Genomic DNA, 57,237 nt, shown 5'->3' on the forward strand with positions numbered 1-57,237 from the left:
TCAATCTGGCCAACCAGACGGGTACGGTCAAGACATCGCTCAGCATTGCGCAATCCGCCATGACCGCACCGGACCTCGAAAGAGCCATCAAGGCCCCATTGACGCTGAATGCGCCGTTGCGCATTTCCCCGCAGAGCATCGCATTCGAAGGCGCGACACTGGAAAGTGCGAGCATCGGCGGCACCGGCAGCGGCACCTATGACCTCACGGCCAAAACCATCGCCACAAATCTGCGGCTGTTCGTGCTTCCCGCCGTTCTGCCACCAGCCCTTGCTGAGAAATTCGACACGACCATAGCCATCGATGCCTATGTCAACAGCACGATCGGCGGCCGCACGAGCGTCGAAAATCTCGTCGTCAAATCCGGCACGCTGGAGGCCAATGGCGATGTTTCGCTTGAAAACGGCACCGTGGCGGCAAAGCTCGGCGGGCGATTGCCAGCGCTGGAAAAACTCACCCCGCAGGCATCCGGTGCACTCGGCTTTTCGCTCGAAGCTCAGGGACCACTCACGGCTGCCGATTTCCAGCTGAGCCTCAATTCGGCCAAAGCGACACTGGCAGGCCGCGCTCTGGAGGCGCTAAACGTTTCTGCGAGCGGAAAAGCCGACCTCAACGCTCCCCAGGCAAAGCTGCAGGCAAGCGGGTCGCTGGATGGTCAGGTCATCGATGCAACGGGCGAACTCGTTCAGGGCGAAAACGGAACCGCCATTCCGCAGCTCAACGTTACGGTCGGGCGCAATGTGCTGACCGGCCAGCTTCAGTTCACACCCGACTTCCTCCCAAGCGGCAAACTCGCCTTCGACTTCCCGGACCTTTCGCTTCTGGCGGCGCTTGCAGCGCAGCAGGCCAACGGTGATATCAAAGGCAACATCGAGCTATCCAATGCGGGCGGAAAAATAGCGGCGATCATCGGCGCTTCCGGTGACGCCGTTGGACAGGGTACGGCAGCCGTTTCAAAATTCGTGGCCGACCTCAAGGTGGACGATCTGCAAGCACTCGCCGTCAACGGCACGGTGCAGGCACAAGCAATCAATGCCGGTGCTGTCGCCATTTCGGGCTTGAACCTTGATATCAACCACTCAGGCACGGCCACGGCCTTCGACCTTAATGCCCGATATGACAACGCGCCGCTGATCCTGAAGGGCAGCGCCGATACGGGCGGTGGCGCAATCGCGGTCAAGATCGACGCCTTGTCGGCGACCCCACGCGGCATTCCGGTCAAGCTCGCGCAGCCGACGGCCATCGCAGTCGAGGCAGGATCTGCACGCCTTTCAGGCATTGTCATCCAGACCGGAAACGGACGCGTTGAGGTCAGCGGTACAGCTGGATCGACGCTTAATCTGAATACTAATATTCGCGCCCTCCCCGCCAATCTGGCAAATGCGTTTTCTCCCGGCCTTGATGCAGCCGGAACAATTTCCGGCACAGTCGTCGCCAAGGGACCTGCATCCGATCCTGCTGTCGATTATGATCTGACATGGTCCGACGCGGCAGTCAGCCAGACGCGCGCTGCCGGGCTCGGTGCCCTCGGCATCAAGGCCAATGGCCGCTTTGCTGGCGGCACGTTGCGCCTGGACACCAATGTGACCGGACAGGGCGGTCTAGCCCTTTCCGGTGGTGGCACGCTGGGTGTTGGCGGCAACCGGCCCATTTCAATGGCATTCCGGGGCAACCTGCCCTTCGGTGCAGTCGCCGCACAAACCGCCGCACAAGGCTTTGATGTTGAAGGCAAGGCCTCGCTCGATGTCAAAATCGACGGCACTGTCGCCGCCCCACTCATCAGCGGTAGCGTGAAGACCGACGGCACGCGCGTGACGGATGTGCGCAGAAACCTCACGGTCAACAATCTCGGCGCGACGATCAATTTCCAGCGCGATCAGGCAACAATCTCGCGGCTGACAGGCAAATTGGCTGGCGGCGGCACCGTTTCAGGTACGGGTTCGGTTGGCATCACGCCCGGTTCCGGGTTTCCTGCTGACCTGACAATCACACTCAATCGCGCCGCCTATAATGACGGTACGTTGTTCACAACCGTTGCCAGTGGCACATTGACGCTCAAGGGTCCCGTTTTGAACGGACCTGTTCTGGGGGGCACGATCACACTCGAAAAAAGTGCGATCACAATTCCAGAACGCCTGCCCGCTTCGCTTTCCCAGATCAACATCAAACACAAGAATGCGCCGCCAGCCGTTCGGGCACAGGACCGGGAAATCAATTCCGACAAGGGTGGCTCTGGCAGTTCCTCTCCCATAGCGCTCGATCTTCAGATCAACGCACCCAGCGGCATATTCGTGCGTGGGCGCGGCATCGACGCCGAGTTGACGGGCAGCCTGACGGTACGCGGCACAGCGGCTGCTCCCGCCGTTTCCGGCGGCTTTGAAATGAAGCGCGGGCGGCTGGAGATATTGACCCGCCGTCTCGATTTCACCACCGGCGATATAACCTTCGGCGGCGGCCTTGTGCCGGTTCTCAACATGGCGGCGGAATCGACCGCAGGTTCGACCACAGTCACCGTATCGGTGACAGGGAACGCCAATGATCCGGCATTCGGCTTTACCTCGTCCCCTGCCCTTCCGCAGGACGAGGTGATGGCGCAGCTAATTTTCGGCCAATCCATGTCGAAGCTCTCCGCCTTGCAGATTGCCCGCCTTGCAGATGCGGCGGGGCAACTGGCAGGTGGACGGTCCACATCGCTGTTTGATAGCCTGCGCAGCAATCTAGGTATCGACGATCTCGATATCTCAACCGACTCAGAAGGTCAGGCCAGGGTGTCGGCGGGCAAGTATCTCAATGACAAGACCTATCTGGAACTGGAACAAAGCGGCAGTTCCGGTGCCAAGGCCATCATCAATCTGGATGTCGGTCGCGGCGTAAAGCTGCGCGGCGAGGCAGGCGGCGATGGCGAAGGTGCAGCGGGCATATTCTACGAAAAAGAATATTGATAGGCTGGAACACGCCAGCGAAAGACTTCCGCATGGCGCATATATTCTGAGAACTTGTTAACGCAGTTTAGATTTGAGAAACATATTTCTGTTAACACTGAGCGGATGAAGCCGGGACTACCATCCCGGTTGTTCGTACACCAGGCAGGAAGCCAAAGTCCGGATACGCTAGCGTCGGTGCGCTTGCACAGCCCAGAACAAAGATTGGGAAGAATTCTGATGGTTACGATTACTTCAACAAACTTCGGCGGCGATACCCTCGAGATTATCGCCTTTCGTCTGCACGATCAGGAGTTCTGCGTCAAAACGACCACGATCCGTGAGATCCGCGGCTGGGCTCCTTCCACTCCTCTTCCGCACGCACCGAAGGACGTCATCGGCGTCATGAACCTTCGCGGCTCGGTTATTCCGATTATCGATCTCGCCTACAAGCTTGGCATGAAGAGCACCGTTGCCAATGAGCGCAGCGCGATTGTCGTGGCAGAAGTTCATAACATGGTCATCGGCATGCTGGTGGATCGCGTTTCAGACATTCTGACCATTCCTGCAAGCCAGGTTCAGCCTGTTCCGGAAGTGTCCGCATCGTTCGACAAGTCCTTCTCCGAAGGCATCATTGCCAATGAGCATGGCATGATCTGCTTCCTCAACCTCGCCAAGATGTTCAAGGGTTCGGATCTGGACGATCTGGCCGCATAAACACCCGGCTCTACAGGAACTTCACTATCAAAAACGCTGCCCGACATCGGGCGGCGTTTTTTTGTTTCCGGCACCAAAACCATAGCATGGGCAAGCAATATAATTACAATCCATAACAATTTATATTTGATTTCCATCAATCTAAAATTGATTTCGTTTGGACTAATCAATGGAAATTTAATGGAGGTGAATTAGATTTCCATAATCAGAAATATAAAAACGTTCAACACGAACAAGAAACGCGATCGACACTGATGCGCGCCGCCGCGTCATTGTAAGCTGATTTGGGGTTCATATGCTTTGGCTTGGGAAAAACGCAGATGCCCGCCACGTACTGGAAGCTTTATCGAGCTCCCAAGCCGTGATCGAGTTCGACCTAAAAGGTAACATCCTCAACGCGAACAAGAATTTCTGTTCCGCCTTGGGTTATGAACTCTCCGAAATCATTGGCAAACATCACCGCATATTCTGCGACAAGGACTATGTCGCCTCTCCAACATATGCCAATTTCTGGGCCTCCCTCGCCAAAGGCAAATATGATGCCGGTGAGTACAAGCGCATCCGCAAGGATGGCAGCGAGGCATGGATCGAAGCATCCTACAATCCGGTGTTCCGTGGCGCGCGGCCCTACAAAGTCGTCAAGACTGCGACCGTCATTACCGAGAAAAAGGTCAAGGCTGCGGAAGACAACAGCAAATTGGAGGCGATTTCACGTTCGCAAGCCATGATCGAATTCAAGCCGACAGGCGAAATCATCACCGCGAATGAGAATTTCTGCAATGCCATGCAATATAGCCTTGGCGATATTGTCGGCAAACATCACCGAATCTTCTGCGATCCTGCCTACACGGCCTCCAGCAAATATGTTGATTTCTGGCAGCGCCTGGCAGCGGGTGAATTCATCTCCGATGAGTTTGTGCGCTTCGCGAAAAACGGTCAGGAGGTCTGGATTCAGGCCGCGTACAATCCCATTCTCGATAGCAACGGCAAGGTCATCAAGGTCGTCAAATTCGCAACCGATGTCACCCCGCGCATGAGCGCCATATCGACATTGGCCGATGCGCTGCGCATGCTGGCAGATGGTGAGTTGCGCCAGCACCTCGACAAGCCCTTCGTTCCCAGCATGGAAAAGCTGAGGGGGGATTTCAACGACGTGATCGAAAAACTGCGCTCCACCATGCAGACCGTCGCACAAAACTCCGCAACCATTGCCTCCGGCTCGGCCGAAATCCGCACAGGCGCAGACCAACTGGCCACCCGCACAGAGCAGCAAGCGGCTTCGCTTGAAGAAACGGCGGCGGCACTGGAAGAGATTACCACGGCGGTCAAAGATTCGAGCATGCGGGCCGATGAGGCTGGAAAGCTTGTGGTCTCGACCAAGAAAAGCGCTGAAGTGTCAGGCGCTATCGTGCACCGCGCTATCGGGGCCATGGACGAGATTTCCCAGTCCTCCGGCCAGATCACCAACATCATCGGCGTTATCGACGACATCGCCTTTCAGACAAACCTTTTGGCGCTGAACGCTGGCGTAGAAGCAGCAAGAGCGGGTGAGGCTGGCAAGGGCTTTGCAGTGGTTGCGCAGGAAGTGCGTGAGCTGGCACAACGCTCGGCAAGTGCGGCTAAGGAAATCAAGAACCTCATCAACACCTCGCGCCAACAGGTCGCCAACGGTGTCGAGCTTGTTGGCCAGACGGGCGATGCCCTGAAAGACATTGTCAATCAGGTCGGGCTCATTGAAATGAATGTTTCCGCTATCGTCGACGCATCAAAAGAACAGGCAAACGGCCTGGCTGAGATCAACGATGCGGTCAACCTGATGGATCAGGCGACGCAGAAAAACGCTGCGATGGTGGAAGAAACCAATGCGGCAAGCCATGGCCTCGCGCGTGAAGCAGAAAGCCTTCGCCAACTGCTGCTCCAGTTCAATGTGGGCAACGACACATCGCGTGCCTCACAATCGACGCCGGTCGCGCAACCAAAGGCGCCATCGAGGCCCAGAGTGGCTGCTGCCTCCCGGGGATCTGCTGCGGCGGCTCCGCAATGGTCTGAGTTCTGAGCATCAACCGAACCCATGAAAAAAGGCGGCCCTAAAGCCGCCTTTTCCCGTTTTAAAGTGCCTGCGCGATCAGGTGAACAGAACGAATGTCTTCTGCAGGGTGATCCAGATACCCCAGACGATCGGAATACCGACGACTGCCCAGGCAATTAGGGCCTTGGCGTCAAAGCCGCCCTTGCCGATGCCGAAGGAGCCTGTTGGACCGCTGCTGGCAGCGCTCGTCTTGGCCTGAAGCGCTGCGACTTCCTCGTCGGACATGTACCACTTGTCTTCGAGCGGCTTGACCATGAGGTTGGCGATAAGACCCAGCACCAGCATTCCTGCCAGAATATACATTGTGAAATCATAGACCTGCGCGCGCGGAATGCCCGCAGCGATCTGCGCTTCACGAATGTAGTTGACGACGACAGGACCAATGATACCGGCTGTTGCCCATGCCGTCAGCAGACGACCGTGGATAGCACCCACGAACTGAGTGCCGAAGATATCGGCAAGGTAAGCCGGGATCGTCGCAAAACCACCGCCATACATCGAAACGATGATGCAAAGCATGCCGACAAACAGCGCCTTGTTGCCGAGACCTGCAGCCCATGGCGACAGGGCGTAAAGGAAGATGCCAAGTGCAAAGAACGTGAAGTAGGTTGCCTTGCGGCCGATGCGGTCAGACAACGACGCCCAGAAGAAACGGCCAGCAATGTTGAAGACAGACAGCAAACCAGTGAAGCCAGCCGCAATCGCTGCGATCTGACCCAGTTGCTCCGGCGTCAGATCTGCAAACTTCACGTCTGGAAGACCGATCAGCGAACCAGCGAAGATTTCCTGCAGCATGGGCGATGCCATGCCGAGAACGCCGATACCCGCCGAAACGTTGAGGCAGAGAACAAGCCAGATCATCCAGAACTGCTTCGTCTTGTGCGCGTTTTTGAGGTGCACGTGACGGGTCGTGATCATGGAGTTCTTGGCAGCCGGTGCAGTCCAACCTTCAGGCTTCCAGCCAGCAGGAGGAATACGGTAGCCAAATGCACCAGCCATCATGAACACGAAATAGATCGCCGCCATGACGAGGAAGGTTTCCCACACGCCGATGGAAACATCGGTGCGGAAGTGGCGCATCAGCGCATCCGCAAGCGGTGCGCCAATCATCGCGCCGCCACCGAAGCCCATGATGGCCATGCCGGTCGCCATGCCGCGGCGGTCAGGGAACCACTTGATCAGGGTTGAGACGGGAGAGATATAGCCGAGACCAAGGCCGATACCGCCGATGACGCCAGCGCCGAACCACATCAGCCACAACTGGTGTGTCATGATGCCGACAGATGCTATGGCCATGCCACCGCACCAGCAGATAGCCGAGACGAAACCTGCCTTGCGCGGGCCAGCGCGTTCCAGCCAGCCGCCCCAGATGGCAGCCGAGCAGCCAAGCAGAACGAAGAACAGGGTGTAGATCCAGCCAAGGTCGCTGACGCGCCAGTCGCAGGTCGTCGTAAACAGTGCAGAAGCCAGGTTGAGGTCGGCGCAGGCCACGGTCGACGTAATGCCGATGGCCTTGGTCAATGGCAGCCAGAAGACCGAGAAGCCGTAAGCCATGCCGATGCAAAGGTGAATGGCAAGCGCTGCCGGTGGAACCAGCCAGCGGTTGAAGCCAGGTTTTGCGATAATCCTTTCGCGGTCCAGAAGACCTGCACCCGCAGCCCCCGGCGCGAATGTTTCGTTCGTCGCAGTCATTGTGTGTCCCTCCATTCACGACGCAAAGCCGTGAATTTCGATGTTGTTATTCGTCTCGTGGTCGGCCGCGTGGCCTGCAAGAACAAGCAGGCCACGCGGTTTTCCTTCCGAAACAATGTCCCAAGCCCACAGACCGAATTGCGCGGGCGGCTCCTTCTTCGGGACGCTCACACGCAAAGGCCATTTGTGTTGCCGACAACGACACAGCAATTTGCATGCCAGATTATAAAGTCATACATTTCAAAGAGATGAGAACAGAGCTATCAAGCCGTCAGACAACTTGTCCACTCCGCCGCGACAAAATGTCCATAATTCCGCTTGGATTTCGCCGTATTTGATGACATTGAAACAGGGTGTCGGCGCGTTAAATTGCCTGGGGAAGCCAGATGGTGAACGATGTGCCGGAGCCAGGCGCGCTTTCCACGCTGATCTCCCCGCCCTGGCGCGCAACCAGCATCTGGCTGACGGAAAGACCAAGGCCGGTGCCTTCCTGTTGTTTGGTCGTGAAGAAGGGATCGAAAATCCGGTTCACAACATCTTCGGCCATTCCCACGCCCGTATCGGTCACAGTGATCGCCACGCCGCGAGAGCCATGGCGTTCCTCATCCCGGCTTCCAAGCGTCAGTGTCCCGCCCTGCGGCATGGCATGGGCCGCATTGACGATGAGGTTGACCAGCACCTGCTGAAGCTCCGTGCGGTTCATCGCCAGAAGCCCGCTCGCTTCGTCGTTTCTCACGACATCTATACCTGCGCGACCCAGCACGTGCTTCACCAGTGGCATGCAATCGGAAATGACCGTTTCAGGGCTTTGCCGCTCCACATAGCCGGCAAACTCTTCAGGTCGTGCAAACTGCAGCAATTTGCCAACGATACGACTGATGCGATCGACCTGCTCGTCGATCAGATTGAACTCGGTCCTGGCAACATCTGCCTGCCCGCCCAGCATGCTGCGTGCAACTTCCAGATTCCCCTGAATGACGGCGATGGGATTGTTGATTTCATGCGCCACGCCTGCGGTAATCTCGCCAATCGTCGCCAGCTTTTCCGACATGACCAGCTGCTTCGTCGTTGCTTCAAGACGCAGATTGGCAAGCTCAAGCTCCTGCGTCCGCTCTCCGACGCGTCCGTTCAGCTCCTCGTTCCACGCCCTCAGCTCGCCTTCGCGCTGTTGTAGCCTCTCCAGCAACTCGTCCAGATGCACCGCAACCTGCCCGATTTCATCCCCCGTTGGAGCCAAGCCGGTGCGGGCTCCCAGATCGCCATCATCAACCCTGGAGATGGTCTGCGTCATGCGTTCCAGAGGTTTGAAAATGCCGCGCGCCCATCGCAGGAAAACCGGAATGCTGATGATGGTAATGCCAAGAAACGCAGCAATGACCGAGCTTAAAGTTTCATATTTTGCACTGGCAAAGGGCGCCTCCAGGAAGCCGACATAGAGCATGCCGATCCGCTTGCCGTAACTATCCACCAGCGGCTCATAGGCGGAAATATACCAGTCATTGACGACATAAGCGCTATCGAGCCAAACCTCACCGGCACCCAGCACGGCACTATGGACGGCCTCCGACACGCGCGTGCCCAGAGCGCGGCGATTTTCAAAAAGCCGGACATTGGTGCTGATGCGCACATCATCCAGAAACAGCGTCGCCGTACCCTGGCTTCCCTCGGGCAAACTGGCTTGCCGATAGACGAGGTCATTGATCGTATCGATGAAATCAAGGCTCTGATTGAGAAGCCTGCCGCCAACCAGCGCGCGCGCGGGAGCGCCCTCAAGACGTAGCGGGCTTGCGGCATGGATCATCATACCCCGCGTTTCAAACGTTCCGCCATCTTGCGCCTTCGGTGCAGACACAAGCTCGATACGGGCACGCTTCGCCAGCAGCGGAGAGAGCGTGGCCATATCCTGCCCTGAGAAAACATCCAATGCATAGGATGCCTTGCCACCAAGCGCGGTTGCCCGCACCGGCCAATCCACGCGGGTTTTACCCGCCTCAGCTCCGGCACTTGCAGAGACAACGCCATTGCCATCCACTACCAGCAGAAAATCCAGCCCTAGCTTTTTACGTTTTTCTTCCAGAAAGCTGGCAAGCCGCGCCGCGTCGCCAGTCCCGACGACATCGCGCAGCTCGGCGGAATTGGTAATGGCCTCCAGTCGCTCTCCCGTATTTTCGAGAATTGTTGCCAGATATTGATGCGCGAGCGTGAGATCGCTGCTGACCTTGGTGATCAACAGCGCGTCGAACTTGCCACTCCACCGCGACATTGTAACACTTAGGAGAAGAGGCAAAATGACGAGCGTCGGCAACAGGGCAATCGCGAGAAGCCGGAAACGAACCGACTTCAACGTTTCAAAAAGGGTTGAGATCCCGTGTTTTCTAGCCATGCCAGGACGACATCTTCCGATCGATCGTCTTGCGGGAGATGCCGAGACGGCGCGATGCCTCATCCCTGTTGCCCGCCACGTCGCTCAGGACAGCCAGAATATGGCGGCGCTCGACATCTTCCAACGTACCGGTTGGCGCAGCCACAGGTGCCACACCCCGCAAATCCATCGGGAAACGACCGAGAATGAGGCTGCGTTCGATGAAGTTACGAAGTTCACGGACATTGCCGGGCCAATGATAGGCCAGCAACGTGGCACGCACCGTATCATCAAGCGCAACCGGCGGCATGCCGAGCTGCCGCGAGAGCTTATGCATGAAGAGGTCGGTCAGCTCGATGACATCGCGCTCACGGTCACGAAGTGGTGCGAGATAGATTTCCATCACGTTGATCCGGTAAAACAGATCCGCACGGAAACGACCCTTTTCCACATCCCCAGCCAGATCCGCATTGGTGGCGAAGATGAAGCGGATATCGACGGGCACTTCGCGCTCGGCACCGACGGGGCGCACCTTGCGATCCTCGATCACACGCAGGAGCTTGCTTTGCAAGGCAGGCGGCATCTCACCGATTTCATCCAGAAACAGGGTTCCGCCCTGCGCGTGCAAAAACAATCCTTCACGCCGCGTGTCCGCGCCGGTGAAAGCACCTTTGACGTGACCGAACAATTCGGTTTCGAGCATATCCGCTGGAATGGCCGCGCAGTTGATCGGCACGAAAGGTTTGCCAGCGCGGTCTGATAATTCATGAATGGAGCGCGCCAGCACCTCCTTGCCGGTGCCGGACTCCCCTGTCAGCAGAACCGAGGTCGGAAGTGGTGCCACGCGGCTGATCATATCGCGCGTCTGCTGAATGGTCGCAGAACTGCCGACGAGCCGATCACGCAGGAAGAGATGATCGGACGCCGTTTTCAATTGATACTTCAATGCGGAATTCTCACGCTGAAGATTGGACCTTTCCAGAGCGCGTGAGATGGCATTGAGTATCTGATTGGAACGGAACGGCTTCAACACGAAATCTGCCGCACCAGCGCGGATGGCCTGAATGGCGGTGTCGAGATCCGCATAGGCCGTCATCAAAATAGCATCGGCGTAAAAGCCGACGGCCCTTTGTTCAGCCAGCCATTCCAACCCGGTCTTTTTAGGCATTATATTGTCAAGGATGACGATATCGAAATGCCGTTCATCCATTTTCTTCGTCGCTTCAGCCGTATCGGCGGCCTCATCTACGAAAGCGCAACGGACCTCGAGTGTCCGCATCAGAAAATTGCGCATGCCCGGCTCATCATCGACGATGAGAATGGAGGCTTTGGCAAGCCACGGCCCAAAATCAGTCTCAGACAATGCCACCCTCATCTCCGCGTTGACGTCATGCTGCATTGTGCTCTCCCGACAACCCGCGCGGGGGTTCGTTGGCCGGGCCGAAGGACCGTTTCGAATTGACGAATATCAAAGCTCTACGGGTTTTCAAAATGAATGATAGGGACCGTCCAGCTAAAAGCTCTCAGCACCATCCAGCGTTATCCGGTCAGGTCGTGTGAAAATCTCCAGATCTTCACCCCGCAACAGCGCCACCAGTGTCATTCCGGCATCTTGAGCCGTTTCAATGGCAAGCGCCGTTGGTGCTGAAACCGCTGCCAGAACGGGACTGCCGATGATGGCCGCCTTCTGCACCATCTCCACGGAGATACGGCTTGTGACAATGACCGCTCCCTCGCCTCCCCTGTGTCCTTGGCGCAAAACAGCGCCCGCGAGCTTATCCAGCGCATTGTGCCGCCCAACGTCCTCCCGGGCTGCGATAAGACCCTTAGCAGGACTGTAAAAGGCAGCGCCATGCACCGCCCTTGTTTGGCGAAAGATGGGCTGCGCTCCTTGCAGCGCATCCATGGCAGCAACCAGATCACTTACACTGAGCGACATCTGATGGTTGGACACATCTGCGACAGTCCGAACCGCCTGCTCTATCGACTCTATCCCGCACAATCCGCAGCCCACCGGGCCCGCCATCTGGCGGCGGCGCGTTCGCAGGGCATCCGCCTGCTCATCGAAGAGAGTAATCTGGACATCAAACCCCTTCTCGCTTCTGATCACATCAATGGCTTCAATCTGGCTGGCCTCAACGATAATCCCTTCCGTCAGACTAAATCCGACAGCGAAATCCTCAAGATCGACAGGCGATGCCATCATCACAGCATGGGTGGAGCCACCATAGGAGAAGGCTACAGGCACTTCTTCGGCGACATTGCGGTCACTCGTCGTTACCAGACCATCGAGCCTGGATATCCGCTTCACCGGTCGATAGGCTGACAAAACCGACATGTTCAAACCTCTGTTGGCTGGTAGAAAGGGAGTGAAGGTCGCTTTCGCTGATCCTCATGCGGTGCGATGAACCAGTATGTGTATCTATTGCTCGAAAACTGGCAGCTCAAATGAACTGAAACCAATGGCCGACCAAAAATGCAAAAAGCGGCCCTAAGGCCGCTTGAGGTTTATTCGCTTGTGGACGGCGCTCTTAAGAACCCGCCCGGTGCTTTCAAGCGGCGACGAGAACCTCATGAAGGTTCGTCAACTCATAAAGGTGTTTCTCGAGCTTGGTCAGGTGCTCGTGATGATGACTTCCGTCCTGAATTTCAGCACGCGCCGCATCGATGCGCTTCTGCAAATCATCAGGCGTGATGTCGTCGGCAGATGTGGCCGATTCGGCGAGCAGCGTGCAGCCGCTCTGAACGATGTCAGCAAAACCACCGAAAACGACGTATTTATGCGTCTCGCCGGATGCGGTCTTCAGCGTCACGAGGCCTGGCTTGATCGTGGTCATCACAGGCGCATGGTTCGGCAGAACTGTCATTTCGCCAAGCGTGGCCGGAATGACAACTTCAGTGACCGTCTCGGATACGAGCAGACGCTCGGGAGAAACAAGTTCGAATTTGAAAGTGTCGGCCATGGCTATTCACTTCTTCTTTGTTGCGCGACAGACAAGGGCGCGTGGCTGGCCGCGCGCCCTTTTGTTAGATTAGGCGACTTCAGCAGCCATCTTCTTTGCCTTTTCGATGGCTTCTTCCATCGAACCGACCATGTAGAAGGCAGCTTCTGGCAGGTGGTCATACTCGCCGTTGACGAGACCCTTGAAGCCCTTGATCGTGTCTTCGAGAGCAACCAGCTTGCCGGGAGCGCCTGTGAAGATTTCGGCCACGAAGAACGGCTGAGACAGGAAGCGTTCGATCTTACGAGCGCGCGCAACGGCCAGACGGTCTTCTTCAGACAGTTCATCCATACCAAGGATGGCGATGATGTCCTGGAGAGCCTTGTAGCGCTGCAGGGTCATCTGAACCTTACGGGCAACTTCATAGTGCTCTTCGCCAACGATCATCGGGTCGAGCATGCGCGACGTGGAGTCGAGCGGGTCGACAGCAGGGTAAATACCCTTTTCAGCAATCGAACGCGACAGAACTGTCGTTGCGTCCAAGTGGGCGAACGATGTTGCAGGCGCCGGGTCGGTCAAGTCGTCGGCAGGCACGTAAATGGCCTGAACAGAGGTGATCGAACCCTTGGTCGTTGTGGTGATGCGTTCCTGCATCTGGCCCATGTCGGTTGCCAGCGTTGGCTGATAACCCACAGCAGAAGGAATACGACCCAGAAGAGCCGACACTTCGGAACCAGCCTGCGTGAAGCGGAAGATGTTGTCCACGAAGAACAGAACGTCCTGGCCCTTGTCGCGGAAGTCTTCAGCGATGGTCAGACCGGTCAGAGCAACGCGAGCGCGCGCACCTGGTGGTTCGTTCATCTGGCCGTAAACGAGAGCAGCCTTGGAGCCTTCGCCGCCGCCGTGCTTGTTCACGCCGGATTCGATCATTTCGTGGTAAAGGTCGTTGCCTTCGCGGGTACGTTCCCCCACGCCAGCGAATACCGAGTAACCACCGTGCGCCTTGGCAACGTTGTTGATCAGTTCCATGATCAGAACGGTCTTGCCAACGCCAGCGCCGCCGAACAGACCGATCTTACCGCCCTTTGCGTAAGGAGCGAGAAGGTCGACAACCTTGATGCCCGTTACCAGGATCTGGCCATCGGTGGACTGCTCAACATAGGAAGGCGCTTCCTGGTGGATAGCGCGCATGCCGGATGTGGCCAGCGGACCTGCTTCGTCAACCGGCTCGCCGATGACGTTCATGATACGGCCGAGCGTCTCAGGACCAACAGGAACCGTGATCGGAGCGCCCGTATCACGGACGGCCTGACCGCGAACCAGACCTTCGGTCGAGTCCATCGCGATTGTACGCACGACGTTTTCGCCGAGGTGCTGAGCGACTTCGAGAACCAGACGGTTACCGTTGTTGTCAGTTTCAACCGCGTTCAGGATCGCAGGCAGGTCGCCTTCGAACGCCACGTCGACAACAGCGCCGATAACCTGCGTAACCTTGCCGGTCGCGCCAGTGATCGCTGTGGTTTTCTTTGGGGTAGCTGCCTTAGCCATTATCCTTACCCTCTTTCCTTAACCTCAGAGCGCTTCCGCGCCCGAAATGATTTCAATCAGTTCCTTGGTGATCTGAGCCTGACGCTGACGGTTATAGGAAAGCGTCAACTTGTTGATCATTTCACCGGCGTTGCGCGTGGCGTTATCCATCGCGCTCATCTTGGCACCCATTTCGCCAGCAACGTTTTCGAGCAGAGCCCGGAAAACCTGAACCGAAATGTTGCGCGGAATCAGGTCTTCCAGAATGGAAGCCGCATCCGGCTCGTATTCGTAAATCGCTGTCTTTGCAGACTGTTCAGCCTCGACCGCAGGTGCCGCAGCAGGAATGAGCTGCAGACCAGTCGGGATCTGGCTGATGACCGACTTGAACTCGGAATAGATCAGAGTGCAGACATCGAACTCACCGGCGTTGAAACGCGCGATGATCTTCTTTGCTATACCATCAGCATTCTCGAAACCGACCCGCTTCACCTCACGCAGTTCAATGCGCTCGATGATGTTGGATGCGAATTCGCGACGCAGGCTATCGTAGCCTTTTTTGCCGACAGTCATGATCTTGACCGTCTTGCCTTCTGCGATCAGCTTACGGGCACGATCACGGGCAAAACGGGAAATCTGCGCATTGAAACCACCGCAAAGGCCACGGTCAGCCGTGCAGACGACGAGCAGATGCACGTCGTCCTTGCCCGTACCGGTCATCAGAAGCGGAGCAACGTCTGCCTCAACCGCCTGAGCGATATTGGCAAGAACGGCGCCCATGCGCTGCGAATAAGGCCGGGCGGCCTCCGCAGCTTCCTGGGCGCGCCGAAGCTTCGCCGCGGCGACCATTTTCATCGCCTTGGTAATCTTCTGCGTCGCCTTTACGGAGGCAATGCGGTTTTTCAGATCCTTTAGTGAAGGCATCCGTTATCCGTCCCAGTCACGAGTCTAATCAGGAGAAAGACTTGGCGAAGTTCTCAAGAGCAGTCTTCAACTTGCCCTTGGTGTCGTCGCTGACAGCCTTTTCCGTGCGGATTGTGTCGAGAATGTCCTTACCTTCCGAACGGAGGTAAGACAGCAGACCCTGCTCGAACTTGCTGATGTCGGAAACAGCGACCTTGTCCAGGTAACCGTTCACACCAGCGAAGATCACCGCAACCTGCTCTTCCGTCTTGAGCGGAGAGAACTGTGGCTGCTTGAGCAATTCCGTCAGACGTGCACCACGGTTCAGCAGGCGCTGTGTGGAGGCGTCAAGGTCGGAACCGAACTGAGCGAACGCTGCCATTTCGCGATACTGGGCAAGCTCGCCCTTGATCGAACCGGCAACCTGCTTCATGGCCTTGATCTGAGCGGCAGAACCAACGCGAGACACCGACAGACCGACGTTAACAGCCGGACGGATACCCTGATAGAACAGGTCGGTTTCAAGGAAGATCTGGCCGTCGGTGATCGAGATCACGTTGGTCGGAATAAACGCGGAAACGTCGTTACCCTGCGTTTCGATGACAGGCAGAGCTGTCAGCGAACCATTACCAGCATCGTCGCCCATCTTGGCGGCGCGCTCGAGAAGGCGCGAGTGAAGGTAGAAAACGTCACCAGGATAAGCTTCGCGGCCCGGAGGACGGCGCAGAAGAAGCGACATCTGACGGTAGGCGACAGCCTGCTTGGAAAGGTCGTCGTAACCGATCAGCGCGTGCTGGCCGTTGTCACGGAAATATTCGCCCATCGCGCAACCGGCAAACGGTGCCAGGTACTGCATTGGAGCAGGATCGGAAGCCGTAGCAGCAACGATGATGGAGTACTGCAGAGCGCCACGCTCTTCCAGAACCTTCACGAACTGAGCAACAGTCGAGCGCTTCTGACCGATGGCCACGTAAACGCAGTACAGCTTTTCGCTGTCGGGACCATTGTCGTGAATGGCCTTCTGGTTCAGGATCGTGTCCAGAATGATGGCAGTCTTGCCGGTCTGACGGTCACCAATGACGAGCTCGCGCTGGCCACGACCGACAGGAATGAGAGCATCGATAGCCTTGAGGCCTGTCGACATTGGCTCATGAACCGACTTACGCGGAATGATACCGGGAGCCTTAACGTCAACGCGCGAACGGCGCGTAGCGTTGATTGGGCCCTTGCCGTCAATCGGGTTACCGAGAGCGTCGACAACGCGGCCGAGAAGCTCTGGACCAACAGGAACGTCAACGATAGCGCCGGTCCGCTTAACGGTGTCGCCTTCCTTGATGTCACGGTCAGAACCGAAAATAACAACACCGACGTTGTCGTTTTCGAGGTTGAGGGCCATGCCGCGAATGCCGCCTGGGAATTCGACCATTTCACCGGCCTGGACATTGTCGAGGCCGTAAACGCGCGCAATACCGTCACCGACGGAAAGCACCTGGCCGACTTCCGAGACTTCTGCCTCGTTGCCGAAATTTTTGATCTGGTCTTTTAGAATTGCGGAAATTTCCGCGGCGCGGATATCCATCAGCCAACCTCTTTCAGTGCAAGCTTAAGGGTGGAAAGTTTGGTGCGAAGAGACGTATCTGTCTGGCGTGAACCAACCTTGACGATAAGACCGCCAAGAATGGATGGATCGACGGTCAGAGCGACCTTCACATCCTTACCAGTAACGCTCTTCAGCGCCGCCTTCAGTTCAGTTTCCTGCGCTTCATCCAGCGCATGGGCCGAGGTAACCTCGGCTGTAATCTCACCGCGATGTGCGGCAACGAATTCACGATAGGCAACGATCATGCCGGGAATGGCAAACAGACGGCGATTGCCAGCAACGACCTTTAGAAAATTTGCAGCCAGGCCGGAAATACCAGCCTTCTCTGTAATGGCAGCAATCGCACTCGACTGCTCCTTTGCCGAAAAGACCGGGCTCGTGACCAGTCGCTTCAGATCATCGCTCTCATTGAGCATGGCCTGAAACTTGTCGAGGTCGGCACCAACCGATTCTACGACACCAGCTCCCAAGGCAAGCTCGAAAAGCGACGACGCATACCTTTCCGCTACACCGGATGTTCCATGGGAGGTATCTGCCACGGGCACTCTTTCCCTGCTAATCGTCCAAGAAAGGGGAGCTGATTCATCAGCTTTCCAAATTCTTGAAATCGTTTCAATTTCCCCGAAAAAGGCCGGAATTCCCCCCTGCCTTATCTCGATTTCGCGGTCCGTCTAGCATAGGACGCCGGGACTCGCAACACGCGTAGTAACGGAAACTGTCTTTTGGGCAAGAGGGTTGGCGCTTAATTTTCTGACTTCCGGCAAAAAAGCGCGTGAATAAAGACAAGTTATCGTTAGGCAGCGTCTCAGACCAGTCCAAACACGTACATCAACGGCAGTGCAGCGAGGAAAAGGTGTGCAACCATAAGTAGGCAATTCCTTAAATTTGCGCCTTTGTCGAATACGATAGAAATCAGAATTGCAAGCGACGAAGCCGCGAAGGAGGTACCAACTGCGATATAAGTCCAGCTCTGGGCAAAGATCAGCGGCGCGACACCTAGCCCGAATTGCATACCCCCGTAAGAGCGCACTAACACATAGGGGGCAGGCAGTACTGCGTTTTGTGTTTCACTGAATAGCCTGGATGTAAGACCCGGCGCAAACATCACGACAAGGCCTATGACCGCAGATGTGGCAGCCGCCAAAAAGGCCAGTTGCTCACCAAACTCGGTCGGAAAATAGAATTCCATGTGGTCTCCCCAAATCAGCGTTCCCTGCCGCCTTATGGCATGCCGGATGGATGATCGGAAGAATCCTAGAGAAAACTTTGTGGATCGATGTCAACCTGCACATGGATCGATCCGCGTTCTTTCGGTCCGCTGCCCAGCATGGCGCGCATGAAGGACTGCATGTCAGAATTTCTCTTGCCATGCACCAGCAGGCGGAACCGGTATCGCCCCCGGATCAGCGCAAGCGGCGCTTCGGCGGGCCCAAGCAACATGATGCCGGTGGCGGGCGGCGCCGCTGCGCGCAAGCCTCGGGCATGGGTTTCGGCCTCGCCACGCGTATCGGCTGATACAATGACAGATGCGAGCCTGCCGAATGGCGGCAGCAGAGCCTTTTCCCGCTCGATCACCTCCCGCTCATAAAAGGCGGCGGCGTCACCCGAGACGATGGCCTGCATGACGGGATGCTGCGGCTGGTAGGTCTGGAGAAGACCATGGCTTTTGAGGCCAGTTCGACCAGCGCGCCCGGTCACCTGCGAGAGAAGCTGGAACGTGCGCTCGGCAGCCCGTGGATCGCCATTGGCAAGCCCGATATCCGCATCGACAATGCCGACCAGCGTCATCAGGGGAAAGTTATGCCCCTTTGCGACAAGCTGTGTGCCGATGACGATATCCGCCTCGCCTTTGACGATGGCTTCCAGTTCCAGCCGCAGGCGCTTGACGCCCATGAGATCGGAAGAGAGCACGATTGTCCGCGCCTCCGGGAAGTGCTTTTCCACTTCCTCGGCAATACGCTCCACGCCGGGACCACAGGCTGCCAGATGATCGAAGGTGCCGCATTCCGGGCAATGGTCAGGCGTTGGCTGATTGTGACCGCATTGGTGGCACTGGAGTTGACTGCGAAACCGGTGTTCCACCAGCCAACTGGAACATTGCGGGCACTGGAAGCGATGGCCGCAGACCCGGCACAGCGTGAGCGGGGCGTAACCACGGCGGTTCAGAAACAGCAGGGATTGCTCGCCCTTTTCCAGTGTCTTGGTAATGCCGCGCAACAGCACCGGCGATAGAAATCCACCTTTCTCCGGCGGGTGCCGACGCATATCGACCAGATGAAGATCCGGCATTGCCGCATCGCCAAACCGCGTATGCAGATGGATGGTATTATAGCGGCCCGAAGTGCCGTTGACCTGACTTTCCACCGATGGCGTGGCAGAGACCAGCACCACGGGGAAATCGGCTATGCGCGCGCGGACAACCGCCATGTCCCGCGCATTGTAATAGACGCGATCTTCCTGCTTGTAGGCAGGGTCGTGCTCTTCATCGACAATGATGAGGCCAAGATTATCGAAGGGCAGGAAAAGAGCCGAGCGCGCACCGGCCACCACACGCACCTCACCCGTGACGGTCTGCCGCCAGACTTTTTCACGCATGCGCGGGGAAATATCCGAATGCCATTCCGCCGGTTTGGAGCCGAATCGATCCTGAAACCGGTCGAGAAACGATGCCGTTAGCGCGATTTCCGGCAGCAGAATCAACACCTGCTTGCCCTGCCTCAATGTCTCGGCAACGGCCTCGAAATAGACTTCGGTCTTGCCGGAGCCTGTAACGCCATCAATCAACGAAACCGCAAAACCGCCCTTTCTCACATCATCCAGAATTTCGGATGCGGCCTGCTTCTGCGGACCTTCCAGCCGGGGTTCGGTATAGTCAGGGTCCGGCTCTGCCACGACGGCGGGCGCGGGCAGAAAAACAGTCTCGAAAATGCCCTGCTTGGCCAGACCATCGATCACACTGGTGGACACACCGGCTGCATTGGCAAGACCACTTTTGGTCCAGGCATGGCCTTCAGCCGCAAGGGAAAGCACCCGCTCTCGCGCTGGCGTCGAACGTTCCGGGCGCGCTTCCGTTAGCCTGAGACCTTCGATCATCGGCTCGGGATCGAAGGCCGCAGGCGCACGCAGCGCCATGCGCGCCACCAGCCCTGGCGGTGAGAGTGTGTAGGCCGCGACCCAGTCAATGAAACGGCGCATTTCCGCGCGCATGGGCGGGCAATCGAAGGTCTTTGTGATGGGCCGAAGCTTTTTGGGATCGACGGTTGCCCCATCGCTTTTATCCCAGACCACGCCGATGACCTGTCTCGGGCCCAATGGTACCTGCACGATAGAACCGGGCTCAACCACCATATCTGCTGGCACCGCATAGCTGTAGGGTCCGGGCGCGGGCAATGGCACCAGAACGGGTACAGCCGACACAGGGTCAGCCAAGGCGGGCTTGCGCTGATCAAACAGCGCCCCGAACAGATCGGTCGATTCTTTTGCCATGATGCTGGCGACAATGCCCTCTGGAGGTGGAAAAGGGAACCTTTAGCGCAACGAACCTGAAATCGGAATCGATTTTCAAAGAGCGCTATCTTCCTTTTGGATGAGCCCACCTCATGCTTTTAACCAAATGCAGACAACGATCATATAGGGTCTGTTTGACAAGATGGGATATATGCCTTGGAAGAAATCCTCACCTTTGCCGATCCGGAACTCCTAAGCGAGCGGCAAGCCTGGTTGTCATCGCTGGAGGGCGAACGGCGGCTGGCGGACAATACGCTGGAAGCCTACGAGCGCGATACACGCCAATATCTCATCTTCATGACGGGCTATATCGGCCATCCGACGCGCATCAAGGATATCACCAATCTGCGACCCGTCGATCTTCGCGCCTTTCTGGCATCCCGGCGAAAAGAAGGTGCGGGCGCCCGCTCACTCGGCCGCCACCTGGCTGGGCTGCGGTCTTTCCTGCGCTATCTGGAAAAGAAGGGCATCGTGAATGCTGCGGGCGCAACCGCCATGCGCTCGCCAAAACAGCCCAAATCCTTACCCAAACCGCTGACGGACCGGCAGGCGCTTAAAATCACCACAACGGACGCACAATTGGCAGAGGAGCCATGGATTGCAGCGCGCAACGCCGCCGTTCTGGCGCTGCTCTATGGCTGCGGCCTGCGCATTTCAGAAGCACTTAATCTGACACCGGCCGATCTGACCAGGGGAACCCGCAGCCTGCGCGTGACCGGCAAGGGCAACAAGATGCGCATCGTGCCGCTTCTGCCGGTGGTTCTGGAAGCCGTGGAAACCTATAGCAAACTCTGCCCTTATCACGTGGCACCAAACGAACCGCTGTTTCTTGGCGCGCGAGGCGGCAAGCTTCAGCCAGCAATCATCCAGCGGGAAATGCAGAAATTACGCGGCGCATTCGGCCTTCCGGACAATGCCACGCCGCATGCCCTGCGCCATTCCTTCGCCACCCATCTTCTGGCGGGTGGCGGCGATCTGCGCACCATTCAGGAATTGTTGGGCCACGCCAGCCTCTCCACAACGCAAATCTATACGGGCGTCGATACGGCAAGGTTGCTCGAGATTTATGATAACGCCCACCCTCGCGCTTAAGGAGAGGCTTGCTGGCGATGCTTAAGAGAAAAAGGCCGGTAACCCATTGTTAACCAAGCACGTTAACCGTCCATGCAAATACCCCCTCTTATAAGCGACGGCAGCAAATGTGGGTGATTCGATGATTGTTCTTTCCAGACCGCAAAACATGACATCGCTGCTGATGGGCCGCATTGGAGATGCGCTGCTGTGGCTGTTTGCATCCGTGCACGTGGTTGCCATCGCAGTCCTCGTCCTGACGCTGCTGTCGCTGACGGAGGCGAACGCTTCCGAGCCAGCCATCACCTGCGCCGGAAGTGATATTCTTGGCGACATGCGGACCAAAAATCCCGCGGCATATGACGCGATTGTTGCCGAGGCCAACTCGGTGCCAAACGGCAAAGGCACATTCTGGAAAATAGAAAAGCCGGGCGTGGAGCCATCCTGGCTGTTCGGCACCATGCATATTTCCGATCCTCGCGTGCTGGCCATGCCACAGGGCGCTCAGGCCGCCTTCGACAAGGCTGCAACCGTCATTGTCGAATCCGATGAGATCACCGACGAAAAGCAGGCATCTGCCAAGCTTCTTGCCAAGCCCGAATTGATGATGTTTCTCGATGGCAAATCCATCACAGACCTGCTGCCGAAGGATGATGTTGCAAAGCTCGAAGCAGGCCTCAAAGAGCGCGGCATTCCGCTGAACGCGGTGATGAAAATGAAGCCGTGGATATTGTCGAGCTTCGTTGCGCTTCCAGCCTGCGAATTCGCCCGCAAGGCACGCGGCGCAAGCTTTCTCGATATGAAGCTTGCCAATGATGCGCTTGCCGATGGCAAAGAACTGGTAGGACTTGAGACCATTCTGGAGCAGATTGAGGCCTTGTCCGATCTGCCCATGGCCTTTCACGTTCAATCGCTGATCGACATGCTTGAACTGGGTGATCGCATGGAAGACGTCATGGCGACGATGATCGACCTCTACCTCAAAGGTGAGATAGCAATGATCATGCCGATGATGAAGAGCATCGATGACAATGTTGCTAAGCGCCAGAATGAGTATGATGCGTTTGAGCAGCGGGTCATCAATGACCGGAACCACGTGATGGCGGATAGGGCCACACCGCATCTGGAAAAAGGCAATGTCTTCATGGCTGTGGGCGCGCTGCACTTGCCTGGTAAGGTCGGTGTCGTGGAGCTTCTGCGTGAAAAAGGCTTTATGCTGACTGCCGTTCAGTAAGGTCTGACATTTCCGTAACCCACTGTAAAATTAGAATATTCTAATTTTTCAAATTCGCGCCGCATGCAACTTTCTCGCGCGCAATTCATTCCCCCTGCTAACGGCGCGCTTTGCGTTGCTGAACGCTTGTTTTTTTGTGAGGGGAAGAACGAATGGCAGAAGAGGAACCGTCAGCCCAAAAGCGCGTAGGCTTGACAGAGGGCGTCAACAAACCGGTTTTCATTTGGTCGGTCGCACTGACGCTGGCCTTCGTCATTGCCGGAGTTGTTGCGCCGGAAGGCTCAGCCGCCGTGTTCAGCGGTGCGCAGTCATGGATTGTCACTGAACTCGGCTGGGTCTACCTGCTATCGGTCGCCGTCTTTCTCATCTTCATGCTGTATCTGGGCTTTTCCAGCCACGGAAAGATCAAGCTCGGCCCCAACCATTCCGAACCCGATTACAGCTATGGCGCTTGGTTTTCCATGCTGTTCGCCGCAGGCATGGGCATCGGCCTCGTGTTCTTCGGGGTAGCAGAGCCGGTCAAACACTTCACTGCACCGCCGGTCGGCGATGCTGCAACGGTTGAAGCCGCCCGCACCGCCATGGAAATCAGCTATTTCCACTGGGGACTGCACGCATGGGCCGTCTATGCCGTTATCGGCCTGTCGCTTGCCTATTTCTCGTTTCGCCATGGCCTGCCGCTCACCATGCGCTCGGCGCTCTACCCGCTGATCGGAGACCGGATCTACGGCCCGATCGGCAATGCGGTGGATATCTTCGCCGTTATCGGCACACTCTTAGGCGTCGCGACATCGCTCGGGCTCGGCGTGCTCCAGGTCAATGCGGGCTTCAACCACATCCTCGGTTGGCCGATCAGTTTCTGGATCCAGTTGCCGCTCATTGTCGTGATTACCGGCATGGCGACACTGTCTGTTGCCACAGGTCTTGATAAGGGCATCAAGTTTCTGTCCAACCTGAACATGATGATGGCTGTGGCCCTCATGCTGTTCGTCTTCGTCATGGGACCGACGACCTTCCTTCTGCGCGCTTTCGTCCAGAACCTTGGCGCCTATCTCGACCAGTTCGTTCTGCGCACCTTCTATATGTATGCATATGCACCCAATACGGGTCCGAGCGAATGGCTGGGTGACTGGACCTTGTTCTATTGGGGCTGGTGGATTGCCTGGTCGCCTTTTGTCGGCATGTTCATTGCTCGCATTTCACGGGGACGCACTATCAGGGAATTCATCTCCGGTGTCTTGCTCGTTCCAGCAGGCTTCAGCTTCGCCTGGATGACGGTGTTCGGCGATACGGCAATTTCCATGCACTTGACCGGAGCAACCACTGCAGTATCCGACGCTGTCGGACAGGACGTGACACTCGCGCTCTTCGTCTTCCTCGAACAATTCCCGTTCGGCGTCTACGTTTCATGGTTTGCCATGGTGCTGATCGTGTTCTTCTTCGTCACCGGTGCTGATTCGTCTGCACTCGTTATCGATACGCTGACATCGGGTGGGCGCGAGGATGGCCCAACAGCACGCCGCGTATTTTGGGCCATCGTCTCAGGTGTCATTGGCGCGATCCTGTTGTCGACCGGCGGCCTCGATGCTCTTCAAACAGCTTCGATTGCCGGTGCTCTGCCTTTCACCTTTGTCATGCTGTTGATGTGCTGGGGTCTGTGGAAGGGGCTGCAACGTGAAGGTCTGCGCCAGAACGCACTGGTCCAGAGCCTGCGTCCTCGCCAGTCTGCCAACTGGCAGAGGCAGTTGCAGGGCATTCTCCACCACCCGGGCAAGGCTGAGACCGAAACCTTCCTGACCAATACCGTCACACCGGCGCTGGAAGCTGTGGCGCTTGAGCTTGAGAAGCGTTCGCTGGTTTCAACCGTGGACAAGGGAGAGGACCGGCTAAGACTGACCGTCATGCCAGGTGAGACGGAGGAGTTCATCTATGGCATTCGCCTGCGCCGGTATGCGACACCGGGTTATAGTTTCTTCGAAAGCCAATCCAGCCGCAAAAAGGCTGAGCATTATTACCGGGCGGAAGTTTTCCTTTCGGATGGCGGGCAGGATTACGATGTGATGGGCTTCACAAAAGAAGAGCTCATTCAGGACGTGCTGCTGCAATATGACCGGCACTTCCAGTATCTTCACGCTATCAGAAGCTGACGCTGACGATAAAAATCGCGCATAAAAAAGGCCGCAATCCCGAGGGAGTTGCGGCCTTTTCGTTAGCATCAAAGCTTACATGTGGATTGGCTTGAAGAAGGTTGCGAGTGCTGCTTCCTTCACCGCCTCAGACATGGTCGGGTGCGCGTGGCAGGTGCGGCCCAGATCTTCCGAAGAACCGCCAAACTCCATCAGCACGGAGATTTCCTGGATCAGTTCGCCAGCACCGAAGCTGACAATATGCCCGCCCAGAACGCGATCTGTTTCCTTGTCGGCGAGGATTTTGACGAAACCATCCGTGACCTGCATGGCGCGTGCGCGACCATTGGCCGTGAACGGGAACTTGCCAACCTTGTAGGCAATGCCCGCAGCCTTCAGTTCTTCTTCCGTCTTGCCGACAGAGGCGACTTCCGGCTGGGTGTAAACGACACCGGGAATGACATCGTAATTCACGTGGCCATGCTGACCAGCGAGAATTTCTGCCAGCGCCACGCCTTCGTCTTCTGCCTTATGCGCCAGCATCGGACCCTTGACCACGTCGCCGATGGCATAAATGCCTTCGACATTGGTCTTGTAGTGGCCATCGATTTCAACGCGGCCACGGCTATCAAGAACAACGCCCGCTTCGGCCAGACCAAGGCCTTCGGTGTAAGGCTTGCGGCCCGTGGCAATCAACACGACATTGGCGTCGAGCGTTTCAGCAGCGCCGCCCTTAACCGGCTCGAACACGACCTTGGCGCCATCACCAGACTTTTCAACCGCGGTGACCTTCGCACCCATCTTGAAATCAATGCCCTGCTTGGCAAACAGACGCTGCGCCTGCTTGGACAACTCGCCATCCATGCCAGCAAGAATGTTGTCGAGATATTCAACGACGGTGACCTTTGCGCCCAGACGCGACCAGACCGAGCCGAGCTCAAGTCCGATAACACCGCCGCCAACAACGATCATCTTTTCCGGCACCTTGGTCAGCGCAATGCCGCCAGTGGAGGATACGATGACCTGCTCATCAATATCGACCTGGACGCCGGGAATGCCTGCAATGTCGGAACCGGTTGCGATCACGATGTTCTTAGTTTCGATTTCCTGCACATCGCCATTGTCGCTCGTGACCGAAACCTTACCAGCGCCGACAACCTTGCCGAGACCCTGGAATGTATCGATCTTGTTCTTCTTGAACAGGAATGCGACGCCATCGACATTGGCCTTCACCACGCCGTCCTTATGCGCCATCATCTTGTCGAGGTTGAGCGTAGGCGCAGATACCTCAACGCCGAGGCTGTCCACACCATGGGCAACATGCGCGAAGACCTCGGATGCGTGCAGCAGGGCCTTGGACGGAATGCAGCCGACGTTGAGGCAAGTGCCGCCATAGGTCGCACGCTTTTCGATTACGGCAACCTTCAGTCCGAGCTGCGCTGCCTTGACGGCGCAAACATATCCGCCGGGGCCGGTACCGATAACAACTACATCATAAGCCATTGTAATTTCCTTCGTTATTGGCGTCTATCTGCCGCCACTCACATTCAATATTGCCCCAGTGACATAAGATGCCTCTGGCGAGAGCAGGTATAAAACCGAATCTGCAATTTCACTGGCCGTTCCGGGGCGCTGCATAGGCACCAGATGGGCCAGATCTCTGGCGCGATCCGGCAAGCCGCCGGACGCGTGGATGTCGGTATCGATGATGCCGGGACGGATCGCATTGACGCGAATGCCCTCATTGGCGACTTCGCGCGCAAGGCCAATCGTGAACGTATCCACCGCGCCCTTTGAGGCAGCGTAGTCCACATATTGCCCGGGGCTGCCCAGCACCGCTGCGGCGGAGGATATGTTGACGATGGAACCGCCCTGCCCGCCATGCCGCGTGGACATGCGCTTGACGGCCTCGGATGCGCAGCGAATCTTGCCAATCACATTGATGGCGAACATGCGGTCCAATCGCTCACGGGAAAACTCATCGACACGCGCTGTCACATCGACCACACCGGCATTGTTGACCAGCCCGTCTATGCGGCCAAACTCAGTGTCAACCGCTTTGAAAATAGCAGCAATGCCGTCTTCATGGCCCGTATCGCCCTTGATGATGCGGGCAACACCGCCCTTGTCGGCAATCTCGCCGGCAACAGCTTGCGCCGCGGCTTCGTTGGACACGTAATTGATCAGAACACGCCAGCCGCGCTCAGCCGCTTTCAAAGCCACGGACGCGCCAATGCCGCGGCTGCCACCGGTGACAACGAGAACGGGTCCATCGATCATGTGTTCAATCCTCCGGGCCGCAATATCAGGCGGCTTTTTCCGTTGCCAGCTTGATGCCAAGAGCAATGAACACCACGCCGCTGGTGCGATCAATCCATTGGCTGGCGCGACCGAAAGCGGCGCGCATCCGCGGCGTCGTCATGAACATGCTGACAGCGATGAACCAGACGATGAGGCAACTGGCCATGACAAGGCCGTAACCGAATTTGATGGCGATAGGCGTGTGAGCACCGACCACCGTCGAGAAGATGGACAGAAAGAAAAACACCGGCTTCGGGTTGAGCGCATTGGCAGCAAAGCCCAGCGTGAAGGCCTTGACGGCAGATTGCTCGCTTAGGCGCGGTTCATCACCTTCATTTGTCGCGACTGTCATATCGGTCTTGCTGGCGCGCAGCGACTTGACGCCGATATAGATCAGGTAGGCAACGCCGAACCATTTCACGATGTTAAACAGGTAGACGGATTGGGAAATGATCAGTCCGAGGCCAAGGATGGTATAAGTCACATGGAACATCAACGATGTGCCGACGCCAAAGCTTGTGATGATGGCCTGGCGGCGTCCATGCACGATGGCCTGACGCATGACCATGGCAAGGTCAGCCCCTGGCGACACGATCGCAAAAGAGAAGATCGCCATCAGGGATGCGAGCTCGATCAGATATGGATGCATCAAACGTCCCCTAGAACAGCAACACGAACAGCATCAACAAAAGTCCGATCATCGAGCCGATCCAGACCAGAGACCTGATATATGGAATGCCTGCCAGATAGAGCGGGATATAGACGATGCGGCAGATGATCCATAGCCAAGCGCCGATCAGCGCCAGTCCGGCCGGATCGCCCGCCATGATCACACCAAAGGCCAATGCTATGAATGCCGGGTAGGTTTCCCGGAAGTTTGCACTGGCACGCTCAGCTCTGCCCGCCAGCTTGCCCTCGACTTTTTTACCCTCGTCCCGGGGACCGGCATTCCATTGCGAACCGAACTCCTTCGTCGCGGCCATGGCCTGCAAGACGATATGGGCAATCAGAATAAGGACGCTTATCCCGATGAGGGGCAAAAAAGGTGATGCGGCAAGAAACGTGGGCTGCATATGCAGGCTCCTGAAACAGTATCAGCGGGACTCCAGTTGAAACCCCGCTGATGGAAAAAGCAAGTTCGATCAGAGATCGAGAACCAGACGCTCTGGATCCTCAAGGCTTTCCTTGACGCGAACGAGGAATGTCACGGCTTCCTTGCCATCAACGATGCGGTGATCGTAGGAGAGCGCGAGATACATCATCGGACGGATCACGACCTGACCGCCAATGGCAACCGGACGATCCTGGATCTTGTGCATGCCCAGAATACCGGACTGTGGCGCGTTGAGGATCGGCGAGGACATCAGCGAACCATAGACACCACCATTGGTGATGGTGAAGGTGCCGCCCTGCATGTCTGCCATGCCCAGCGAACCATCGCGTGCTGCCTTGGCAAGACGACCCAGTTCCTTTTCAACGCCAGCGATGGAGCGCTGATCGGCATCGCGGATAACAGGAACCACAAGGCCCTTATCCGTGCCGACAGCCATGCCGACGTGACAATAGTTCTTGTAGATGATGTCGTTGCCATCGATTTCAGCGTTGACGGCTGGCAGTTCCTTCAGAGCGTGCGTCACAGCCTTTGTGAAGAAGCCCATGAAGCCGAGCTTGACGCCATGCTTCTTCTCGAACACGTCCTTGTAGCGATTGCGCAGTTCCATGACCGCAGTCATGTCCACTTCATTGTAAGTGGTCAGCATCGCGGCTGTGTTCTGTGCGTCCTTCAGGCGGCGCGCAATGGTCTGGCGCAGGCGCGTCATCTTCACGCGCTCTTCGCGCACAGCATCGCCCTCGGAAGAAGCCGGACGTGGCGCGGAAACAGCAGCAGGTGCTGCTGCAGGAGCGGATGTGCCCTTGGCAACAGCTGCCAGAACATCACCCTTCAGGACCTGGCCACGCTTGCCGGAACCGTCAACCTGATCGGCCGACAGATTGTTTTCAGCAAGCAGCTTTCCAGCAGCCGGTGCTGGTGGCATGGAGCTTGGTGCAGAAGAAACAGCGGCAGGTGCAGCAGCAGCCGGTGCAGCTTCTGGAGCCTTTGCCGGTGCAGCCGCAGGTGCGGATGGAGCAGCGCCGGCTGCACCTTCAGCGATTTGGCCGAGCAGCGCGTCAAGACCAACGGTCTCGCCGTTCTGTGCAACGATTTCTGTGAGAACGCCGGAAGCAGGCGCTGGGACTTCAACGGTAACCTTGTCGGTTTCCAGCTCTACCAGCGGCTCGTCAGCCTTGACGGTATCGCCAACCTTTTTGAACCAGGTGCCGACAGTCGCTTCGCTGACGGACTCGCCGAGGGTTGGTACGCGGATTTCAGTGGCCATGATCTAGTTCCGTTTCATCAAATATCGGTTGTGAAGGGTGCAGGCGGGAGAGTTTTCACTCTCCCAGCGCGTCTTCCAGGAATGCCGCGAGCTGCGCGAGGTGCTTGGACATCAGGCCCGTTGCTGGCGATGCCGCAGCCGGACGACCCGTGTAACGGACCTTCTGGTACTTGGCATCGATATGGGCGAGAACCCATTCCAGATAAGGGTCGATGAACGACCACGCACCCATGTTCTTCGGCTCTTCCTGGCACCAGACCATCTCGGCGTTGCGGAAGCGGGACAGCTCGTTGATGAGCGCCTTGGCCGGGAATGGATAGAGTTGCTCGATACGCAGCAGGTAGATGTCGTCGATGCCACGCTTCTCGCGCTCTTCCAGAAGGTCGTAATAGACCTTGCCGGTGCACAGCACGACGCGACGGATCTTGGAATCCTTCTGCAGCTTGATCGGACCGTCCTTGATTACTTCCGCATCATCCCACAGCAGGCGGTGGAACGAGGATTCGCCAGCCAGCTCCGTCAGCGAAGACGTCGCACGCTTGTGGCGCAACAGGGACTTCGGGGTCATCAGAATCAGCGGCTTGCGGAAGTCGCGCTTCACCTGACGGCGAAGGATGTGGAAGTAGTTGGACGGCGTGGTCACGTTTGCGACCTGCATATTGTCCTCGGCGCACATCTGCAACCAGCGTTCCAGACGGGCAGACGAGTGTTCCGGACCCTGACCTTCATAGCCATGCGGCAGAAGGCAGACGAGACCGGACATGCGGAGCCACTTGCGTTCACCGGACGAGATGAACTGGTCAAACACGACCTGCGCACCATTGGCGAAGTCACCGAACTGGGCCTCCCAAAGCGTCAGCGCATTCGGACGCGCCAGTGAGTAGCCGTATTCGAACCCGAGCACGGCTTCTTCAGACAGCATCGAGTTGATGACTTCGTAGCGAGCCTGCGTTGGCGCGAGGTTTGCCAGCGGAATGTAGCGCTCTTCGCTCTCCTGATCGTAGAGAACCGAGTGACGCTGCGAGAAGGTGCCGCGCTCGCAATCCTGACCGGACAAACGGATCTTGTGTCCGTCCACCACGAGCGAACCGAATGCCATGGCTTCAGCCATCGCCCAGTCAAGACCTTCACCGGTCTCGATCATGTTGGCCCGGTTTTCCATGAAGCGCTGAATGGTTTTGTGCGCCTTGAAACCTTCAGGAATGGTCGACAGCTTGCGACCGATTTCCTTCAATTGCTTCATCGGAGCGCCGGTCTTGCCACGACGCTGCTCATCTGCGTTATCAGCAGCGCGCAGACCCGACCACTGACCATCAAGCCAGTCGGCCTTGTTCGGCTTGTAGCTCTGGCCTGCTTCGAATTCCTGCTCCAGATTGGCGCGCCAATCGGCCTTCATCTTTTCGAATTCACCGTCAGTCAGCAGACCTTCGGCAATCAAGCGTTCCGCATAGAGGTTCGCGACCGTCTTGTGAGCGCGGATAACCTTGTACATCTTTGGCTGCGTGAAGGACGGCTCATCGCCCTCATTGTGGCCGAAGCGGCGGTAGCAGAACATGTCGATGACGACCGGCTTATGGAACTTCATGCGGTATTCGGTTGCAACCTTGGCCGCATAGACCACAGCTTCCGGATCATCACCATTAACGTGGAAGATCGGCGCTTCGATCATCTTTGCAACGTCTGACGGATAGGGCGAAGACCGCGAGAAGCCGGGGTTCGTCGTAAAGCCAATCTGGTTGTTGATGATGAAGTGCATGGTGCCAGCAACGCGGTGACCGCGCAGGCCGGACAGACCGAGAATTTCGGCAACCACACCCTGACCAGCAAAGGCAGCATCGCCATGCAGCAGCAATGGCAGAACCTTGGCGCGCTCGGACAGCGGAATGGTATCGCCATCCCACACCTTGGCAAGCTGGTCCTGCTTGGCGCGGGCCTTGCCCATGACAACAGGGTTGACGATTTCAAGGTGCGACGGGTTGGCCGTCAGCGACAGGTGAACCTTGTTGCCATCGAATTCGCGGTCGGACGATGCACCAAGGTGGTACTTCACGTCGCCGGAACCTTCAACGTCGTCAGGCTTGAACGAACCACCCTTGAATTCGTGGAACACCGCGCGGTGCGGCTTGCCCATGACGTTGGTGAGAACGTTGAGGCGGCCACGGTGCGCCATGCCCAGTACGACTTCTTCGAGACCATCCTGACCACCACGCTTGATGATCTGTTCCAGAGCCGGGATGAGTGATTCGCCACCATCGAGACCGAAACGCTTGGTGCCCTTGAAGCGAACATCGAGGAACTGCTCGTAGCCTTCGGCTTCAACCAGCTTGGACAGGATCGCTTTCTTGCCTTCGGCGGTGAAAGCAACACCCTTGTCCGGGCCTTCGATGCGTTCCTGAATCCAGCCCTTTTCTTCCGGGCTCGAAATATGCATGAATTCGACACCGAGCGTCGAGCAGTAGGTACGCTCAAGAATCTCGATCATCTCACGAACGGTCGCGTATTCGAGACCTAGAACGTTATCGATGAAAATCTTGCGGTCGTAATCGCTTTCTTCGAAGCCGTAGGACTTCGGAGACAATTCGTTATAATCTTCAACGGCGCTGGCAATGCCAAGCGGGTCGAGCTTGGCGTGCAAATGGCCGCGCATGCGGTAAGCACGGATCATCATGATGGCGCGCACGCTATCGCGTGTCGCTGTCAGAACTTCGGCTTCGCTCACGCCCTTGCCGGTTTCAGCGCTCTTGGCTTCCGCCTTGGCCTGAACCTTCTTCTCGATAACCTTTTCAACGGTGGCCCAGTTGCCATCCAGCGCCGAAATCAGCTCGCCATTGGCGGCGATCGGCCAGTTGGAGCGCTGCCAGGATGCACCCTGTGCGGCTCTCTTCACATCTTCAGGATTGTCGGAAAGCCCTTTGAAGAAGCTCTGCCACTCTGGAGAAACGGAGGAAGGATCTTCCTCGTACCGGGCGTAGAGCTGCTCGATATAGGCTGCATTCGCGCCGTCTAGAAACGACGTGATCTGAAACTGCTCGTTGGCGTCTTGCCTTGCCATGGTGTTTTCGCGGACGTATTCGCCCGCCTCCTCAATCCCGTTGATGACCGTTTCGGCCTGCCGCTTTATTTCTCTGACGCTTTCGCGCCAGTCTTTCCTGCGGCAGCGGGCAGGCTGTCGTTAACGACCCCTGCCCGCTGCCAAATTCGTGATATCTCAGCCCTTGAGGACTTCGACCAGTGTCTTGCCAAGGCGTGCTGGGGATGGCGAAACCTTGATCCCAGCTGCTTCCATCGCAGCGATCTTGGATTCCGCGTCACCCTTGCCGCCGGAAACGACAGCACCGGCGTGGCCCATGGTGCGGCCCTTTGGTGCGGTACGACCAGCGATGAAGCCTGCCATTGGCTTCTTACGGCCCTTCTTGGCTTCGTCGATCAGGAACTGCGCTGCTTCTTCTTCCGCAGCACCACCGATTTCGCCGATCATGATGATCGACTGTGTTGCTTCGTCAGCGAGGAACATTTCCAGGATGTCGATGAACTCGGTACCCTTGACCGGGTCGCCGCCAATGCCAACAGCCGTTGTCTGGCCGAGGCCTTCGTTCGATGTCTGGAACACGGCTTCGTAGGTCAGTGTGCCGGAGCGCGAAACGATACCAACCGAACCCTTGCGGAAGATGGAGCCCGGCATGATGCCGATCTTGCATTCTTCGGGTGTCATGATGCCTGGGCAGTTAGGGCCGAGCAGGCGCGACTTGGAGCGGTCGAGGCGAGCCTTGACGCGGACCATATCCATGACCGGAATGCCTTCGGTGATGCAGGTGATGAACGGAATTTCCGCTTCGATGGCTTCGATGATCGCATCTGCAGCGCCTGCTGGCGGCACGTAAATCACCGATGCGTCAGCGCCGGTCTTTTCCTTGGCTTCAGCAACGGAAGCATAGATCGGCAGGCTTTCACCCTTGGAACCGGTCCATGTTTCGCCACCCTTCTTGGGGTGAATACCGCCGACCATCTGCGTGCCGTAATAAGCAAGCGCCTGTTCGGTGTGGAATGTGCCGGTCTTGCCGGTCAGACCCTGAACGAGGATCTTGGTGTCTTTGTTTACAAGAATAGACATTATTTCCAGTCCCTCAATTAGCCGTTGATCGCCGCAACGATCTTCTTGGCTGCATCGTCCAGGTCGTCAGCAGCCGTAATCGCAAGACCCGATTCGTTCAGGAGCTTCTTGCCGAGTTCGACATTGGTGCCTTCGAGACGCACGACGAGTGGAACCGTCAGGCCGACTTCCTTCACCGCAGCGATAACGCCTTCGGCAATAACGTCGCACTTCATGATGCCGCCGAAGATGTTGACGAGGATGCCCTCGACCTTCGGGTCAGCCGTGATGATCTTGAACGCAGCCGCAACCTTTTCCTTACCAGCGCCACCGCCGACGTCGCAGAAGTTTGCAGGCTCTTTGCCGTACAGCTTGATGATATCCATCGTTGCCATGGCAAGACCGGCACCATTGACCATGCAGCCGATGTTGCCATCGAGCGCCACATAGGCGAGGTCCCACTTGGAGGCTTCGATTTCCTTGGCGTCTTCTTCGGTTTCATCGCGCAGAAGCTTGACGTCATCGTGGCGGAAAAGCGCGTTGCCATCGAAAGACATCTTGGCATCGAGAACGCGCAGATGGCCGTCCTTCATGACGATCAGCGGGTTGACTTCCAGAAGCGCCATGTCCTTTTCGACGAAGGCCTTGTAGAGCGCAGGGAAGAGCGCCTTTGCGTCTTCGGCAGCAGCGCTCGAAAGCTCGAGAGCCTTCGAAATCGCAGCAACGTTCTCAGCCGTCACACCAGCTTCAGGCTCGATCGCAATCGTGTGGATCTTCTCAGGCGTGTCATGCGCAACAGCTTCGATGTCCATGCCGCCTTCCGTGGAAACCACGAATGCGACCTGGCCGACCGAGCGGTCTACCAACAGCGAGCAGTAAAGTTCGCGGTCAATATCGGCGCCGTCTTCGATGTAGAGACGGTTGACCTGCTTGCCGGCATCGCCGGTCTGAGCGGTAACCAGCGTGTTGCCCAGCATGTCCTTGGCGTGAGAAATGACTTCCTCGATGGACTTGGCAAGACGAACGCCGCCCTTTGCGTCAGGGCCGAGTTCCTTGAACTTACCCTTGCCGCGACCACCAGCGTGAATCTGGCTCTTGACGACGTAAAGTGGGCCAGGAAGCTGCTTTGCCGCAGCTTCGGCTTCCTCAACTTTGAGAATAGCAACCCCTTCGGCCACTGGCGCACCATAGCCCTTCAGAAGCGCTTTGGCCTGATACTCATGAATATTCATGGATTAATCCCTGTTTGTAGCCACTTAGAACGCTCTGCATCCTCAGATGCAGAAGGACGCTCTAAACTGTTGAATCTACGCAGCGCGCTTTAGGAAATCGATTTCGATTTCCAGGCCGATGCGTCAGGCAATTACTTCAGCGACGGAGCAATGTTGATGCAGGCTTCGCAAAGACCAGCAACCGCGCCGACGGACTTCTGGAAGGCAGCTTCCTCGCCCTTGTTGAGTTCGATTTCGATGATGCGCTCAATACCGCCTGCACCGATGATCGTTGGTACGCCGACATACATGTCGTTGACGCCGTACTGACCCGAGAGGTAGGCCGCAGCAGGCAGAACGCGCTTCTTGTCCTTGAGGTAAGATTCAGCCATTTCGATCGCGGACGCGGCAGGTGCGTAGTAGGCAGAGCCGGTCTTGAGCAGGCCGACGATTTCCGCACCGCCATCACGCGTGCGCTGAACGATTTCTTCAAGGCGCTCGGCTGTCAGCCAGCCCATCTTGACGAGGTCCGTCAACGGAATGCCGCCGACCGTGGAGTAACGCGCCAAAGGCACCATGGTATCGCCGTGACCACCGAGAACGAATGCCGTCACGTCCTGAACGGAAACGTTGAATTCTTCAGACAGGAACAGGCGGAAACGCGCGCTGTCGAGAACGCCAGCCATGCCGACGACCTTGTTCTTCGGCAGGCCGGAGAACTTCTGCAAAGCCCAAACCATTGCGTCGAGCGGGTTTGTGATGCAGATGACGAAAGCGTTTGGAGCATATTTCTTGATGCCAGCGCCGACCTGTTCCATGACCTTGAGGTTGATGCCGAGAAGATCGTCGCGGCTCATGCCTGGCTTGCGCGCCACGCCGGCAGTGACGATGCAAACATCCGCGCCTTCAATGGCAGCATAATCGGACGCGCCGGTCAGCTTGGCATTGAAACCTTCGACTGGGCCGGACTGGGCAATATCCAGACCCTTACCCTGCGGAATGCCGTCAGCGATATCGAAGAGGACGATATCGCCCAGCTCCTTCAGGCTGGCCAAGTGGGCCAGTGTGCCGCCGATCATGCCAGAACCAATAAGTGCAATCTTTTTGCGAGACATCGAATGCTTCCTCTCAAGCTTCAATTTAATTTCGCCGTCAATGCATGACAGCTCTAAATTGTCGCACTCGACTTATCGTTATTGGCCATAAATGGCAATAGATACTTTCGAGCGTAACATTTTCAATCGTTTAGATCATAAATAACTTACGTAAACGTAAGAAATTATGTTACCAAATCGTCATGTTGCTGGCGTTTCTCATTGTGCAGCGCAAGGTAATCAGCGCTGCGCATCTCAAACAGGCGCGACGCAGTCCGGTCAAATTCGAAACCCTCGGTGCCTTTGCGCTTGCCGAGCAAGTCTTCGGGCATCGCTGCGGCAGACACGATCAAACGGACCGTTTGGTCGTAGAAGGCATCAATCAGGATAATGAACCGCTTCGTCTCGTTGCGCCGGTCGGCGCTGAGCAAGGGCACATGATCGAGAAAAACCGTGTCGAAGCGATGGGCAATCGCCAGAAAGTCGGATGCCCCGAGCGGCTTTTCGCACAGATCCGAGAAGGAAAACCGCGCAACACGGCCCGCAGCCGCTGGCACGCGGACGGAGCGCCCCTTCACCTTGATCTCTGTGGGAGAGGTGACATGTCCCTCGGTCAAATGATCCCAGGCGTCATCCATGGCCTGATCGGCCTCAGGCCCCAGTGGCGTGACATAAACCGGCAGGCTCTTGATCTTCTCCATCCGATAATCGGTCGGGCTATCAAGTGTTACGACTTCAACATGCTGCTGCAACAGATCGATGAAAGGCAGAAACAGGCTGCGGTTCAGCCCATCCTTATAGAGATTGTCCGGCAACACGTTGGATGTCGTCACCAGTGTGCAGCCATTGGCAAACAACTCGGTGAACAGGCGCGCGAGAATCATCGCATCGGTAATATCGGTGACGGAAAATTCGTCAAAGCAAAGCAGTTCCGCTTCAGCCAGCAATTGCGCAGCGACGGTCGGAATGGGATCCGCCTGCTTCGTCTCGCCGTTTTTGAGTTGCTGACGATGCGCATGAACGCGGTTGTGCACATCGGCCATGAATTCGTGGAAATGGCAGCGACGTTTCTTTTCTACCGGCGCCAGATGGAAGAACATGTCCATGAGCATGGTCTTGCCACGCCCGACGCTGCCATGGACGTAAAGACCTTTCACAGACGCGGCAGGGCCCGCCTTCTTGGCGAACAGCCAGCCAAGAGCGCTTTTCTTCCTCGCGGGCTTGCGAATTTTAAGATCGGTCAGAATGCGATCAAGCCGCGTTGCCACATCCATCTGTGCCGTATCGGCTTTGAGGGTACCAGATGCGATCAATGCGTTGAGTTGCTCAACGACACTGTGATGGTAATCGGGCAATGGCTTCATCAACGCGCCTCATGCGCGGACACCAGCGGCATCCGCGTGATCAAATTATCGGCTGAGGCTGAGCGGCTGACCGCTGTTCGTCGTGCCGTCATAACGGGTATCGCCGGTCTTGTAGACGCGACCAATCGTGTCGCCTGCCCGGTTCTTGAACTGAACCATCTTGTTGGACACTTCCCATGATCCCATGGAGGACAGTTCGCCGCTGCAACCGCGCGTGCCGCCACGCGAGCCGCTTCCCAGGTTGGTCAACGTCAGGAACATGTCGCAGGTGGCACCGCCATTGGACACACGCCAGTTGCCGACCATAGCTTCCTTGGTCACATCCATTGCCGCCGCAGGCGGAGCCGATGCGACATTAACGGGTGCCGAGTTGGCAGGGGCGGTTGGGAACTGTGTCGATCCGCCTGGAGGCGGCAAGGCACCCGACTGTACCGATGGCACGGGCTGCGCCTGAAGCGGTGGCGTATAGCCGGGATTGCCGCTTCCACTGCTGCTGCTGTTGTAATCATAGGAGGTACGTTGGCAACCGGCCAGGCTCATAACGACCGCAAGACCCGTCACCACATATCTGAATTGCATCTCAAGCTCCCGATTCTCTGTCGTCCGGCAAGTACATGTCTACACAAAACGGCTGAATTATTACCAAAACATTATCCAGCACGGGCTGGTACCGCAAAAATTGCAATTTCATTCAATTTTTACGGAAAATTTCAGCTTTGTGATTGTCAAACAGGCCGCGATTGGAAATCGCGGCCTGTTGATGGGTATTCAATATGTTGCGCGGTCAGACCCGGCGCTCGACCATCATCTTCTTGATTTCGGCGATGGCCTTGGCAGGGTTCAAGCCCTTCGGGCAAGCCTGTGCGCAGTTCATGATCGTGTGGCAACGGTAGAGGCGGAACGGATCTTCAAGATTGTCCAGACGCTCGCCTGTTGCCTCGTCGCGGCTGTCAATCAACCAGCGATAGGCCTGAAGCAGAACGGCGGGGCCGAGGTAACGGTCGCCATTCCACCAGTAGCTCGGACAGGAGGCGGAGCAGCAGGCGCATAGAATGCACTCGTAAAGACCGTCCAGCTTCTGGCGGTCGTCATGGCTCTGCTTCCATTCCTTGGCAGGGGTCGGAGACACCGTCTTCAACCACGGCTCGATGGAACGGTGCTGCGCATAGAAGTTGGAAAGATCAGGAACGAGATCCTTCACAACGGGCATGTGCGGCAGCGGGTAAACCTTAACGGTGCCCGTAATGTCATCCATGCCCTTGGTGCAGGCCAGCGTATTGGTGCCGTCGATGTTCATGGCGCAGGAGCCGCAGATGCCCTCGCGACAGGAGCGACGCAGCGCCAAGGTCGGGTCGATATTGTTCTTGATGTACAAAAGCGCATCGAGAACCATCGGGCCGCAATCGTCCACATCGATGTAATAGGTATCGATGCGTGGATTCGCGTTATCGTCAGGGTTCCAGCGGTAAACGCGGTACTCGCGAACGTTCTTCGCGCCTGCCGGCTTGGGCCAGACCTTGCCTTCGGTCATCTGAGAGTTCTTGGGGAGAGTCAGTTCAACCATGTCCAATTCCTCTCAATCAGTAGACGCGTGCTTTTGGCGCGATCTTCTGAAGATCGATGCCATCGGCAATCAGTTCGGTATGCACCGGCCGGTAGTCCAGCTTCACGTCACCTTCGGCATTGACCCATGCCAGCGTGTGCTTGCGCCAGTTGACGTCGTCCCGGCCACCAAATGGACCATCAACGAAGTCTTCACGCGCATGGCTGCCACGGCTTTCCTTACGGGCTTCAGCGCCGTAAACCGTGGTGATGGCGTTTGCCATGAGGTTTTCGAGTTCGAGCGTTTCAACCAGATCGGAATTCCACACCATCGAGCGGTCGGTCACCTTGAGGTCCGGCAGTTCTTTCCAGATGGCGGAAATGCGCTTGCAACCGCTTTCCAGGGATTCCTGTGTGCGGAACACAGCAGCGTCGTCCTGCATGGCGCGCTGCATCTTGTCACGCAACACGGCGGTTGGCGTGCCACCATTGGCATTGCGCAAACGGTCGAAGCGCTCCATGATCTTGTCACAGGCAGCAACGTTGAGCGACGGAATGGCGCTTGCGCGGTCAATCACTTCAGCGGCACGGATGGCGGCAGCGCGACCGAACACGACAAGGTCGATCAGCGAGTTGGAGCCCAGACGGTTTGCACCGTGAACGGATGCGCAACCGGCTTCACCCACGGCCATGATGCCGGGAATGATGCGTTCCGGGTTTTCGCTGTCGGCGTTCAGCACCTCACCCCAATAGTTGGTCGGAATACCGCCCATATTGTAGTGAACAGTCGGCAGAACCGGGATCGGCTCGCGCGTCACGTCCACGCCTGCGAAAATCTTGGCGCTTTCGGAAATGCCGGGGAGACGCTCGTGCAGGATCGCCGGATCGAGGTGATCGAGATGAAGGAAGATGTGGTCCTTGTTCTTGCCAACGCCACGGCCTTCACGAATTTCCATGGTCATGCAACGCGAGACGACGTCACGCGAGGCGAGATCCTTGGCGGATGGCGCGTAGCGCTCCATGAAGCGCTCGCCTTCTGAGTTGACGAGATAACCGCCCTCCCCGCGCGCGCCTTCGGTAATCAGACAGCCAGCGCCGTAAATACCGGTGGGGTGGAACTGAACGAACTCCATATCCTGAAGCGGCAGGCCGGCGCGGGCAATCATGCCGCCGCCATCACCCGTGCAGGTGTGAGCCGATGTCGCAGAGAAGTAGGCGCGACCATAACCGCCCGTCGCCAGAACAACCATCTTGGCCGAAAAGCGATGGATGGTGCCGTCATCGAGGTTCCAGGCAACAACGCCTGTGCAGCGGCTGCCATCCTCGGACATGATGAGGTCGAGCGCGAAATATTCGATGAAGAATTCCGCATTGTGGCGCAGCGACTGGCCATAAAGCGTGTGCAGAATGGCGTGGCCGGTACGGTCGGCAGCAGCGCATGTGCGCTGAACTGGCGGGCCTTCGCCGTAATTCTGCATGTGGCCGCCGAATGGGCGCTGGTAAATCTTGCCTTCGGCGTTACGCGAGAACGGCACGCCGTAATGCTCAAGCTCATAGACAGCCTTTGGAGCTTCCATGGCAAGGTACTGCATGGCGTCCACGTCGCCCAGCCAGTCGGAACCCTTGACGGTATCGTAAAGGTGCCACTGCCAGCTGTCTGGCGTCATGTTGTTGAGCGATGCGGCAATGCCGCCCTGCGCCGCAACGGTGTGGGAACGGGTCGGGAAGACCTTGGTGATGCAGGCTGTCTTGAAGCCCTGCTCGGCCATGCCCAGCGTCGCGCGAAGACCGGCACCGCCAGCGCCAACGACGATGACATCATAGGAATGGTCGACGTAGGTATAGGCCTTGCCGTTCTGAGAAGGTGAACTGATCGATGCCATGACGGTTATCCTGCGAATGCGATTTTCAGAACGGCGAAGAGACAGAGGCCGGCCATGATCACCGAGAAAAAGGTGTTGAGCATCAAAAGACCCAGCTTCATCATTTCCGCGTGCACATAGTCTTCAATGATGACCTGCATGCCCAGCTTCATGTGGATAATGCCGGAGACGACGACAAGAGCCATGATCACGCCAACAAGCGGATTCGACAGGGCCGAGACAACCTCTTCGTAGGGTGCGCCGCCATACATGACGAGAAACACGACGAAGAAGATCATCAAAGGAACGTTGGCAACTGCCGTCACGCGTTGACGCCAGAAATGCTCGGTGCCTTCCTTGGCAGAGCCGAGGCCGCGAACCTTGTTGAGAGGTGTACGCATATCCATGGTAATATCTCCTCAGCGCACGATCAGGGCAATCGCCCAGATCAGCGCGGTCAGACAGATCGAGGCCACGAAGGATGCCTTGGCAAGCTTTGTGGTAAAGTGTTTTTCAAATCCATGGCCAAGGTCCCACATGAAGTGGCGAAGACCGCCCAGCATGTGATGCACAAGCGCCCAGGTATATCCAATCAGTATGATTTTTCCGATGATGGAGCTCATCGCCCACTGCACCCAGCTATAGGCATCCACGCCAGACGCCGTGGCGATCAGCCACCAGGCAACCAGAACTGTGCCGAAGTAGAGCGCCGCGCCCGTAATACGGTGCACGATTGACGCCAACATTGTCGGGATCATCCGGTAGATTTCAAGATGCGGCGACAATGGCCGATTGTTTGTCGTATTCGCCATATAATCCTCACGGCGTTCCTGCACCACGAAACTCGGGCGCCCCAAACAACGCACATGACGGAATAATGTGCATTGCACCAGTCGCGACCTTTAATAGCACCGCGCCATCACCACAAGCGCAATCGGAGGGCCGAAACGAATTTAATCGATTGTGGCTTAAAGAATCTTTGAAATTTGATGGACCCAAAAACAATTTATCAGCATTTCCAGTCGAACACGCGGATTTTTTCTTACGTTTACGTAAAATAATTTACGCTTTTCCTGGCGTCATGAAAACGAAAATCTGGAGATTGAATTTCATGTTATCAATCCGAATCGCCCCGATCATCCTAGCCGTTTTAGGCCCGATCATGGTCGCAAATCACGCCCACGCGACAGATCATGTGGAGCATGAGAGGTCTGATCATAGTAGCAGGCAAAAGCAACAATCCTATTACGGAGGAAATGGATTGCCGTCCCATATTCGAGACGTGGGAACCTATGCGGGCAGCACCCACACTATGCGCGCACGCAAAAACGGCAGCTATGTGAGCGCAGAAGGCGCCATCAACAACGCCGCGCGCACTACAGGCAATTGGACGCGCCCGGCGATCATCCGCATCAATGCGAGAACGATGGATGAGGCCTGTTCTTATGAAGCCGGTGTCTGCGTCATCCGGCCGTGATCACAGAGCGCTCGTTGGCAAAACAAATCGCCAGACGGTTGTTTTCTTCACATCGCTGTCTTCCAGCGCGCGCGTTACCGGCACCTCATAGGTCGCGCAGTTTCGCAGCTGCGTTCTTGGGAGATAGGCTCGCCCCGGGTCTCCCACCAGAACAGCCTTGCCATTCTGCGTTAGGTCTAAAAACCAGGGGGTTAGAACCTCGGCGAAGGCTCGGTCATAGAACACGTCACCCGCCAGGATCACATCTGTATCGACCTCGGTGCCGACGATATCATCGCCGCAAAATCCAATCTCGACATGGTTTTCAGCCGCATTGAGGGCGATGGCCGCTTTGGCCCATGGGTCGATGTCGACAGCGAGCACGCTCAGGGCTCCGGCTTTCGCAGCCGCGATGGCAACCAGCCCGGAGCCGCTGGCAAAATCCAACACGCGCTTTCCGGCGACCACCTCGGGACGATCGAGGATGTAACGGGCAAGCCCTTGCCCGCCAGCCCAGGCGAAGGCCCAGAATGGCGGCGGCAAACCAATCTCCTGCAACTCGTCTTCCGTCTTCAGCCAAAGTTCATGGGCTTCACTAGCCAGATGCAGCCGTATTTCAGGCACATGCGGCGGCGTCATGATGCTCGTATTGCTGCGGATAAAGACCTTCGGGTCGGTTTTCAATCCATTCAGTCCGGCGAACGGGGAGGCTTATCGAGATTACCCATCCGGCAGACCTCGAGATACTCCTCTTCCGTCACCGGCTGCACCGAGAGGCGCATGGAGGTTACCAGCGCCATATTCTCAAGATTGGGGTTGGCCTTCACATCCTTCAGCGAGACAGATTGTGGCATATCGCAAACGGCTTTGATGTGCACGCAGTCCCAGCGCGCGTCGCCTTCAGCCGTCGTATCTGGCTGCGATAATTCGCACACCTCGACAATGCCGACAACGTCCAAGCCTTCATTGGAATGATAGAAGAAACCCTTGTCGCCAATCTTCATGGCACGCATGTTGTTGCGCGCCTGGTAGTTGCGAACGCCGGTCCATTCCTCGCCCGCCTCACCCTTCGCCTTCTGCTGTTCCCAGGACCACTTGAAGGGTTCGGATTTGAAAAGCCAGTAATTCGCCATGCTGCTCACGCTCCAGGATTGTTGAAGACCCAATTATAGGGCTTCACATCAACGCTCTCGAAAAGGCCGGCCTTGGCGTAAGGGTCGGCATCGGCCAGCGCTTTGGCCGCGTCGATGTCGGCTGCCTCAACGATCACAAGGCTGCCATTGGGCTTGCCGTCGGCGTCCAGGAACGGACCGGCCATCTTCAAGGTACCCTCGGCGTTGAGCTTGTTCAGATGCTCTAGGTGAACAGGGCGAGTTTCCATGCGCACATGCAGGTGATCAGGCTTGTCTTTGCAGATGAAGGCAAACAGCATTTTCGTTTCCTCTCTAAGGGCCTATTCCGTGGTGATAGGCCGTGACATCAATTGTTGAATGGCGGTTTTGATATCGAGCTTGCCGTCGATAATGGCTGCGACCGCATCCGTTATAGGCATATCGACACAAAGGCTGTCGGCAAGGCGTGAGGCGACGGATGCCGCATAGGCACCCTCAACCAGCCCGCCATGGAAAGAGGCCGGGTCTTGCCCCTGCCCCAGCAAGATACCGAAACGCAGGTTGCGTGATTGATGGCTGGTTGCAGTCAAGACCAGATCACCAAGACCGGAGAGGCCGCGAACCGTATCCGCCTCGCCGCCCATGGCAACACACAGCCGTGACATTTCGGCGAGACCCCGAGAAATTAGCGCAGCCCGCGCCGAATCGCCGAGCCCTGCGCCTTCGACGATGCCCCCGGCAATGGCGAGAACATTCTTCAAGGCACCGCCCAGCTGGACGCCGGTTCGGTCCGTCGACGCATAGAGCCGGAAGGTGCGCCCGGAGACCATCTGCGCCAGCCGCTCGGCCACGCCTGCCTCGGCAGCAGCAACGGCCATGGCGGTTGGCAATCCCTTGGCAATATCGGCTGCAAAACCCGGACCGGAGAGAACAGCAACCGAATGATGCGGCAGTTCGCGCTCCAGCACATCGGTCAGCAGATGGCCAGATGATCGGTCGATACCCTTGGCGCAGGTGACGACGACGGCATCCTTAGCCAGATAAGGACCATAGTGACGCGCCGCATCGGCCTGCGCTTGGGATGGCATGGCGAAGAGCACGATGTCGGCATCCCGCAGCACATCCGGCTCAGCAGAATATTGCAGGGCATCCGGCAGGGAAATGCCGGGAAGGGCCGCCTCATGCACACCATCGACAGCAAGATCCGCCATCAATCCGGCGTCGCGGCCCAGCAGCGTGACATCGTGGCGGTCTTCCAGCGCAACAACCACGGCAATGGCTGTGCCGAAAGCGCCGGAACCGATGACGACGATCTTTGCCCGCTCTGTCATGCCTTTGCCCCCCGCCTGCCAAATCCGACAAGCGTTTGCGCCTGCGCATCCAGCGGCCAGCGTGAGCGCGGTTGCACATCGAAACTGTCTGGCTCCATGCCAAGCGCCATGCGCTCAAGCCCCGCCCAGGCAATCATGGCCGCATTGTCAGTGCAAAGCTGCAGGGGTGGCGCGATGAAGCGGAACCGGTGATGGTCGCAAAGCTCCTGCAAGGTGCGGCGTATTTCCTGGTTGGCGGCGACGCCACCCGCGACCACCAGTGCCGGACCGCCTTCAACCTCTGGAAATTCCTCCAGAAAGCGTTGCAGGCCGCGACCGATCCTGTCCTTCAATGTGCGCGACACCGCCTTTTGGAAGGACGCGCAGATATCGGCAATATCCTGATCGGACAGCGGTGCAATGGCCGTCGCCGCCTGGCGAACAGCCGTCTTCAGGCCGGAAAAGGAAAAATCGAGCCGCGCTTCACCCACCATCGGGCGTGGAAGCGCAAAACGGTTCGCATTGCCACCGGCCGCCATTTTTTCGACCGCAGGGCCGCCGGGGTAAGGCAGGCCCAACAGCTTGGCGGTCTTGTCAAAGGCTTCGCCGAGCGCGTCATCTATCGTCGTGCCCCACCGTTCATATTGGCCGACACCACGCACCAGAATGAGCTGCGTATGCCCACCTGATACAAGCAGCATGAGATAGGGAAAGGACAGGCCATCCGTCAGCCGCGCCGTCAGCGCATGGCCTTCCAGATGGTTGATGGCGTAAAGCGGCTTGCCCGCAGCCATGGCTATGGCCTTGCCGGTCATCAGCCCGACGATCAGCCCACCGATGAGGCCTGGGCCGGAGGTGGCGGCAATGGCATCGACATCGGCAAGGGTCACGCCCGCCTCTGCCAGCGCTTCCTCAACCAGCGTATCGAGCGCCTCCACATGGGCCCGCGCCGCAATTTCCGGTACCACGCCACCATAGGCGCTGTGTTCTTCCAGCTGCGACAAAACGACGTCAGAGATGATCTCACCCCGGCCGTCAGCGTGCCGAACCACAATAGATGCAGCGGTTTCGTCACAACTGGTCTCAATGCCAAGGATTCGAAGAAAGGGGGTCATCGGTCGGTTCGTTGATTGCGGTGTTTCAGAAACTTGGGTACGAACACCTCCGGTAACAATGGATAGAAGCGGATGCAAACAAAACCTTTCCGAATCGGCACACGCGGCAGCCCCCTTGCGCTGGTGCAGGCCATCGAGACCCGTGACCGGCTGATGGCTGCCCACGGTCTGCCGCAGGATATGTTCGAAATCGTGCCGCTTTCCACAAAGGGCGACCGCGTAACGGACCGGCCTCTGTCTGAAATCGGCGGCAAGGGCCTGTTTACAGAAGAGCTGGAAAACCAGCTTCTGTCAGGCGACCTCGATTTCGCGGTTCATTGCGCCAAGGACATGTCGACGCGGCTGCCGGACGGCCTGCATCTTTCTGCCTATCTCCCACGTGAAGATGTCCGCGATGCCTTCATTGGCCGAACGGCACCCAAATTGATGGAGCTGCCCCACGCAGCCACCGTCGGCTCTGCCTCGCTTCGTCGCCAGTCGCTCATCCGCCGCCTGCGGCCTGATATCAACGTCATCATTTTCCGAGGGCTGGTGGATACCCGCCTGCGTAAGCTGGAAGATGGTATGGCTGATGCAACCCTGCTGGCGCTGGCCGGCCTCAACAGGCTTGGAAAGCAGACGGTGCCGACTGAGGTTCTGGATGCAAGAGAATTCCCGCCCGCACCGGGCCAGGGCGCCATCGCTCTCGAAACCCGCATTGGCGATACGCGCATCGAGGAACTTCTCTCTCCCATCGATCACCGCGAAACCAGCGATGCCGTGACATGCGAACGGGCATTTCTAGCCGCACTGGATGGCTCCTGCCGCACGCCGATTGCCGGTTATGCGACCTGCGACGGCGATATGCTGCACTTCCACGGCCTGATCCTGACCCCAGACGGCCAGACCGAGCATGGCGTGGAGGTTTCCGGCAAACGCGCAGATGCCGAAACCTTAGGGTTTACGGCAGGAGAAAAGGTGCGTGCGGCAGCGGGCACGAGCTTCTTCGAAAGCTGGACCTGACCATGCGCGTCGTCGTCACCCGCCCGGAAAAATCGGGGCTGAAGACGGCAGAGCTTTTGCGCGCACGCGGCCATGAGCCAATCCTCCTACCGCTGACCGCCCCGGTTTACGACACCGAAGCCGCGACTGCGGCTTTGACCAGAGAACCGGCTTATCTGGCCGTCACAAGTGCAGAGGCCATTCGGGCACTTGTGAACGTCGGCGACGATCTCTCGGCAAGCCTGCAAAAACCGATTTTCGTTGTTGGACAAGCATCCGCAATGGCTGCGCGCGATGCAGGCTTTCAAACCATTATCACGGGCGAGAGTGACGGCGCAGCACTTGCGCAGTTGATCGCGGAGAAAACCCGAAACGATGTGAGCCAGCCCTGTACGATTTGCTATCTGGCAGGCTCGCCGCGAGACGCGGGCTTCGAACAGACGCTGAATGCTCTAAATCTGCCGTTTGAGACCGCCGAGATCTACCAGATGCGGCAGATAGCATGGCAGCCAGCACAGCTTAAGGCGCGGCTGACCGACCAGCCAATCGACGCCGTCCTGTTCTATTCAAGCGAGGCAGTGCGGATATTTTTCGCGCTGTTGGAGAATGAGGGACTTCTCGCCCCATTGCACCAATCACGAATGATCTGCATCAGTGCAAAGGTCCTTTCGCACATCCCCGAGGCGTTCCGTAACGCGGCATATGCCAGCGCTGAGCCGAACGAGTCTCAGATGTTTGATCTTCTTGAACGAAAAGCGGGAACCTAATTCCCTCGAGCCCCTTTCCTTTGCCGTTATCACTGACTAGGTTTAATGAAATGCAGGCAGAATGAGGTTGTCATGGTAACGGGAAAACCGCCACGCCACTCCAAGTCCACCGCTGAGCCGGTCACCATTGACCTGGACGCAAAGGACGTGAAGGATATCGGCAAGGAAAAAGACACAGCATCTCTGGAAGCTCCGGTTACGACTGGATCTGAAGCAGACAAGACACCTCCAGAACCGGCAACTGCCGGGTCTGAAACGCAGGCTCCCAAGCCGGTCTGGGATGACGCCGCGAAAAAACCGATTGAGCCGGAGCCCAATCTTCCCAAGGCTTCCGACGCTCCAAAGTCTGACGAGACGAAGGCAGAACAGGCCGCAAAGGAGCCCACTGAGAAGAAGAGCACTGTTCCACCCGTGACAGGTGCATCCTTCAAATCCGACAAGACGACCGCTCAGCCTCCCAAAACCGAAGCGCCGAAGCCTGCGGCAGACAGCAAGCCATTCACACCGCCATCCTCCGACACTAAAAGCAGCGACACAAGCCGCAGCGGCGGCAGCTCCGGCCTCCTCGCTGCCGGCATCGTCGGAGGACTGATTGCACTTCTGGCGGCTGGAAGCATGCAATATGCCGGCTATCTTCCTTCTTCTGCGTCAGGCACCGGCTCGTCGGAATTGACCTCTCTCAAGGCAGAGGTCGCCAATCTGCGCCAGCAAATCGCGACCGCACAGCCTGCAGCCGCAGACACATCTGCCTTTGAGACTCGCCTTGCAGCGCTGGAAAGCTCTACCGCATCCGGCGGCGGCGATGTCGCGGACAAGCTTGCATCGCTTGAGGCGACGGTTTCGACGCTGCAATCTGAGAAGGCAGCGCAGGACACGGCCAATGCGGACCTGACGCGTCGTCTGGGTGAAGCGGAAACCAAAATCAACGAGCCCCGCGACGATATCGAGGTCGCCCGCGCCATCGCGTCAGCAGGTCTGAAAGCGGCCATTGATCGCGGCGGACCGTTCCTGACCGAACTCGACACGCTGTCACGCGTCACGCCGGATGACCCGGCCATTCAGTCGCTGAAGCCTTTTGCTGCTACAGGCGTTCCATCGCGGTCTGAGCTGACGCGTGAATTTCCTGATGTTGCCAATGCCATGCTGGCTTCGCTCGACCAAACGGACCCCAATCAGGGCATCATCGATCGTCTCGCGGAAAGCGCGCTGTCGCTCGTCAAGGTCCGGCCCGTGGGCAATGTCGAAGGTGAAGGAGCAGACGCCAAGATTGCGCGCATCGAAGACAAGCTCCGCAATGGCGACCTGAAGGGTGCCGCACTGGAATGGGATGGACTGGCTAAACCTGCCAAAGCCGCAGCAGCGAAGTTCAAGACATCGCTCGATGCCCGTATTCAGGTTGAAGACCTGGTGGGCGGCACGCTGACGCGCGCCATCAACAGCACCGGGCAGCAGGGGTAAGACATGGCAAAGATCATCAGTTTCGTCGTCATCGTCCTTGTGATCGGCTTCGGTTTCTCTTGGCTGGCAGATCGTCCCGGCGTCTTGTCCATCGTCTGGCAAGGCCAACTGATCGAGATGAGCCTTATGGTGGCCGCCTCGATCATTGCGGCCCTCATCGCAACCGTGATGATTAGCTGGTGGCTTTTCAATACCGTCTGGAATTCGCCGCACGCCGCACGGCGGTATTTCCGCTCCCGCAAGCGGGATCGCGGATATCAGGCTCTCTCAACCGGCTTGATCGCAGCCGGTGCTGGCAATGCTCTTCTTGCACGCAAGATGACAGCGCGCACCCAAGGGCTTTTGAATGCAGATCAGGAACCGCTGATCCATCTTCTGGAAGCGCAGGCCGATCTCATCGAAGGCAAATATGACGCTGCCCGCCGCAAATTCGAAGCCATGGCGCAGGATCCGGAAACCCGCGAGCTGGGACTTCGCGGTCTCTACATGGAAGCCCGCCGCCAGGGTGCCAATGAGGCCGCACTGGAATATGCCGCAACTGCCGCAGAAAATGCGCCATACCTGCCCTGGGCAGCGCAGGCGACGCTGGAAAGCAAATCCCGCAATGGCGAGTGGGACGATGCGATCAGGCTGCTCGATCAACAGAAGGCAGCAGGCGTTCTGGAACGTGGCGACGCTGAGCGGCTGAAGGCCGTTCTGTTGACGGCAAAAGCGGAAGAAAAATTCGAAAGCGACCCGAAGGCTGCCCGCGAGGATGCCAAGCATGCGCTGAAACTGGCCAAGGGGCTGGTCCCCGCCGCGCTTGTTGCGGCAAAGTCCTATCTGCGCGAAGACAATCTGCGCAAAGCGGCTTCCGTGCTTGAGCCCGTCTGGAAAATCGCACCTCACCCGCAGATTGCCCAGCTTTACGTGCGAGCCCGCAGCGGCGATACCGCCGTCGACCGGTTGAAGCGGGCCGAGCGCCTCGAAAGCTTGAAGCCCAACAATGTCGAAGCACTCTTCATAGTGGCACAGGCTGCACTCGATGCGCAGGCCTTCACCCGCGCCCGCGCAAAGGCCGAGGCAGCAGCGCGCATAGAGCCACGTGAGAGCACCTTCCTGCTGCTCGCCGATATTGAAGAAGCTGAAACAGGTGATCAGGGCCGGATACGCCACTGGATGGCGCAGGCGCTGCGCGCTCCAAAAGACCACGCCTGGGTGGCGGATGGTGTCGTATCGGAAAAATGGCTGGCAGTTTCACCGGTCAACGGTCGGCTTGATGCGTTCGAGTGGAAGATACCTTTCGGCCAGCTTGATGGTGCTGTTGAGGGAGTGACGGTAGACCATGCGCTCTCGTCGCTGCCTGAGATCGTTGTCAACGAAAAACAGGATAGGATCACGGAAGTGCCCGTCGTGGCCAAGCCGGTCGACCCTGTTGCAGATGTCACCAAAGACAAACCGGTAACAGCCGTCATACCCAATCGCACGGACGAGGTTCAGAACCCCACTGGCGAGGCAAAGTCCAAGCCAAAGGCGGAGCCGGTGCCATTCTTTGGCGGACTTCCAGACGATCCCGGCGTCAAGAAGCCAGGGCGCCAGCCGGACGAGAAAACCCGCCTCAATTTGTTTTGATCGATTTCAAGGAAAATCATGTTCGATCGCATCCAGTCATTTTTCCAGAACCTTGGCCAGAGCGGATCGTCAAAGGACTTTGCTCCTGACGATTTGCGGGTGGCGGTCGCCGCACTCTGTTATCAGGTGATGGAGGCCGATGGCACGGTGTCCGATGTCGAGCGTCGGCGCTTGCGGGAACTGCTTCAGGAGCACTACCAGCTGAGTGCTGGCAACCTCGATGCCCTGATGGATGCGGGACGGGAGGCAGGAAGCGAGGCGGTCGATTACTACCGCTTCACAGCCGATATCAACCGCCATCTTGACGAAGACCAGCGCATCGAACTCATCGGCATTCTCTGGGATATCGTCTATGCCGATGGCGAGCGCAACGAGATGGAAGATCACGTCATCTGGCGCATTGCTGATCTCTTGGGAGTATCGGTCAGGGACCGCGTTTTGCAACGCCAGCAAGCGGCAACCCATGTGAATATTTCCGACGAAAATGAACATCAGAAGGATACTGTCTGACCGTCGCTGGCAATCCACGCATTTTAATTCACTGACGCGGACTACCGGTCACGCGGGCGCGACTGTATCGACAATTTGACGATTTCGTAACGGTGTAAAGGCACGAAAAGCCTTGCAAACCAACGACCACTTGCCGGTTGGCCTGCGAATGACTAAATGTCATCCAACAACGATATGGAGACATTGATGCTTGCCCTGTTTCAGACAATCGATCTGGCTTTGAACCTTTATACCTGGGTGCTGATTCTCAGTGCCATTTTCTCCTGGCTCTATGCCTTCAATGTCATCAATTCTTCCAACCAATTCGTCAGTGCGATTGGCAGCTTTCTGTACAACGTCACAGAGCCGGCGCTGAGACCCATCCGTCGCGTCCTGCCAAATTTGGGTGGCATCGATATTTCGCCGATCATCCTGCTGCTTCTGATTTTCTTCATCCGCTCGCTGATGTGGAACACGATCTATCCGCTGGTCGCCTAAATCGTCTCTATCGACATAAAAAATCCTCCGGATCGATGCGACCCGGAGGATTTGTCATTTGAACTGATGTTTGAAAGCTTAGATCAAGCCTGCGACTTGTAGCGCTCGATAGCTTCAACGATGAGCTTCTTGGCGACGTCAACGTTCTGCCAACCGCCCATCTTCACCCACTTGCCGGGCTCCAGATCCTTGTAGTGCTCAAAGAAGTGCTCGATCTGCTTCAGCGTGATCTCAGGCAGGTCCGTGTAGTTCTGGACCTTGTCGTAGCGCTGCGTCAGCTTTGGCGCAGGAACAGCAAGAATTTTCTCGTCCTTGCCGCCGTCGTCTTCCATGATCATCACGCCGATGGGGCGCACATTGATCACGCAGCCAGGAACCAGAGGACGGGTGTTGCAGATCAACACGTCGATTGGATCGCCATCTTCAGACAGGGTGTGCGGCACGAAGCCATAGTTACCCGGATAGGTCATCGGGGTGTAGAGGAAACGGTCAACGACGAGCGCGCCTGCTTCCTTGTCCATCTCGTACTTGATCGGGTGGCCACCAACAGGAACCTCCACGATCACATTGATATCGTCTGGCGGGTTCTTGCCGATAGAAATAGCATCGATACGCATTCGGTTTCCCTCGATTAGGTGGGTTGAACTGCCATGTCGATACTGGGAAAGTCGACGCTTTGCAACATAAGCGTCAACTAAGAGCACAATTATTGCGTGATCCGCGCTTCTGAAACGGGCTCTGTGAAGAGCCCGTCGAGCGGAAACAATCGAGAGATATCAAAGATCGATGATGGTACCGCGACCGTCATTCCATACGCGCATGTTCTGCTGCTCGCGGTGACGCGGGTTGACGGGGATGGGGGCCGGTTTGAGGCGCGCAGAGAACAGGCGCACCGCGCCCAACACTGCGAGGACACCAACCAGCGCGACCGTTAAGGAAGCGGTGAAGAGTGCGGCCAAAGCCAGAACTGCGATGCTGGAAGCCGCGAAGAAGAATGTACGAATGCCCTGCATGATCCAAACCTTTCTGTCCAGACGAATGTGGCCCTTCTTTGCGCTGCTTGCAAGAGGATGCACACCGCCTATCTGCTTGCGATTGTCACAAAAGGTTGACACAAGTGCGGCATGGCCGATTTTTATTTCAGCAATACTGTCCTCCCACGCCGATCGCTTCTATCGGTGCCCGCTATAAACCTGCGCGCACTTGCAAAGCTGACGTCGCTTGATTGCGATGGCGTGATTTTCGATCTGGAAGATTCCGTCGCACCTGACATGAAGGATGAAGCCCGCGCCAATCTTCTGACGATCTTTGAGCAAACACCCCGTCCGGCCTATGAGACGATGATCCGCATCAACCCCCTCACCACTGAGGCGGGAAAAAGCGACCTGATCGCGGCTCTCACTTGCGCGCCGGACGCTATCCTGCTTCCGAAGGTGGAGCAGCTTTCGCATATTCAGGATGTGGCCGATTCGCTTTCAGAGGCCGATGCCCCTGAAAGCCTCAAGATCTGGGCGATGATTGAAACGCCGAAAGGCGTGCTGAACGTCGCAGCCATAGCCGAAGCCTCCCACACGCAAGGGTCACGGCTTGGTGGCTTCGTGGTTGGCCTCAATGATCTGCGCAAGGAAACCCGCGTTCCCCTCGATCCTGGCCGCACCTATCTGGTGCCCTGGTTGATGCAGACGGTACTGGCCGCCCGCGCCTACGGGCTTGAGGTCATCGACAGCGTTTGCAACGAATTCCGGGACCTCGATGCCTTCGCCGCAGAATGCGAGCAGGGCCGCGCCATGGGTTTTGACGGCAAGATGCTGATTCATCCGGCCCAGATCGAAGCAGCAAACCGGGCATTTGCGCCCGATGAGCAGGCATTGACGGAGGCGCGCGAGGTGATTGCCGCTTTCGCAGATCCCAAATCTGTGGGATTGAACGTCATCAACTCCAGCGGGCGGATGATCGAGCGACTGCATGTCGCGCCGGCTGAACGGCTGGTGGCCATGGCGCAGATCATCGCCCAAAGAAAGGCAGAAAAGGCATGAAAGTCTATCGTTTCATCACCGGCCCTGACGACTCCAAGTTTTGTCATCGCGTCACCGAAGCGCTTAACAAGGGCTGGGAACTTGCGGGATCACCGACATACGCCTTCAATGCGGCAACAGGCGTCATGCACTGCGGACAGCCGGTGATTAAGACCGTTGAAGGCAAGGAATATCACCCGGATATGAAGCTCGGCGAGCAATAGGCTTCAAGCTGGCAACAAGAGCGAGGGATCAGCGATCCGTCGCTTCCTCATCCGCACCTTCCTCGATGCGTTCCATGTCGTCATCGGACAGACCGAAATGATGGCCGATTTCATGGATCAGCACATGGGTGATGATATCGCCCAGCGTTTCCTCATTTTCAGCCCAGTAATCCAGGATGGGACGGCGATAGAGGATGATGCGGTTGACCATCTCGCCAGTGTCCATGGTGAAGCGTTCCGAAATGCCACGGCCTTCGAACAGGCCAAGCAGATCGAATGGCGTCTCGAGCGCCATGTCCTCGAACACTTCATCGGTCGGGAAATCCGCGATCTCGATGATCAGGTCCTTGGTCAGGGCGCGAAACTCGTCGGGCAAATGGCCATATGCCTCGATGGCAAGCGATTCAAAGGCTGAAAGTGTCGGCGCGTGGCGATCCCGCCAATCGTCGGTTTTATCAATGCGGGCCATTTCTGCTCCTTGTTGAGAGGCCCATATAAACCCTTGCCAATCAAATTTCGAGGCCTGTTTGCCACAACTGTGAAAATCCAATGAGATTCTCGCCCGAAAGCCATGTTTTCAACCTCTAGACGACCTTGACAGAAATAGGCTTCTCGCGTATCCCGCAACCAAATTGAGGGCGTATTCCGTCTTCCGTTCATACCGCCTTTTAAAAAGCGGTTTCACCGGCCTGGATTTCAAGAGGCATTGAAGCTTCGCAACCCAGGCTACTCGACTGATAAAAAGACGGCCAGACCGCATTTGCGGGCAGAGCCGGAACGAACATGAAAGGGTAAAAAATGTTCGCAGTCATCAAGACCGGCGGTAAGCAGTACCGTGTAGCGGCCAACGACGTGCTCACAATTGAAAAGTTGGAAGCAGAAGCTGGCGCAACAGTAGAATTCACCGAAGTTCTCGTGATCGGCGTTGGCGCTGACGCACAGTTCGGCGCTCCTTTCGTTGCTGGTGCAACGGTCAAGGCTGAAGTTGTCGAACACAATCGCGGCAAGAAGGTCATCGCCTTCAAGAAGCGTCGTCGTCAGAACTCCAAGCGTACGCGCGGTCATCGTCAGCATCACACCGTCGTCCGTATCACGGACATCGTTGCAGCCTAATCGGCGCGACACGGGAAACTAGGTTTTAAAGGAGAAATCCAATGGCACATAAAAAAGCTGGTGGTTCATCGCGTAACGGTCGCGATTCGAATTCCAAGCGCCTTGGCGTGAAGAAGTTCGGCGGCGAAGCCGTCATTCCAGGCAACATTATTCTGCGTCAGCGCGGAACTCAGTGGCATCCAGGCGCCAATGTTGGCCTTGGCAAAGACCACACGATTTTCGCACTGACAGCCGGCAACGTGTCCTTCCGCTCGAAGGCAAACGGCCGCGTATACGTATCTGTGGCACCGAAAGCCGAAGCAGCAGAATAAGCCGGTCGCGTCATATGCAGCCGGTGTCCCAATGACCCGGCTGAGACGTAACAGGTTCAGTCATAAAAAAGGGGAGTTGGGGCACCACCCAACTCCCCTTTTTTCTTAACCTCATGGAGGGACTGAACCATGCAAGCTGAATTGTTAAGGGAAGACCAATTACGGTCACCCGAAGAACGGCCAAGGCCGGACCGGTCAAGGACCGATTGCCCTGTTTTATTATCGCAAAGGCTCGTTCTGCGCGCGCCTCACGAAGAAGACATGGACGCCCTTGCCCATCTTGCCAACAACGCCAATATTGCGACCATGGTGTCGCGTATGCCGCATCCTTACACGGCCAAAGACGCCGCGGATTTCGTGCGACGTGCGAAAGTGGGCGAGATTGGCAAGTGCGTCTATGCCATTGCCCGCATGGATAACGGCGAGTTTCTGGGTTGCTGCGGACTTGAACAGCACGATGACCAGAAGACGCTCGAAATGGGTTACTGGCTGGGCGAACCCCACTGGAACAAGGGCTACACCACAGAAGCCGCCCATGCCCTGATCGACATGGCATTCCGCACGCGTGACATCGAACAGATCGATGCGCGCTGCCGCGTCACCAACATTGCCTCGCGCCGCGTCATACAAAAGTGCGGTTTCCAGCTTCAAGGTTCCGGCATGGTCGCCTCATTGGCGCTCGGCGGCATGATGCCGGTTGAATGGTACCGGCTGGACCGCAAGACATGGGTTTCGCTGCGAAGCTGGGGAGACACACGATGAGTATGGTTCACGCGACACAGCCACAAGACCCGGCGACCAAAGGCCAGACGATCAAGACCGGTCGGCTCGTCCTGCGTCCACAACAGCTTTCCGACGCCGGAAGCATTGCCGAGGCACTGAGCGACTTTCAGGTTGCTCGGATGCTGAGACGCATTCCCGCACCCTACCATAGGCAGGATGCGCTGGAATGGTTGATCATGCGAACGGTCGGCACCGCGCCGGGGTGGGATTTCGCCATCACCTGCGCCGATGATACCCTTATCGGCGTTGTTTCCGTGGAAGAACGGGATAGCGAATGGCAACTCGGTTACTGGTTGAACCCTGCGCATTGGGGCAAGGGCTATATGACGGAAGCGGCATCGGCCGTGACGGAGCGTTTCTTCCAGCACATGCCGGACGAGACCCTTTATTCCGGCGTGTTTGCCGATAATGCAGCCTCGCTGCGCGTTCAGGAAAAGCTCGGCTTTCGGGTCATCGGCTGCCATGAAATCTATGCGACCTCCCGCTCGACCATGGTCACACATATCGACACTGCCGTGACCGCACGGACATTTCGATCGTCACGCGCATAGATAATATCAACAAGGCCGGTTTTTCGTGAACCGGCCTTGTGCTACAGTCTCTCACATCACGATAATCTTTGACCTTGAGGGCTCGCCCATATATTTGGAGCAGCAGATCCTTTTTTTAAAGCAAGCCCGCACATTGGCTGCTGGAATTGCCACTAAGCTGACAGAACGGCCACGACGATGAAATTTCTCGATGAAGCAAAAGTCTATATCAGATCCGGTGATGGCGGCGCAGGTGCCGTTTCTTTCCGCCGTGAAAAGTTCATCGAATTCGGCGGCCCCGATGGCGGTGATGGCGGGCGCGGTGGCGACGTATGGGTAGAGGTCGTCAACGGCCTCAACACGCTGATCGATTTCCGCTTCCAGCAGCACTTCAAGGCGACCATTGGCCAGCACGGCATGGGCCAGGGACGCACTGGCGCTAAAGGTGCCAGTGTGGTGTTGCGGGTACCCGTTGGCACTCAGATTTTTGAAGAAGACAACGAAACGCTGATTATTGACCTGACCAAGGAAGGCCAGCGTTTTCGCCTGGCCGCCGGCGGTAATGGCGGCTTCGGCAATGCCTATTTCAAGTCCTCTACCAACCAAGCTCCCACGCACGCCAATCCGGGCCTCGCTGGTGAGGAGAAGATGATATGGCTTCGCCTGAAGCTGATTGCCGATGCGGGTCTGGTCGGCCTTCCCAATGCGGGAAAGTCCACATTTCTTGCCACGGTAACCCGGGCGCGGCCAAAAATAGCGAATTATCCCTTCACCACGCTGCATCCCAATCTGGGCGTAGCGACCATTGACGGGCGCGAGTTCGTGCTGGCCGATATTCCAGGCCTGATCGAAGGCGCGCATGAAGGCGTGGGCATTGGCGACCGTTTCCTGGGGCACGTTGAGCGCACCCGTGTTCTGCTGCATCTGGTTT

Annotated in this window: 54 protein-coding genes (2 of these 54 running past the window's edge); 20 read left to right on the forward strand and 34 right to left on the reverse strand. The window is 57.2% G+C overall.

Annotated elements, in window-relative coordinates; genetic code table 11:
- From RQI55_RS14350 to RQI55_RS14360, 3 genes are all read left to right on the forward strand, one after another.
- On the forward strand, positions 1-2,942 hold the 3' portion of the coding sequence (locus RQI55_RS14350) for a translocation/assembly module TamB domain-containing protein (RefSeq protein ID WP_311273122.1). 1,219 nt of this gene lie to the left of the window's left edge; only the last 2,942 of its 4,161 coding nucleotides appear in the window; its start codon lies beyond the left edge, outside the window; the stop codon is at positions 2,940-2,942.
- A gap of 219 nt (positions 2,943-3,161) precedes the next feature.
- Positions 3,162-3,638, forward strand: coding sequence for a chemotaxis protein CheW (locus tag RQI55_RS14355; RefSeq protein WP_042620080.1), 477 nt, complete (start codon positions 3,162-3,164; stop codon positions 3,636-3,638).
- Positions 3,639-3,933: 295 nt separating this feature from the next.
- The gene (locus tag RQI55_RS14360; RefSeq protein WP_311273123.1) at positions 3,934-5,694 is read left to right on the forward strand and encodes a PAS domain-containing methyl-accepting chemotaxis protein; all 1,761 of its coding nucleotides are present in this window, start codon (positions 3,934-3,936) and stop codon (positions 5,692-5,694) included.
- A 69-nt stretch (positions 5,695-5,763) separates the two neighbouring features.
- On the opposite strand, the gene RQI55_RS14365 is transcribed toward RQI55_RS14360, so the two are convergent.
- The 11 genes from RQI55_RS14365 to RQI55_RS14415 form a co-directional block, all read right to left on the reverse strand.
- A complete protein-coding gene (locus RQI55_RS14365) occupies positions 5,764-7,419 on the reverse strand; it encodes an OFA family MFS transporter (protein WP_192065400.1) in 1,656 nt (551 codons plus the stop codon).
- 364 nt (positions 7,420-7,783) lie between these two features.
- Positions 7,784-9,802 (reverse strand): cache domain-containing protein, encoded by a 2,019-nt coding sequence (locus RQI55_RS14370; RefSeq protein ID WP_243258018.1) that lies wholly within the window; start codon positions 9,800-9,802, stop codon positions 7,784-7,786.
- Positions 9,795-11,180: a sigma-54 dependent transcriptional regulator gene (locus RQI55_RS14375; protein ID WP_243258019.1), complete on the reverse strand. Its 1,386-nt coding sequence runs from the start codon at positions 11,178-11,180 to the stop codon at positions 9,795-9,797. Before RQI55_RS14375 ends, RQI55_RS14370 begins: the two co-directional genes overlap by 8 nt.
- A 114-nt stretch (positions 11,181-11,294) precedes the next feature.
- Positions 11,295-12,119: a formate dehydrogenase accessory sulfurtransferase FdhD gene (gene fdhD / locus RQI55_RS14380; protein WP_243258020.1), complete on the reverse strand. Its 825-nt coding sequence runs from the start codon at positions 12,117-12,119 to the stop codon at positions 11,295-11,297.
- Positions 12,120-12,333: 214 nt separating this feature from the next.
- Positions 12,334-12,744, reverse strand: coding sequence for a F0F1 ATP synthase subunit epsilon (locus RQI55_RS14385; protein WP_243258021.1), 411 nt, complete (start codon positions 12,742-12,744; stop codon positions 12,334-12,336).
- 69 nt (positions 12,745-12,813) lie between these two features.
- Positions 12,814-14,271, reverse strand: coding sequence for a F0F1 ATP synthase subunit beta (gene atpD / locus RQI55_RS14390; protein ID WP_243258022.1), 1,458 nt, complete (start codon positions 14,269-14,271; stop codon positions 12,814-12,816).
- 24 nt (positions 14,272-14,295) lie between these two features.
- Positions 14,296-15,174 carry a F0F1 ATP synthase subunit gamma gene (locus RQI55_RS14395; RefSeq protein WP_042620072.1) on the reverse strand — a complete coding sequence of 293 codons (879 nt, stop codon included), beginning with the start codon at positions 15,172-15,174 and terminating at the stop codon, positions 14,296-14,298.
- Between the two features lie 28 nt (positions 15,175-15,202).
- Positions 15,203-16,732, reverse strand: coding sequence for a F0F1 ATP synthase subunit alpha (atpA, locus tag RQI55_RS14400; protein WP_042620071.1), 1,530 nt, complete (start codon positions 16,730-16,732; stop codon positions 15,203-15,205).
- Positions 16,732-17,298 carry a F0F1 ATP synthase subunit delta gene (locus RQI55_RS14405; RefSeq protein WP_243258023.1) on the reverse strand — a complete coding sequence of 189 codons (567 nt, stop codon included), beginning with the start codon at positions 17,296-17,298 and terminating at the stop codon, positions 16,732-16,734. Before RQI55_RS14405 ends, atpA begins: the two co-directional genes overlap by 1 nt.
- A 260-nt stretch (positions 17,299-17,558) precedes the next feature.
- A complete protein-coding gene (locus RQI55_RS14410; protein ID WP_243258024.1) occupies positions 17,559-17,942 on the reverse strand; it encodes a DUF4345 domain-containing protein in 384 nt (127 codons plus the stop codon).
- 65 nt (positions 17,943-18,007) lie between these two features.
- Positions 18,008-20,239 (reverse strand): primosomal protein N', encoded by a 2,232-nt coding sequence (locus RQI55_RS14415; RefSeq protein ID WP_243258025.1) that lies wholly within the window; start codon positions 20,237-20,239, stop codon positions 18,008-18,010.
- 177 nt (positions 20,240-20,416) lie between these two features.
- Here RQI55_RS14415 and RQI55_RS14420 point away from each other — a divergent pair, with 177 nt between their 5' ends.
- The 3 genes from RQI55_RS14420 to RQI55_RS14430 all read left to right on the forward strand — a co-directional run bounded on the left by RQI55_RS14420 (position 20,417) and on the right by RQI55_RS14430 (position 24,712).
- Positions 20,417-21,352 carry a tyrosine recombinase XerC gene (locus RQI55_RS14420; protein ID WP_243258026.1) on the forward strand — a complete coding sequence of 312 codons (936 nt, stop codon included), beginning with the start codon at positions 20,417-20,419 and terminating at the stop codon, positions 21,350-21,352.
- A 121-nt stretch (positions 21,353-21,473) separates the two neighbouring features.
- Entirely contained in the window at positions 21,474-22,565 is a 1,092-nt protein-coding gene (locus RQI55_RS14425; protein WP_243258027.1) for a TraB/GumN family protein, read from the forward strand.
- Positions 22,566-22,717: 152 nt separating this feature from the next.
- Complete coding sequence (locus tag RQI55_RS14430; RefSeq protein ID WP_243258028.1) at positions 22,718-24,712, forward strand: BCCT family transporter; 1,995 nt, start codon at positions 22,718-22,720, stop codon at positions 24,710-24,712.
- Positions 24,713-24,787: 75 nt separating this feature from the next.
- Here the strand turns inward: RQI55_RS14430 and lpdA are convergent, their stop codons facing one another.
- The 15 genes from lpdA to sdhC all read right to left on the reverse strand — a co-directional run bounded on the left by lpdA (position 24,788) and on the right by sdhC (position 41,345).
- The gene (gene lpdA, locus RQI55_RS14435) at positions 24,788-26,194 is read right to left on the reverse strand and encodes a dihydrolipoyl dehydrogenase (protein ID WP_243258029.1); all 1,407 of its coding nucleotides are present in this window, start codon (positions 26,192-26,194) and stop codon (positions 24,788-24,790) included.
- A 24-nt stretch (positions 26,195-26,218) separates the two neighbouring features.
- On the reverse strand, positions 26,219-26,971 hold the full coding sequence (locus RQI55_RS14440) for an SDR family oxidoreductase (protein ID WP_243258030.1): 753 nt from the start codon (positions 26,969-26,971) through the stop codon (positions 26,219-26,221).
- A gap of 25 nt (positions 26,972-26,996) precedes the next feature.
- The gene (locus tag RQI55_RS14445) at positions 26,997-27,641 is read right to left on the reverse strand and encodes a LysE family translocator (protein ID WP_192065373.1); all 645 of its coding nucleotides are present in this window, start codon (positions 27,639-27,641) and stop codon (positions 26,997-26,999) included.
- Between the two features lie 10 nt (positions 27,642-27,651).
- Entirely contained in the window at positions 27,652-28,065 is a 414-nt protein-coding gene (locus tag RQI55_RS14450) for an MAPEG family protein (RefSeq protein WP_243258031.1), read from the reverse strand.
- Between the two features lie 69 nt (positions 28,066-28,134).
- Complete coding sequence (gene odhB / locus RQI55_RS14455; protein ID WP_042620061.1) at positions 28,135-29,370, reverse strand: 2-oxoglutarate dehydrogenase complex dihydrolipoyllysine-residue succinyltransferase; 1,236 nt, start codon at positions 29,368-29,370, stop codon at positions 28,135-28,137.
- Positions 29,371-29,425: 55 nt separating this feature from the next.
- Positions 29,426-32,422, reverse strand: a complete 2,997-nt coding sequence (locus RQI55_RS14460; protein ID WP_042620060.1) for a 2-oxoglutarate dehydrogenase E1 component — start codon at positions 32,420-32,422, stop codon at positions 29,426-29,428.
- A gap of 156 nt (positions 32,423-32,578) precedes the next feature.
- Positions 32,579-33,481: a succinate--CoA ligase subunit alpha gene (gene sucD, locus RQI55_RS14465; protein ID WP_243258032.1), complete on the reverse strand. Its 903-nt coding sequence runs from the start codon at positions 33,479-33,481 to the stop codon at positions 32,579-32,581.
- A gap of 17 nt (positions 33,482-33,498) precedes the next feature.
- A complete protein-coding gene (gene sucC, locus RQI55_RS14470) occupies positions 33,499-34,692 on the reverse strand; it encodes an ADP-forming succinate--CoA ligase subunit beta (RefSeq protein ID WP_243258033.1) in 1,194 nt (397 codons plus the stop codon).
- Between the two features lie 131 nt (positions 34,693-34,823).
- Positions 34,824-35,786: a malate dehydrogenase gene (gene mdh / locus RQI55_RS14475; protein ID WP_243258034.1), complete on the reverse strand. Its 963-nt coding sequence runs from the start codon at positions 35,784-35,786 to the stop codon at positions 34,824-34,826.
- A gap of 164 nt (positions 35,787-35,950) precedes the next feature.
- Positions 35,951-37,129 carry a cell division protein ZapE gene (gene zapE, locus RQI55_RS14480; protein ID WP_243258035.1) on the reverse strand — a complete coding sequence of 393 codons (1,179 nt, stop codon included), beginning with the start codon at positions 37,127-37,129 and terminating at the stop codon, positions 35,951-35,953.
- A gap of 45 nt (positions 37,130-37,174) precedes the next feature.
- Entirely contained in the window at positions 37,175-37,708 is a 534-nt protein-coding gene (locus RQI55_RS14485) for a protease inhibitor Inh/omp19 family protein (RefSeq protein ID WP_243258036.1), read from the reverse strand.
- Positions 37,709-37,913: 205 nt separating this feature from the next.
- Complete coding sequence (locus tag RQI55_RS14490) at positions 37,914-38,693, reverse strand: succinate dehydrogenase iron-sulfur subunit (RefSeq protein ID WP_042620053.1); 780 nt, start codon at positions 38,691-38,693, stop codon at positions 37,914-37,916.
- Between the two features lie 16 nt (positions 38,694-38,709).
- Positions 38,710-40,554, reverse strand: coding sequence for a succinate dehydrogenase flavoprotein subunit (gene sdhA / locus RQI55_RS14495; protein WP_243258037.1), 1,845 nt, complete (start codon positions 40,552-40,554; stop codon positions 38,710-38,712).
- Between the two features lie 5 nt (positions 40,555-40,559).
- On the reverse strand, positions 40,560-40,940 hold the full coding sequence (gene sdhD, locus RQI55_RS14500; RefSeq protein ID WP_192065361.1) for a succinate dehydrogenase, hydrophobic membrane anchor protein: 381 nt from the start codon (positions 40,938-40,940) through the stop codon (positions 40,560-40,562).
- 12 nt (positions 40,941-40,952) lie between these two features.
- On the reverse strand, positions 40,953-41,345 hold the full coding sequence (gene sdhC, locus RQI55_RS14505) for a succinate dehydrogenase, cytochrome b556 subunit (RefSeq protein WP_243258038.1): 393 nt from the start codon (positions 41,343-41,345) through the stop codon (positions 40,953-40,955).
- Positions 41,346-41,410: 65 nt separating this feature from the next.
- Here sdhC and RQI55_RS14510 point away from each other — a divergent pair, with 65 nt between their 5' ends.
- Positions 41,411-42,010, forward strand: a complete 600-nt coding sequence (locus RQI55_RS14510) for a hypothetical protein (protein ID WP_243258039.1) — start codon at positions 41,411-41,413, stop codon at positions 42,008-42,010.
- On the opposite strand, the gene RQI55_RS14515 is transcribed toward RQI55_RS14510, so the two are convergent.
- From RQI55_RS14515 to tsaD, 5 genes are read right to left on the reverse strand one after another with little or no spacing between them, the layout of a single operon-like run.
- A complete protein-coding gene (locus tag RQI55_RS14515) occupies positions 42,011-42,673 on the reverse strand; it encodes a methyltransferase (protein ID WP_243258040.1) in 663 nt (220 codons plus the stop codon).
- 5 nt (positions 42,674-42,678) lie between these two features.
- Positions 42,679-43,122 carry an EVE domain-containing protein gene (locus RQI55_RS14520; RefSeq protein ID WP_243258041.1) on the reverse strand — a complete coding sequence of 148 codons (444 nt, stop codon included), beginning with the start codon at positions 43,120-43,122 and terminating at the stop codon, positions 42,679-42,681.
- Between the two features lie 5 nt (positions 43,123-43,127).
- Entirely contained in the window at positions 43,128-43,421 is a 294-nt protein-coding gene (locus RQI55_RS14525) for a YciI-like protein (RefSeq protein ID WP_183896282.1), read from the reverse strand.
- A gap of 21 nt (positions 43,422-43,442) precedes the next feature.
- Positions 43,443-44,432, reverse strand: coding sequence for an NAD(P)H-dependent glycerol-3-phosphate dehydrogenase (locus RQI55_RS14530; RefSeq protein ID WP_243258042.1), 990 nt, complete (start codon positions 44,430-44,432; stop codon positions 43,443-43,445).
- Positions 44,429-45,526, reverse strand: coding sequence for a tRNA (adenosine(37)-N6)-threonylcarbamoyltransferase complex transferase subunit TsaD (gene tsaD, locus RQI55_RS14535; protein WP_243258043.1), 1,098 nt, complete (start codon positions 45,524-45,526; stop codon positions 44,429-44,431). The genes RQI55_RS14530 and tsaD overlap by 4 nt, the downstream gene beginning before the upstream one ends.
- Positions 45,527-45,598: 72 nt before the next feature.
- Between tsaD and hemC the strand changes: the two genes are divergently transcribed.
- From hemC to RQI55_RS14565, 6 genes are all read left to right on the forward strand, one after another.
- Positions 45,599-46,528 carry a hydroxymethylbilane synthase gene (gene hemC, locus RQI55_RS14540; RefSeq protein ID WP_243258044.1) on the forward strand — a complete coding sequence of 310 codons (930 nt, stop codon included), beginning with the start codon at positions 45,599-45,601 and terminating at the stop codon, positions 46,526-46,528.
- Between the two features lie 2 nt (positions 46,529-46,530).
- A complete protein-coding gene (locus RQI55_RS14545; RefSeq protein WP_243258045.1) occupies positions 46,531-47,274 on the forward strand; it encodes a uroporphyrinogen-III synthase in 744 nt (247 codons plus the stop codon).
- Between the two features lie 72 nt (positions 47,275-47,346).
- Positions 47,347-48,732 (forward strand): COG4223 family protein, encoded by a 1,386-nt coding sequence (locus RQI55_RS14550; protein ID WP_243258046.1) that lies wholly within the window; start codon positions 47,347-47,349, stop codon positions 48,730-48,732.
- A gap of 3 nt (positions 48,733-48,735) precedes the next feature.
- Positions 48,736-50,343, forward strand: coding sequence for a heme biosynthesis protein HemY (locus RQI55_RS14555; protein ID WP_243258047.1), 1,608 nt, complete (start codon positions 48,736-48,738; stop codon positions 50,341-50,343).
- 18 nt (positions 50,344-50,361) lie between these two features.
- The gene (locus RQI55_RS14560) at positions 50,362-50,853 is read left to right on the forward strand and encodes a TerB family tellurite resistance protein (protein WP_243258048.1); all 492 of its coding nucleotides are present in this window, start codon (positions 50,362-50,364) and stop codon (positions 50,851-50,853) included.
- A gap of 156 nt (positions 50,854-51,009) precedes the next feature.
- Positions 51,010-51,330: a YggT family protein gene (locus RQI55_RS14565; RefSeq protein ID WP_042620038.1), complete on the forward strand. Its 321-nt coding sequence runs from the start codon at positions 51,010-51,012 to the stop codon at positions 51,328-51,330.
- A gap of 83 nt (positions 51,331-51,413) precedes the next feature.
- Here RQI55_RS14565 and ppa read toward each other — a convergent pair whose 3' ends face one another.
- Together ppa and RQI55_RS14575 are read right to left on the reverse strand one after the other, a co-directional pair.
- The gene (gene ppa, locus RQI55_RS14570; protein ID WP_042620037.1) at positions 51,414-51,947 is read right to left on the reverse strand and encodes an inorganic diphosphatase; all 534 of its coding nucleotides are present in this window, start codon (positions 51,945-51,947) and stop codon (positions 51,414-51,416) included.
- Positions 51,948-52,106: 159 nt separating this feature from the next.
- Positions 52,107-52,343, reverse strand: coding sequence for a hypothetical protein (locus RQI55_RS14575; protein ID WP_311273124.1), 237 nt, complete (start codon positions 52,341-52,343; stop codon positions 52,107-52,109).
- Between the two features lie 111 nt (positions 52,344-52,454).
- Between RQI55_RS14575 and RQI55_RS14580 the strand changes: the two genes are divergently transcribed.
- Together RQI55_RS14580 and RQI55_RS14585 are read left to right on the forward strand one after the other, a co-directional pair.
- Positions 52,455-53,366, forward strand: coding sequence for a CoA ester lyase (locus tag RQI55_RS14580; protein WP_311273125.1), 912 nt, complete (start codon positions 52,455-52,457; stop codon positions 53,364-53,366).
- Entirely contained in the window at positions 53,363-53,569 is a 207-nt protein-coding gene (locus RQI55_RS14585; protein WP_042620035.1) for a DUF1737 domain-containing protein, read from the forward strand. Before RQI55_RS14580 ends, RQI55_RS14585 begins: the two co-directional genes overlap by 4 nt.
- 28 nt (positions 53,570-53,597) lie before the next feature.
- Here RQI55_RS14585 and RQI55_RS14590 read toward each other — a convergent pair whose 3' ends face one another.
- Complete coding sequence (locus tag RQI55_RS14590) at positions 53,598-54,038, reverse strand: metallopeptidase family protein (RefSeq protein WP_042620034.1); 441 nt, start codon at positions 54,036-54,038, stop codon at positions 53,598-53,600.
- A 329-nt stretch (positions 54,039-54,367) separates the two neighbouring features.
- Between RQI55_RS14590 and rplU the strand changes: the two genes are divergently transcribed.
- From rplU to obgE, 5 genes are all read left to right on the forward strand, one after another.
- On the forward strand, positions 54,368-54,682 hold the full coding sequence (rplU, locus tag RQI55_RS14595; RefSeq protein ID WP_042620033.1) for a 50S ribosomal protein L21: 315 nt from the start codon (positions 54,368-54,370) through the stop codon (positions 54,680-54,682).
- Between the two features lie 41 nt (positions 54,683-54,723).
- Entirely contained in the window at positions 54,724-54,993 is a 270-nt protein-coding gene (gene rpmA, locus RQI55_RS14600) for a 50S ribosomal protein L27 (RefSeq protein ID WP_042620032.1), read from the forward strand.
- Positions 54,994-55,122: 129 nt separating this feature from the next.
- On the forward strand, positions 55,123-55,755 hold the full coding sequence (locus tag RQI55_RS14605) for a GNAT family N-acetyltransferase (RefSeq protein WP_243258052.1): 633 nt from the start codon (positions 55,123-55,125) through the stop codon (positions 55,753-55,755).
- Positions 55,752-56,327, forward strand: a complete 576-nt coding sequence (locus RQI55_RS14610; protein ID WP_311273126.1) for a GNAT family N-acetyltransferase — start codon at positions 55,752-55,754, stop codon at positions 56,325-56,327. Before RQI55_RS14605 ends, RQI55_RS14610 begins: the two co-directional genes overlap by 4 nt.
- A gap of 177 nt (positions 56,328-56,504) precedes the next feature.
- Positions 56,505-57,237 carry the 5' portion of a GTPase ObgE gene (gene obgE / locus RQI55_RS14615; RefSeq protein ID WP_042620029.1) on the forward strand. 335 nt of this gene lie beyond the right edge of the window, so only the first 733 of its 1,068 coding nucleotides appear in the window; it begins with the start codon at positions 56,505-56,507; the stop codon falls past the right edge of the window.

This window comes from Rhizobium sp. WCS2018Hpa-16 (assembly GCF_031843705.1).
GTDB lineage: Bacteria > Pseudomonadota > Alphaproteobacteria > Rhizobiales > Rhizobiaceae > Agrobacterium > Agrobacterium tumefaciens_C.

What these genes read in the sequence shown, in the direction of transcription:
- RQI55_RS14355 (WP_042620080.1), top strand. Translation starts at nt 3,162, where the DNA reads ATGGTTACGATTACTTCAACAAACTTCGGCGGCGATACCCTCGAGATT.
- ppa (WP_042620037.1), bottom strand. Translation starts at nt 51,947, where the DNA reads ATGCGTATCGATGCTATTTCTATCGGCAAGAACCCGCCAGACGATATC.
- RQI55_RS14375 (WP_243258019.1), bottom strand. Translation starts at nt 11,180, where the DNA reads ATGCAGCATGACGTCAACGCGGAGATGAGGGTGGCATTGTCTGAGACT.
- sdhD (WP_192065361.1), bottom strand. Translation starts at nt 40,940, where the DNA reads ATGGATATGCGTACACCTCTCAACAAGGTTCGCGGCCTCGGCTCTGCC.
- odhB (WP_042620061.1), bottom strand. Translation starts at nt 29,370, where the DNA reads ATGGCCACTGAAATCCGCGTACCAACCCTCGGCGAGTCCGTCAGCGAA.
- rpmA (WP_042620032.1), top strand. Translation starts at nt 54,724, where the DNA reads ATGGCACATAAAAAAGCTGGTGGTTCATCGCGTAACGGTCGCGATTCG.
- RQI55_RS14565 (WP_042620038.1), top strand. Translation starts at nt 51,010, where the DNA reads ATGTCATCCAACAACGATATGGAGACATTGATGCTTGCCCTGTTTCAG.
- RQI55_RS14580 (WP_311273125.1), top strand. Translation starts at nt 52,455, where the DNA reads ATGGCCGATTTTTATTTCAGCAATACTGTCCTCCCACGCCGATCGCTT.
- RQI55_RS14610 (WP_311273126.1), top strand. Translation starts at nt 55,752, where the DNA reads ATGAGTATGGTTCACGCGACACAGCCACAAGACCCGGCGACCAAAGGC.
- RQI55_RS14430 (WP_243258028.1), top strand. Translation starts at nt 22,718, where the DNA reads ATGGCAGAAGAGGAACCGTCAGCCCAAAAGCGCGTAGGCTTGACAGAG.
- RQI55_RS14585 (WP_042620035.1), top strand. Translation starts at nt 53,363, where the DNA reads ATGAAAGTCTATCGTTTCATCACCGGCCCTGACGACTCCAAGTTTTGT.
- RQI55_RS14425 (WP_243258027.1), top strand. Translation starts at nt 21,474, where the DNA reads ATGATTGTTCTTTCCAGACCGCAAAACATGACATCGCTGCTGATGGGC.
- fdhD (WP_243258020.1), bottom strand. Translation starts at nt 12,119, where the DNA reads ATGTCGGTTTTGTCAGCCTATCGACCGGTGAAGCGGATATCCAGGCTC.
- RQI55_RS14510 (WP_243258039.1), top strand. Translation starts at nt 41,411, where the DNA reads ATGTGCATTGCACCAGTCGCGACCTTTAATAGCACCGCGCCATCACCA.
- rplU (WP_042620033.1), top strand. Translation starts at nt 54,368, where the DNA reads ATGTTCGCAGTCATCAAGACCGGCGGTAAGCAGTACCGTGTAGCGGCC.
- atpA (WP_042620071.1), bottom strand. Translation starts at nt 16,732, where the DNA reads ATGGATATCCGCGCCGCGGAAATTTCCGCAATTCTAAAAGACCAGATC.
- RQI55_RS14555 (WP_243258047.1), top strand. Translation starts at nt 48,736, where the DNA reads ATGGCAAAGATCATCAGTTTCGTCGTCATCGTCCTTGTGATCGGCTTC.
- sucD (WP_243258032.1), bottom strand. Translation starts at nt 33,481, where the DNA reads ATGTCTATTCTTGTAAACAAAGACACCAAGATCCTCGTTCAGGGTCTG.
- RQI55_RS14395 (WP_042620072.1), bottom strand. Translation starts at nt 15,174, where the DNA reads ATGCCTTCACTAAAGGATCTGAAAAACCGCATTGCCTCCGTAAAGGCG.
- RQI55_RS14605 (WP_243258052.1), top strand. Translation starts at nt 55,123, where the DNA reads ATGCAAGCTGAATTGTTAAGGGAAGACCAATTACGGTCACCCGAAGAA.
- sdhC (WP_243258038.1), bottom strand. Translation starts at nt 41,345, where the DNA reads ATGGCGAATACGACAAACAATCGGCCATTGTCGCCGCATCTTGAAATC.
- RQI55_RS14560 (WP_243258048.1), top strand. Translation starts at nt 50,362, where the DNA reads ATGTTCGATCGCATCCAGTCATTTTTCCAGAACCTTGGCCAGAGCGGA.
- hemC (WP_243258044.1), top strand. Translation starts at nt 45,599, where the DNA reads ATGCAAACAAAACCTTTCCGAATCGGCACACGCGGCAGCCCCCTTGCG.
- RQI55_RS14365 (WP_192065400.1), bottom strand. Translation starts at nt 7,419, where the DNA reads ATGACTGCGACGAACGAAACATTCGCGCCGGGGGCTGCGGGTGCAGGT.
- RQI55_RS14490 (WP_042620053.1), bottom strand. Translation starts at nt 38,693, where the DNA reads ATGGTTGAACTGACTCTCCCCAAGAACTCTCAGATGACCGAAGGCAAG.
- zapE (WP_243258035.1), bottom strand. Translation starts at nt 37,129, where the DNA reads ATGAAGCCATTGCCCGATTACCATCACAGTGTCGTTGAGCAACTCAAC.
- atpD (WP_243258022.1), bottom strand. Translation starts at nt 14,271, where the DNA reads ATGGCTAAGGCAGCTACCCCAAAGAAAACCACAGCGATCACTGGCGCG.
- RQI55_RS14485 (WP_243258036.1), bottom strand. Translation starts at nt 37,708, where the DNA reads ATGCAATTCAGATATGTGGTGACGGGTCTTGCGGTCGTTATGAGCCTG.
- RQI55_RS14525 (WP_183896282.1), bottom strand. Translation starts at nt 43,421, where the DNA reads ATGCTGTTTGCCTTCATCTGCAAAGACAAGCCTGATCACCTGCATGTG.
- RQI55_RS14460 (WP_042620060.1), bottom strand. Translation starts at nt 32,422, where the DNA reads ATGGCAAGGCAAGACGCCAACGAGCAGTTTCAGATCACGTCGTTTCTA.
- RQI55_RS14520 (WP_243258041.1), bottom strand. Translation starts at nt 43,122, where the DNA reads ATGGCGAATTACTGGCTTTTCAAATCCGAACCCTTCAAGTGGTCCTGG.
- tsaD (WP_243258043.1), bottom strand. Translation starts at nt 45,526, where the DNA reads ATGACCCCCTTTCTTCGAATCCTTGGCATTGAGACCAGTTGTGACGAA.
- RQI55_RS14550 (WP_243258046.1), top strand. Translation starts at nt 47,347, where the DNA reads ATGGTAACGGGAAAACCGCCACGCCACTCCAAGTCCACCGCTGAGCCG.
- RQI55_RS14575 (WP_311273124.1), bottom strand. Translation starts at nt 52,343, where the DNA reads ATGCAGGGCATTCGTACATTCTTCTTCGCGGCTTCCAGCATCGCAGTT.
- RQI55_RS14590 (WP_042620034.1), bottom strand. Translation starts at nt 54,038, where the DNA reads ATGGCCCGCATTGATAAAACCGACGATTGGCGGGATCGCCACGCGCCG.
- lpdA (WP_243258029.1), bottom strand. Translation starts at nt 26,194, where the DNA reads ATGGCTTATGATGTAGTTGTTATCGGTACCGGCCCCGGCGGATATGTT.
- RQI55_RS14450 (WP_243258031.1), bottom strand. Translation starts at nt 28,065, where the DNA reads ATGCAGCCCACGTTTCTTGCCGCATCACCTTTTTTGCCCCTCATCGGG.
- sucC (WP_243258033.1), bottom strand. Translation starts at nt 34,692, where the DNA reads ATGAATATTCATGAGTATCAGGCCAAAGCGCTTCTGAAGGGCTATGGT.
- RQI55_RS14410 (WP_243258024.1), bottom strand. Translation starts at nt 17,942, where the DNA reads ATGGAATTCTATTTTCCGACCGAGTTTGGTGAGCAACTGGCCTTTTTG.
- RQI55_RS14545 (WP_243258045.1), top strand. Translation starts at nt 46,531, where the DNA reads ATGCGCGTCGTCGTCACCCGCCCGGAAAAATCGGGGCTGAAGACGGCA.
- sdhA (WP_243258037.1), bottom strand. Translation starts at nt 40,554, where the DNA reads ATGGCATCGATCAGTTCACCTTCTCAGAACGGCAAGGCCTATACCTAC.
- RQI55_RS14530 (WP_243258042.1), bottom strand. Translation starts at nt 44,432, where the DNA reads ATGACAGAGCGGGCAAAGATCGTCGTCATCGGTTCCGGCGCTTTCGGC.
- RQI55_RS14440 (WP_243258030.1), bottom strand. Translation starts at nt 26,971, where the DNA reads ATGATCGATGGACCCGTTCTCGTTGTCACCGGTGGCAGCCGCGGCATT.
- RQI55_RS14415 (WP_243258025.1), bottom strand. Translation starts at nt 20,239, where the DNA reads ATGGCAAAAGAATCGACCGATCTGTTCGGGGCGCTGTTTGATCAGCGC.
- RQI55_RS14385 (WP_243258021.1), bottom strand. Translation starts at nt 12,744, where the DNA reads ATGGCCGACACTTTCAAATTCGAACTTGTTTCTCCCGAGCGTCTGCTC.
- RQI55_RS14445 (WP_192065373.1), bottom strand. Translation starts at nt 27,641, where the DNA reads ATGCATCCATATCTGATCGAGCTCGCATCCCTGATGGCGATCTTCTCT.
- RQI55_RS14370 (WP_243258018.1), bottom strand. Translation starts at nt 9,802, where the DNA reads ATGGCTAGAAAACACGGGATCTCAACCCTTTTTGAAACGTTGAAGTCG.
- mdh (WP_243258034.1), bottom strand. Translation starts at nt 35,786, where the DNA reads ATGTCTCGCAAAAAGATTGCACTTATTGGTTCTGGCATGATCGGCGGC.
- RQI55_RS14360 (WP_311273123.1), top strand. Translation starts at nt 3,934, where the DNA reads ATGCTTTGGCTTGGGAAAAACGCAGATGCCCGCCACGTACTGGAAGCT.